Consider the following 55,791-nt stretch of genomic DNA (forward strand, 5'->3'; position numbering starts at 1 on the left):
CACTCAGCGGCCTTGAAGCCGAGACCGAAGTGGTTTGGGTCAAGGCTCAGGAAGGTGACAGCCAAAAGCTTGGCCTGAGCATCCTGAAGATGAAATAAGCGCTCACAAAAAAGGCGACCCGAGGGTCGCCTTCTTTTTTTCACCAGTCGAAATCAAAAATCGTCTTCAACCTCGCCATCCTTCACCTTGAACTCGCGATTCTGCAAGTAGGCGTTGCGGATGAAGGTGTACTTGTCGCCGCTGATCAGCTTCTCGCTGGACAGCAGGCTGGCGCGGGTGTCGACGATGTTCAGGCCGAATATCGAGTTACGCACGGGCACATCGTTGATGTAGCGGTACATGCCGGTGAAGCCGTCGACATACTTGGACGGTGCGTCACGCAGGGTGCTCGGGCCCATCAGCGGCAGCATCACGTACGGGCCGCTGCCCACGCCCCAGTAACCGAGGGTCTGACCGAAATCTTCGTCGCTGCGGGTCAGGCCCATTTGGGTGCCGACGTCGAAGAAGCCGAGCAGGCCGAATGTGGTGTTGAAGATCAGGCGCGCTGTGTCGACGCCAGCCGCGGCAGGTTTGGCCTGCAGAATGTTGTTCGCCAGGTTGGTGACGTCACCGACGTTGCGGAACATGTTGTGGATGCCGTCTTCGACAAATTGCGGCGTCACGAACTCATAGCCCTGCGCCAAAGGCTTCAGTGCATAGGTGTCGACGAAGTCGTTGAACTGGAAGATCGGACGGTTGACGCTTTCCCAAGGGTCTTCTTCCGTTGCCGCTTGAGTGGCGAACGGCGCCAGCACCAGGCCGGCATATACACAAAGCTGAGCGAGCGAAGGGCTCCAGCGCATAGAAAAACTCCTTGGATTGGTACTGGCACAGGCATCTCGACCTGAGCGGTAAGGCGGCTAGTATAAGCGCAAAAGTCCTTTTGAGCAGTCCGGGAATGAAGCGACTTGTAGGAGTTTTCCGAGCCCTCGATTCACACCGCTGTCATCCAACTGTCATCGGCAAGTTTTAGCCTGACGGGTATTTCAGGGACGTAGCCATGTCACACGCCGAAACCTTGCCCTTCGCCCCGCCCGGCCTGAACGCCATACTGTTCGGACTCAGTGGTTGCCTGGTGGATTTCGGTGCCCGCGCCCGACAACAGAGCACCGCCCTGCCCGAACATGCCGCGACCACACCGGGCGCGCTCGAAAGTCTGCAAAGCTTGCAGCGTCAGCAAATTCCTTGCGCGTGGCTCGATGACCTGCCCCCTGCCCTTGCGCAACCGCTATCGACGGCCTTACCGGCGTGGATCAAACCTGCGCAACATTCGGCAACAATCAATCCATGGCCCGCCCCCAATGCCTGCTGGCAGGCGCTAATGGACTTGAACGTTGGCAGCCTGGACGGTTGCGTACTGGTCAGCGGCGAGCCGCGATTGCTGCAATCTGGCCTCAATGCCGGGTTATGGACAATCGGCCTGGCATCCTGCGGTTCGCTGTGCGGTCTGGCGCCGGGCGAGTGGCAAGCCTTGAGCCAGAACGAACGCGAACAGTTGCGCGGCAAAGCGACGATGCAGCTGTTCGGCCTCGGCGTGCACTCGGTGATCGATCATCTGGGCGAGCTGGAAACCTGCCTTGCGGACATCAGCCTGCGCCGCCTCAAAGGCGAAAAGCCCTGATCGGGATCATGCAGGGTGATCGAGAGTGGATTAATCTAAAGGTCAGCCATAGACCTTTGGCGCGTGGCTGCGGTCAATGCCAGTGCCTCTCGATAAAAAGGAAACCACCATGCCCGCTCAAGAACTTCAAAAACAGCTCGATACCCTGCGCGAGCAGCTGGATCAGAATCCGCCGCTGTCGGAAGCCGAACGGGAAGATCTGCGTGCTCTGATGGTGCAGGTTGAATCTCAAATCCAGCTGGAGGCTGCAACCCAGGATGCCAGCATCGTCGATGGGGTGAATCTGGCAGTCGAGCGTTTCGAAGTCGATCACCCGACCATCGCCGGCACCCTGCGCAACATCGTCAATACGTTGGGCAGCATGGGGATCTGATTCCCCGACGGACAAAAAAGCCCTGCCAGCGATGGCAGGGCTTTTTCATTTTTACAATCCAAAGATCGCAGCCTTCGGCAGCTCCTACAGGTGATCCCATGCAGGAGCTGCCGAAGGCTGCGATCTTTTGATCTTTATTGACGAACCAGACGATGGTTCGGCAACTGCACGCTCTCGGTGCTGCGATACGGGTTGATATCCAGCCCACCACGACGCACATACCGCGCAAACACCGTCAACTTCGCAGGTTTCAGCAACCGTTGCAGGTCGAGGAAAATCCGCTCGACGCACTGCTCATGAAAGTCCGAGTGCTGGCGGAAGCTGACGATGTATTCCAGCAGACTGGCGTGATCAAGCGCCGCGCCGCGATACTCCACCACCACACTGCCCCAGTCCGGCTGACTGGTCACCGGGCAATTGGACTTGAGCAGGTGGCTGTGCACGCTCTCCTCGACGACGCGCGAATCATCGCAACGCAGCAGTTCCGGACGCGGATGCTCATAGTTGCTGACGCTGATCTCCAGGTCATCAATGCACACACCCGGCAACGCCACCACACCTTCGGCTTCGACCTCTTTGAGGCTGCGAACCCGCACGCCGACCGGTTTGCCGGCCGCGGCCGACAGATCCTTGACCAACGTCGCTTCCAGCGTGGCGCTATCGGCGAACGGCGTCTGGTTCAGCGAGTTCAGATACAGCTTGAACGACTTGGATTCGATGATATTCGGCGAGTCCGCCGGAATGCTGAATTCGCCGATGGCCACCACCGGTTTGCCCGACGGCAACAGCCACGACAGCTCGAAGCAGTTCCAGAAATCCACGCCTTTATACGGCAGGGTTTCGGCGGTCAGGCCCAGCTCCGCCCATTTCGCGGTGCGCGGAATCGAGAACAGCAAGGACGGCGTGTAGGTGGCGATGTATTCGCTGGATTTGCCCAGCGGCGAGTGTTCGGCTGCGGGATGCATGGCGGAAACCTGACTGAAGAATCAGCGGATTCTACCAGTCTTTGCGCCCGCCTTTGAGTGCTTACTGACTGACAGTCAGTTTGCCGACCATACCGGCCTGATAATGGCCAGGGATGTTGCAGGCAAACTCAAGCCCCGTAGCCTTGCTGAAGGTCCAGGTCAACTCAGCGGTTTTACCCGGTTCGACCAGCACACTGTTCGGGTCGTCATGCTTCATGCCATGGCCCATCGCCGCGTGATCCATACCCGCCATGTCGTGGGACATTTCCTTGATGGCGGTAGGCGTGAGCATCCCGCTCTGCTGCATCTGCAACATTTCCTTCTGGTGACTGGCATGCATCGCCGCGTCACCGAGGTTGAATTCGTGCAGTAACTGGCCTTTATTCACCAGCACAAAGCGAACGGTCTCACCGGCCTCGACCTTGATAGCCTTCGGTTCGAACGACATATCGCCCATCACCACTTCAATACTGCGGGTGGCTTTGCTTGCCGCGGCCGGTTGACCGAAATCGTAGGTGTGCCCTGGCGCGGCCGACACTGGCGCGCTCAATGCCAATAAACAGGCGGTCAACACCAGGGATTTACGCAAAAACATGGTCGTACTCCAACAAGATAAGGTTCAGCTTGTGGGAAACTCTAACCGGCCTGCGCTGGCATCTACCTGACAGGCAGATTACAACTTTGTCAGGTTGGCGGATGCCGCCTGCTGTCACGGTATAAAGCTTTCGTTGCTACACACCGAATCACATTGAATCAGCCCGAGTCGCCCATGAAACTGTTGATCGTCGAAGACCAAGCGAAAACCGGCCAATACCTGCGTCAGGGCCTGACCGAGGCCGGCTTCAACACCGAACTGGTGGCCGACGGCGACAGCGGTCAGCAACTGGCCTTGAGCGGTGATTACGCATTGCTGATCCTCGACGTGATGCTGCCCGGGCGCAATGGCTGGCAGATCCTGCAAGCAGTGCGCAGTGCTGGCCTGGATACGCCGGTACTTTTTCTGACGGCCAAAGATGCGGTGGAGGACAGAGTCCACGGCCTCGAACTTGGCGCCGACGACTACCTGGTCAAACCGTTCGCCTTCTCCGAACTTCTGGCCCGGGTGCGTAGCCTGTTGCGTCGGGGCAGTGCCACACCGCAGGAAACCAGCCTGCAATTGGCCGATCTGCGCCTGGACCTGATCCGCCGCCGAGTCGAACGCCAAGGCCAGCGCATCGACCTGACCGCCAAGGAATTCGCCCTGCTGGAAATGCTTCTGCGCCGCCAGGGGGAAGTGCTGCCCAAATCGCTGATCGCCTCGCAGGTCTGGGACATGAATTTCGACAGCGACACCAACGTCATCGAAGTGGCGATCCGGCGCCTGCGCCTTAAGGTCGACGACGAATTCCCCAACAAACTGATCCACACCGTGCGCGGCATGGGTTATGTGCTTGAAGAGCGCCCAGCCTGATGCGCCGGTTGTCGTTGAGTTCACGCCTGGCATTGTTGTTTGCTGCCTGCACCGCTGTGGTCTCACTGTTTGCCGGGGTGCTGTTCAACCGCGCCAGTGAGGCGCATTTCATTGAGCTCGACCAGCAATTGCTCGACGGCAAACTGATCGGTCTGCGCCGCGCCTTGCAGGATGTTCAGGCCGGTGAAAGTGAGGCGCGACTCGCGGATGAACTCAGCCGTCAGGCCGATCTGTCGTTGCGCATCACCGGCGGTGACGGAAAACGCTGGTACGACAGCTCGATCAAGGTGCCAGATGTCTTGCCGCAACAATCCGGCCTGTCGACCGTGAGCAATAACGACACCGAGTACCGAGTGCTCAATGCCCCGCTCTACCCGGATAAACCCGATTCGCCACAATTGACGCTGTTGTTGGACATCACCCATCACCAGCACTTTCTGCAACGCATGCAACATCTGATCTGGCTGACCGTCGGGCTTTCGGCGCTGGCTACTGCGTTACTCGGTGCCTGGGCAGCGCGCAGCGGCTTGCGTCCATTGCGGCGCATGAGTGCGGTGGCGCGTGGGATTTCGGCGCAATCGCTGAATGCCCGACTGTCGGAAGCGCAAATGCCTCCAGAGCTCGCGGAAATGGCCCACAGCTTCAACGCCATGCTCGCACGCCTCGACGACTCGTTTCAGCGGCTCTCGGCGTTTTCGGCCGACATCGCCCATGAACTGCGCACGCCACTGTCGAACCTGCTGACCCACACCCAGGTCACCCTCACCCGCCCGCGACCGATCGAGGATTACCGCGAAGCGCTGCACAGCAACCTCGAAGAACTGCAATGGATGGCGCAACTGGTCAATGACATGTTGTATCTGGCCAAGGCTGATCACGGTTTGCTGATACCCAAGCGTGAACCACTGGCGTTGGCGGATGAGGCGGATGCGCTGCTGGAGTTTTTTGCGCCACTGGCCGAGGACTGCGCAGTGACGCTGAGCCGTGAAGGCACTGCGCAAATCGAAGGTGACCGCAGTATGTTGCGCCGAGCGCTGTCGAATCTGCTGGATAACGCGCTGCGATTTACACCCGCCTCGGGGGAGGTTCGCTTGGTGATCCAGGACCTGCCGAATGCTGTGCGTGTATCGGTCGAGAACACCGGCGAAGGGATTTCAGCGGAACTGTTGCCGCGATTGTTTGATCGTTTCTATCGGGCCGATCCGGCGCGGCAGGAAGGTAGCAGCGAACATGCGGGCTTGGGATTGGCGATTACTCAATCGATCGTTCGGGCCCATGGTGGGACGATTCATTGCGAATCGGATCGGGGTTGGACGCGGTTTGTGATTGAGTTGCGTAAAGAAGATTGAAACTGTAGGAGCTGCGGCACGCTGCGATCTTTTGATCCTAAAGATCAAGATCAAAAGATCGCAGCGTGCCGCAGCTCCTACAGTATTTCGCGTCAGTGCTTACGAATATCTAAGCGCATGCGCCGGCTCGATCTTCGCCGCCCGCCACGCCGGATACAGCGTCGCCAAAAAGCTCAAGACAAACCCGGCGGAGCAGATCAGCAGCACGTCACCACCCTGCAATTCAGACGGCAGATTGCTGACGAAATACACATCGGAGCTGAAGATGTGCTGCCCGCTCACTCGCTCGAACCAGCCGACCAGCTCACTGACATTCAGCGCCGCGATCACGCCCAGCACACCACCAATCAGCGTGCCGACAATGCCGATCACCGTGCCCTGCACCATGAAGATCGCCATGATCTGCCGGGGCGTGGCGCCGATGGTGCGCAGGATTGCAATGTCCGCGCCCTTGTCGTTCACCACCATGATCAATGTGGCGATGATGTTGAACGCCGCCACCGCGACGATCATCAGCAGCAACAGGCCGATCATGGTTTTTTCCATTTTCATGGCGCTGAACAGACTGCCCTGAGTGTGGGTCCAGTCGTCCGCCTTGAACTCGGCGCCAAGACTGGCGGCGATGTCGGAAGACACTTTCGGCGCGGCGTACAAGTCTTTGACTGCCAGACGCACGCTCTGCACCTGATTCGGCTCCCAGTGCTGCATGGTCGCGGCATCGGCGACGTGGATCAGGCCCATCGAGCCGTCCAGCTCGGCACCTACCTTGAACACGCCGACCACGTTGAGTCGCTGCATGCGCGGGGTAATGCCGCCCGGCGCGGTGCTGACTTCCGGCACGATCAGGGTGATTTTGTCGCCGACATTCAGGCGGAAACGGCGAGCGGTGATTTCACCGATGACCACGCCGAACTCGCCAGGTTTGAGTGCGTCAAGTCGGCCCTGCACGATGTGCTGGGCGACGATCGACACTTTGCCTTCCTGGGCCGGATCGACGCCGCTGATCTGGATAGGCTGCATCAAACCCTTGTAGGAGAGCATGCCTTCCATTTCGGTGAACGGTACGGCGGCGGTCACTTCGGGATTTTTCATGGCCGCGGCGGCTACCGGCTGCCAGTCGTCAATCGGCTTCACGCCTACGATGGTCGCGTGCGGCACCATGCCGAGGATGCGCGAGCTCATCTCACGCTGGAAGCCGTTCATCACCGACAACACCACGATCATCGCCAGCACGCCAAGGGCGAGGCCGATCATCGAGGTCATCGAAATGAACGAAACGAAGCGATTGCGGCGCTTGGCGCGGGTATAGCGCGTGCCGATAAAGATCGATAACGGTCTGAACATTCGCTGGGGCACCGTATAAAAATAAAAGACCCGACGCCTTTTCAGACGTCGGGTTTCAGCCAATCAGATGGGCGTCAGGCAGCCATTTTGCAAATGCAGAACGCGATCCATCTGGCGAGCCAGGTTCATGTCGTGAGTCACCACCAGGAACGCCGTGCGCATCGAGGTGCTGAGTTCCAGCATCAAATCCTGAATGCCCTGGGCGGTGTGGGAGTCGAGGTTGCCGGTCGGCTCATCGAGCATTACCAGCCCCGGCTTGTTCACCAGTGCCCGGGCAATTGCCACACGCTGGCGTTCACCGCCGGACAGCTCGGAAGGTTTGTGTTCCAGGCGATGGCCCAGCCCCACTCGCTCCAGCAACGCAGTGGCACGTTGACGCGCTTCCGGGATCGACGTCTTGCCGATCAGCAGCGGCATGCAGACGTTTTCCAGTGCGGTGAATTCCGGCAGCAAGTGGTGGAACTGGTAGACGAAGCCCAGCGAACGGTTACGCAGCAGACCGCGTTTCTTCTCGCTGAGCGCCGACAATTCTTCGCCATCGAGCCAGACACTGCCCTTTGTTGGCGTGTCGAGGCCGCCGAGCAGGTTGAGCAAGGTACTTTTGCCCGAGCCCGAGGTGCCGACAATCGCCACACGCTCGCCCGGGTTCAACTCCAGTTGCAGACCGGCCAGCACTTCTACCGATTCCGGGCCTTCCTCGTAGGATTTGCCCAGGTTGCGGCAGCTCAAGATTGCTTTTTCACTCATGCCCGACTCACTCATAACGTAGCGCCTCCGCCGGCTGGGTGCGCGCGGCACGCCAGGCGGGATACAGGGTGGCGAGGAAACTCAAAACCAATGCAGCGGCGCAGACCATGACCACATCCTGGCTCTGCACCTGCGACGGAAGATAATCAATGAAATACACGTCAGCATTAAGGAACTTGTGCCCGAGCAGCCCTTCGAGGGCCGAGATCGCAGCGCTGACGTTGAGCGCGGCGAGAATCCCGAGCACCGCGCCGATCGCTGTGCCGACCACGCCAATGACCGTGCCTTGCACCATGAATGTGCGCATGATCGTCCCCGGCGTGGCGCCGAGGGTGCGCAGAATGGCAATGTCGCCCTTCTTGTCGTTCACCACCATCACCAGCGTGGAAATAATGTTGAACGCCGCCACCGCAACGATCAGCAGCAACAGCAGACCGATCATGGCTTTTTCCATGCGGATCGCCTGATACAGATTGCCGTGTGTGCGGGTCCAGTCACGGGCGTAGAAACGGTCTTCGCCAAGTTGCTGGGCGATGTTCCATGCCTCACGCGGTGCCTGAAACAAGTCGTCGAACTTCAGACGCAGGCCCTGCACCTGATCAGGCTTCCAGCGATGCATTTTCGCCAGATCCTGCAGATTGGTGACGCCCAGATAACCGTCGAGCTCGCCGGCGCCGACATGGAAAATGCCGACCACGGTGAAGCGCTTCATGCGCGGGAACATCCCGGCCGGGGTCACGCTGACCTCCGGGGCGACGAAGGTGACCTTGTCACCCAGACCCACGCCGAGCTTGGTCGCGGCCTTGTCGCCGATGACGATGCCGAAGCTGCCCGGCGTCAGGTCGTCGAGTTTGCCCTGCTTCATGAAGTTGTCGATGATCGAGACATTGCGTTCAAGCGCAGGGTCAATGGCGTTGAGCAACACCTTGGAGACCTGACCGTTATTGGTCAGCAGGCCCTGCATCTGGGTGAACGGCGCGACGGCCGCCACCTGCGGGTTCTGCTTGACCTTGGTGGCCAGGCTTTGCCAATCGTTGATCGGATCAGTGGATTCAATGGTCGCGTGGGGCACCATGCCCAGCACGCGGGTGCGCATCTCATGATCGAAGCCATTCATCACCGAGAGCACCACGATCATCACGACTACGCCAAGGGCGAGCCCGATCATCGAAGTCAGGGAAATGAATGACACAAAATGATTGCGACGCTTTGCACGGGTATAACGCGTGCCGATAAATACGAAGAGAGGTCTGAACATGTCGGGGCTTGTTCGGAGGGAAAAGGAACGTCCTTGTGGCGGGGGTCGATAACCAGCTTTACACTCAGACCACCGCCGCTACCATGGGTTCGCCATGTCGACATTAGATGAAGAAGATCGCCGCGAATACTACCGTATCGAGGACACGATCGCACTGGAAATTCGGCCCCTGTCCGCTCCCGAAGCCGCAGGCCAGGAAGTGTTGCAGGATGCTTCCCCTCTATTCAACCTGCTCAGCGAACTGCACCTGAGCGAATTCGAGTCGCAGCACCTGTTGCGCCAGATCAGCGAACGCGATCGGGCCATCGCCGCGTTCCTGAAATCCCAGAACAAGCGCATCGACTTGCTCAGCCAGGTGGTCGCCCTCACCGTGCTCGGCCAGATCGGCGATCCGCAACCGGTGATTATTTCCGAGGGCGGCATCGACTTCCAGCACCCGACGCCCATCGCCACGGGGGCACACCTGTCGATCAAGCTGGTGCTGATGCCCCAGGCGCTCGGCCTGTTGCTGCGTGCCCGCGTCACCCATTGCGACCGCAAGGGTGAGGGTTATGACGTCGGCACCGAGTTCGAACACTTGACCGATGCCCAGCGCCAGTTGCTTGCCCGCTACATATTGCAGAAGCAGGCCCAGGAACGTCGTCTGGCCCGCGAACAAAACGAATCAGGCATTTAAATTAAGGAAGAACCGTGACCCTCATCTACGGCCACCGCGGCGCCAAGGGCGAAGCACCGGAAAACACCCTGACCAGTTTTCAGGAATGTCTCAAGCACGGCGTGCGCCGCTGCGAACTGGATCTGCACCTGTCAAAGGACGGCGAGCTGATGGTCATCCACGACCCGACCCTCAAGCGCACCACCGACCGTCGCGGCAAGGTCGTCGAGCAGACTGCCGCCGATCTGGTGACGTTTGACGCGCGCAAGGGTGGCCCGGGCTGGATCAAGCCGTGCCCGATTCCGACGCTGGAAGAGTTGTTCGAGAAGTGTGATTTCGAGCATTGGCAGCTTGAAGTCAAAAGTGCATCGCGCACCCGCGCTGCCACCACCGTGTTGGCAATTCGGGAAATGGCGCAACGCCACGGCTTGCTCGACAAGGTGACCATCACCTCGAGCTCGCGGGAAGTGTTGAAGGCGGCGCTGGATCTGGTGCCGGATGTGTCGCGCGGTCTGGTCGCCGAGTATGCCTGGCTCGACCCGTTGAAGGTCGCGCAAAGCTACGGCTGCGAGATTCTGGCGTTGAACTGGACGCTGTGTACGCCTGAGCGCCTGCAAAAAGCGCAGCGTCAGGGCCTGCATGTGTCGGTGTGGACCGTCAACGAGCCTGCGCTGATGCGCAGACTCGCCGACTTCGGCGTTGACAGCCTGATTACAGACTTTCCCGGTTTGGCCACTGCCACCCTCGAGAATTGCTGAAATCGGTCTCCCCGGCCGGCTCAGGCCACCGGCCGGAGCCCGTCAAAAAAGCCGGTTGAGGCCGTCGTACGCCGCTACCCGATAGGCTTCAGCCATGGTCGGGTAGTTGAACGTAGTGTTGACGAAGTACTTCAGTGTGTTCAGCTCGCCCGGCTGGCTCATGATCGCCTGACCGATGTGAACGATCTCCGACGCCTGATAACCGAAGCAGTGAACGCCCAGCACTTCCAGGGTTTCACGGTGGAACAGGATCTTCAGCATGCCTTGCGGTTCGCCGGCAATCTGCGCTCGCGCCATGCTCTTGAAGAATGCCTTGCCGACTTCGTATGGCACTTTGGCCTGAGTCAGCTCCTGCTCGTTCTTGCCGATCGAGCTGATCTCCGGAATGGTGTAGATGCCGGTCGGCACGTCGTTGACGAAGCGCCAGCTATTGTTATCAACAATGCTGCCAGCGGCCGAACGGCCCTGGTCGTGAGCAGCACTGGCCAGGCTCGGCCAGCCGATCACGTCGCCCGCGCCGTAGATGTTCGGCACGCAGGTGCGGTAAGCCTCATCGACTTCGATCTGGCCACGGCTGTTGACCTTGACGCCGATGTTTTCCAGACCCAACTGATCGGTGTTGCCGGTACGACCATTGCACCAGAGCAAGGCGTCGGCCTTGATCTTCTTGCCGGACTTCAGATGCAGGATCACGCCGTTGTCGACGCCTTCAACGCGATCGTAATCTTCGTTGTGGCGCACGGTGATGTTGTTGTTGCTGAAGTGGTAGCTCAACGCCTGGGAGATTTCCGAGTCGAGGAAGCTCAGCAACTGACCGCGGTTATCCACCAGTTCAACCAGCACGCCCAGACCACTGAAGATCGAAGCATATTCGCAACCGATCACGCCGGCGCCGTAAACGATCAGTTTGCGCGGGGTGTGGCCGAGGCTGAGGATGGTGTCGCTATCGTAGATACGCGGGTGGTGGAAATCGATGTCCGCCGGGCGATACGGGCGCGAACCGGTAGCGATGATGATGTGCTTGGCCACCAGTTTCTCGACCACGCCATTGGCGCAGACCACTTCGATGGTTTGCTCGTCGGCGAAGCTGCCGGTGCCGAAGAACACGTCGACACGATTACGGGCGTAGTAGCCAGTACGCGAGGCGACTTGTTTGGAAATGACTTTCTCGGCGCTTTTCAACACGTCCGGGAAGGAGAACCAGCGCGGCTCGCCGATGGCCCGGAACATAGGGTTGGTGTTGAACTGCATGATCTGCCGCACCGAGTGACGCAGTGCCTTGGACGGGATGGTGCCGAGGTGGGTGCAGTTGCCGCCGACCTGGCGACGGCTGTCGACCATCGCGACCTTGCGCCCTGCTTTGGCGGCGTTCATTGCCGCGCCTTCTCCTGCCGGGCCGGAACCCAGCACCACCACGTCGTAGTTGTAGACAGCCATGCGTACTCCTCAGAACAGGCCGCGGTGCCAGCAGCACCGGCGGCTAAATCACGCCGAACGGCGGCGTGAAGGAACAATTGGGGGTCAGTAAAGAACCCGGACACAGTCTATAGAAGCGTCAACGCCGCGCACATTAACCCTTGGTCGCGTCGTAGGCTACTTTTGCCTGCACTACAACGCCAGCTTTCGTATTGTTCTCAGTCAATTTTTTGCGCCAGCGAGTCGATCGAAAGCCTTGCTGGTGCGGATGACAAAACCTGTATCGGCACGAATGACAAAGAATGCACCAATGTCATGTTTTTCGACATAGGCCCACGCCCTTTCAGGCCCGAGAATCAGCAACAGCGTCGATAGTCCATCGGCCATCAACGCTGAAGGATGAATGACCGTGACCGACGCCAGGTCGTGTAGGACGGGCGCGCCACTGCGTGCATCGAAGGTGTGGGAATAACGCCGACCGTCCTGCAGGAAATAGTTGCGGTAGTCACCCGAAGTGGAAACGCCGTAGCCGTCGACATTAATGATGCGCTCGGCGACCTGCTGATCATCGCGAGGCGCTTCCAACGCGATGCGCCATGGCGAACCGTCGAGTTTTTTGCCCTTGGCCTTCAGTTCGCCTGTGGCTTCAACGAGGTAATCGTCGATACCCATGGCCTCGAGCCGGGTGGCAATCGTGTCGGCGGCATAACCGGCGGCGATGCTGTTGAAGTCGACTTCGACGGCGGCGTCCTTGCACAACTGCTCGCCATCGATGCGCAGATGCTGGTGACCGACCCTGCGCAACACTTCAGCCAACGCAGCGGCGCCCGGGACCTTTTCTTCGCGACCTTGCGGGCCGAAACCCCAAAGATTCAGCAGCGGCTCCACGGTCAGGTCGTAGGAACCTTCGCTTTGCTCTGACAGCTGTTCGCCCACGCGGACCAATTCGAGGATAGGCGCGGGCATTCTCTGACACGTATTGGCGGGCAATGCGTTGAAGCGCTCGATGTCCGAGTCACTGCGATACGTGGACATTTGCCGCTCGATTTCACCGAGGATGCCCTCCACTTCGCTGCGCAATCGCGTGGCATCCGCCTGACCTGCATGGCGCACGTACTTGATCGAATACGTGCTGCCCATGGTCGCGCCGCCAAAGTTTTCAAGGCTGTCGCCGTTGCCGCAGCCGGACAAAACAGCGACCAGCACCACAAGCCCTCTGCACCGTCCAGTTAACAAATCTTCATCTCCCTGCAAAACCGCGGCGGCCATTATGGACTACAGAGCGCGCTCGCTCCGAAACGGATGCAACGCCTTCATACAAATTCAATAGTGAGTATCTGCAAATGTCCTCGACCACGGGCAACGGCAAAGCGATTTTTCGCGTTGTCAGCGGCAATTTCCTCGAAATGTTCGACTTCATGGTCTACGGCTTCTACGCCACGGCCATCGCCAAAACCTTCTTCCCGGCCGACAGCGCTTTTGCATCCCTGATGCTGTCGCTGGCCACGTTCGGCGCCGGCTTCCTGATGCGTCCATTGGGGGCGATTTTCCTCGGCGCTTACATCGACCGTCATGGCCGGCGCAAAGGCCTGATCATTACCTTGGCAATGATGGCCGCCGGCACCGTGCTGATCGCCTGCGTCCCCGGCTATGCAACGCTTGGCGTGGCAGCACCGTTGCTGGTGCTGTTCGGACGCCTGCTGCAAGGCTTCTCGGCCGGCGTGGAACTGGGCGGCGTGTCGGTGTATCTGGCGGAAATCTCCACACCCGGCCGCAAGGGCTTCTTCGTCAGTTGGCAGTCCGCCAGCCAACAGGCGGCCGTGGTATTCGCCGGCCTGCTCGGTGTCGGTCTCAATCACTGGCTAAGCCCGGAGGAGATGGGCGAATGGGGCTGGCGCGTGCCGTTTCTGATCGGCTGCATGATCGTACCGGTGATCTTCGTCATCCGTCGTTCGCTGGAGGAAACCCCGGAATTCCAGGCGCGCAAACATCGCCCTACCCTGCGCGAAATCGTCCGTTCAATCGGTCAGAACTTTGGCATTGTCATCGCCGGCATGGCGCTGGTGGTGATGACCACCGTGTCGTTCTACCTGATCACCGCCTACACCCCGACGTTCGGCAAATCCGAACTGCATCTGTCGGATCTGGACGCCTTGCTGGTGACGGTCTGTATCGGCCTGTCGAACTTCTTCTGGTTGCCGGTGATGGGTGCGGTGTCCGACAAGATCGGACGTAAACCCCTACTGCTGGCGGCGACAATTCTGGCGATTCTGACGGCTTATCCGGCGCTGTCGTGGCTGGTGGCCAATCCGAGTTTCAGCCATCTGCTCATCGTCGAACTGTGGTTGTCGTTCCTGTATGGCTCTTATAACGGTGCGATGGTGGTGGCGCTCACGGAGATCATGCCGGTGGAAGTGCGTACGACAGGATTCTCGCTGGCCTACAGCCTGGCGACGGCAACGTTCGGTGGTTTTACGCCAGCAGCGTGCACTTATCTCATTCATGTGCTGGGTAACAAAGCTGCGCCGGGGCTCTGGCTCACGGGTGCGGCTGTACTGGGGTTGATTGCGACGCTGGTGCTGTTTCGTGGCAACAGGCATGAGCTGCGTACTGCGCAAGCGGCTGTGGTCGGCGGCGCCTGACAGGACGCCATCGCTGGCAAGCCAGCGATGAGGGCATAAAGCAAAGATCGCAGCCTGCGGCAGCTCCTACAGAAATCAAATGCGATCTCCTGTAGGAGCTGCCGCAGGCTGCGATCTTTTGATCTTCCCCAAACAAAAACGCCCCGACACAAGTCGGGGCGTTTTCATGTGCAGCTAAGGCTTAGCGCGGGAACGCTGGCGGGTTTACACCGGCCATGTCTTCCATCACGCGAACCACCTGGCAGCTATAACCGAACTCGTTGTCGTACCAGACGTACAGAACAACGCGGTTGTCCTGAACGATGGTCGCTTCAGCGTCGACCACACCGGCGTGGCGCGAGCCAACGAAGTCGGTCGAAACCACTTCCTGCGAATTGACGAAGTCGATTTGCTTATGCAGATCGGAGTGCAGCGCCATGTAGCGCAGGTACTCGTTCATCTCTTCACGGGTGGCGGCTTTCTCAAGGTTGAGGTTGAGAATGGCCATCGACACGTTCGGCGTTGGCACACGGATCGCGTTACCGGTCAGCTTGCCGGCCAGTTCAGGCAGGGCCTTGGCAGCAGCGGTGGCAGCACCGGTCTCGGTGATAACCATGTTCAGCGCGGCGCTACGGCCACGGCGATCGCCCTTGTGGAAGTTGTCGATCAGGTTCTGGTCGTTGGTGTACGAGTGAACGGTTTCGACGTGACCATTGATGATGCCGAACTTGTCATTCACAGCTTTCAGCACCGGCACGATGGCGTTGGTGGTGCAGGAAGCGGCGGACACGATCTTGTCTTCAGCGGTGATTTCACCGTGGTTGATGCCGTGAACGATGTTCTTCAGCTTGCCTTTGCCAGGCGCGGTCAGAACAACGCGGTCGATACCCGGGCATGCCAGGTGTTGACCCAGGCCATCAGCGTCACGCCATACACCGGTGTTGTCCACCAGCAGCGCGTCTTTGATGCCGTACTGGGTGTAATCCACCTCAGTCGGATTCTTCGCGTAGATCACCTGGATCAGGTTACCGTTGGCGGTGATGGTGTTGTTTTCTTCGTCAATGGTGATGGTGCCGTTGAACGAACCATGGACCGAATCGCGACGCAGCAGGCTGGCGCGTTTGGTCAGGTCGTTGTCGGCGCCTTTACGCACGACGATGGCACGCAGACGCAGACCGTCACCACCACCGGTTTTTTCGATCAGGATGCGCGCCAGCAGACGGCCGATACGACCGAAGCCGTACAGCACAACGTCAGTGCCTTTGCGGGCCGAGGCGTTTTGCTGGCCAACCACGTCAGCCATTTCTTCACGAACGAACTGCTCGGCGCTGCGGCCATTGCCTTCGTTGCGGAATTTGAACGCCAACTTGCCCAGGTCTACCGAAGCCGCGCCGAGCTTGAGCTCGCTCATGGCTTTGAGCAGGGGGAATGTTTCGTGGACGGAGAGTTCGCTGTCGTCGGAAGAACGGTGGCGCGCAAAGCGGTGAGCTTTGAGAATCGCGATGACAGACTGGTTGATCAGGCTGCGGCCATAGATCGAGCTCACCACGTTGTTATTGCGGTAGAGCTGACCGATAAGCGGGATCATCGCTTCTGCGAGTGCTTCACGGTCGATCCATTCACCAAGACACTGGTCGGGCTTCTGAGTCACGGTAACCTTCCACATGTAGGGGCAGAAAAAAGGGGCTACATTATGCCGCTCAGAACCTCTTGTAGCAATGCGCGCTTGTCGCGCAAACGCTAACAAATTTCCGTTCAAAAAAATTACGCCCTTCTCCAGCCCAGTAAATACGCGGCCTCCAGCACAGTCAATTTTTCGACGACTGTTAGACGATGTCTGTAACCCTCCGAAACACCACGCGGTTTCGGCACTACATAACCGCTAAAAAAGTGCTGGTTTTTATGGTTACCACTACATTTCACCCAAACATCGAAGATAGACACAGTCTGCAACTGACAGGCAGCATCGGACGCCGCTACAATTACCGACTTTGTCGCAACGCCTGGAGCTCAACCTTCCGTGCCTGTTCTGCGTCTACCGCAACTCCCTGCCGAGGCAGGTAAACAGCATTGGGGCAATTTGCCCGGTGCCGCCCTGAGCCTGGCGATTGCCGAGGCTGCCAGCGCTGCCAAGCGCTTCACCCTGCTCCTGACCGCCGACAGCCAAAGTGCCGAACGGCTGGAACAGGAGCTGAGTTTCTTCGCCCCGGATTTGCCCGTCCTGCATTTCCCCGACTGGGAAACCCTGCCCTACGATCTGTTCTCGCCGCACCAAGACATCATTTCCCAGCGCATTGCCGCCTTATACAGGTTGCCGGAGCTGGCGCATGGCGTGTTGGTGGTGCCGATCACCACGGCTCTGCATCGTCTGGCGCCGACCAAGTTCCTGCTCGGCAGCAGCCTGGTGCTGGATGTCGGCCAGAAGCTCGACGTCGAGCAAATGCGCTCGCGGCTCGAAGCCAGCGGCTATCGCTATGTAGACACCGTCTACGAGCACGGCGAGTTCACCGTGCGCGGCGCGTTGATCGATTTGTTCCCGATGGGCAGCAAACTGCCCTATCGCATCGACCTGTTCGACGACGAAATCGAAACCCTGCGCACCTTCGATCCGGAAAACCAGCGTTCCATCGACAAGGTCGATTCGGTCAAGCTGCTGCCGGCCCGTGAGTTCCCACTGCAGAAAGACGCGGTCACCCGCTTCAAGGCGCGCTTCCGCGAGCGCTTTGACGTTGATTTCCGTCGCTGCCCGATCTTTCAGGATTTGAGCAGCGGCATCACACCGGCCGGTATCGAGTACTACTTGCCACTGTTCTTTGACGAAACCTCGACCCTGTTCGATTACCTGCCCCAGGACACCCAAGTGTTCTCGCTGCCGGGCATCGAGCAAGCGGCGGAGAATTTCTGGAACGACGTACGCAATCGTTATGAAGAGCGCCGCGTCGATCCTGCTCGTCCTTTATTGCCACCTGCCGAATTGTTCCTGCCGGTGGAAGATTGCTTTGCCAGGCTGAAGAGCTGGCCGCGCGTAGTTGCCAGTCAACAGGACGTGGAAGTCGGTGCCGGTCGCGAGCGCTTCCCGTCACAAGCGCTGCCGAATCTGGCGATCGAAGCCAAGGCCACGCAACCGCTGGCAGCGCTGGCAGGTTTCCTCGATGAATTCCCCGGACGCGTGCTGTTCACGGCAGAATCGGCGGGCCGTCGCGAAGTCCTGCTGGAGTTGCTCGAACGCCTGAAGCTGCGACCGAAAACCGTCGACAGCTGGCCGGATTTCGTCGCAAGCAAGGATCGCCTGGCGATCACCATTGCGCCGCTCGACGAAGGCCTGATGCTCGACGACCCGGCGCTGGCATTGGTCGCCGAAAGTCCGCTGTTCGGTCAGCGAGTCATGCAGCGTCGCCGTCGCGAGAAGCGCGCCGACGGCAACCACGACGCGGTGATCAAGAACCTCACCGAGCTGCGCGAAGGCGCGCCGGTGGTGCACATCGATCACGGTGTCGGCCGCTATCTGGGCCTGACGATTCTGGAAATTGACGATCAGGCTGCCGAATTCCTCACCCTCGAATACGCCGAGAACGCCAAGCTCTACGTGCCGGTGGCCAACCTGCACTTGATCGCCCGCTACACCGGCAGCGACGATGCACTGGCCCCGCTGCATCGCCTCGGCTCGGAAACCTGGCAGAAAGCCAAACGCAAAGCGGCAGAGCAGGTGCGCGACGTTGCCGCCGAATTGCTCGACATCTATGCCCGTCGCGCCGCTCGCGAAGGTTATGCATTCGCCGATCCGAAAGCCGATTACGCGACCTTCAGCGCCGGCTTCCCGTTCGAAGAAACGCCCGACCAGCAAACCACCATCGAAGCAGTGCGCGCCGACATGCTCGCGCCGAAACCGATGGATCGCCTGGTCTGCGGCGACGTGGGTTTCGGCAAGACCGAAGTGGCCATGCGCGCGGCGTTCATCGCCGTGCACGGCGGCCGCCAGGTTGCGATCCTGGTACCGACCACCCTGCTCGCCCAGCAGCATTACAACAGCTTCCGCGACCGCTTCGCCGACTGGCCAGTAAGCGTGGAAGTGATGAGCCGTTTCAAGTCCGCCAAGGAAGTGAACGCGGCGATTGCCGATCTGGCGGAAGGCAAGATCGACATCGTCATCGGCACGCACAAATTGCTGTCCGACGACGTGAAAATCAAAAACCTCGGGCTGGTAATCATCGACGAAGAGCACCGTTTTGGTGTGCGTCAGAAAGAACAGCTCAAGGCCTTGCGCAGCGAAGTCGACATTCTGACCCTGACGGCCACGCCGATTCCGCGCACGCTGAACATGGCGGTGTCGGGCATGCGCGACCTGTCGATCATTGCCACGCCGCCGGCGCGACGCCTGTCGGTGCGCACCTTCGTCATGGAGCAGAACAAGAGCACGGTCAAAGAGGCCCTGCTCCGCGAACTGCTGCGTGGCGGACAGGTTTATTACCTGCACAACGATGTGAAGACCATCGAGAAGTGCGCCGCCGATCTGGCCGAACTGGTGCCGGAAGCACGAATCGCCATCGGCCACGGGCAGATGCGCGAGCGCGAACTCGAACAAGTGATGAGCGACTTCTATCACAAGCGTTTCAACGTGCTGATCGCCTCGACCATCATCGAGACCGGCATCGACGTCCCGAGCGCCAACACCATCATCATCGAGCGCGCCGACAAGTTCGGTCTAGCGCAACTGCATCAGTTGCGCGGACGTGTCGGTCGCAGTCACCACCAGGCTTACGCCTACCTGCTGACGCCGCCGCGCCAGCAAATCACCTCAGACGCAGAAAAGCGTCTGGAGGCGATCGCCAATACTCAGGATCTCGGCGCCGGTTTCGTACTGGCCACCAACGACCTGGAAATCCGCGGCGCCGGCGAACTGCTCGGCGATGGCCAGAGTGGCCAGATTCAAGCCGTGGGCTTCACGCTGTACATGGAAATGCTTGAGCGCGCGGTTAAATCGATCCGCAAGGGCGAGCAACCGAATCTCGATCAACCGCTTGGCGGTGGCCCGGAAGTCAATCTGCGGGTACCGGCGCTGATTCCGGAAGACTATCTGCCGGACGTCCACGCCCGCCTGATCCTGTACAAGCGCATCGCGTCGGCCACCGACGAGGAAGGTTTGAAGGATCTGCAAGTCGAGATGATCGATCGTTTCGGCCTGCTGCCGGAGCCGACCAAGAATCTGGTGCGCATCACAGCCCTGAAGTTGCAGGCCGAAAAGCTGGGCATCAAGAAGGTCGACGGTGGCCCGCAGGGTGGACGCATTGAGTTTGAAGCGCAGACCCCGGTCGACCCGATGACCCTGATCAAACTGATTCAGAGCCAGCCAAAACGCTACAAATTCGAAGGCGCCACGATGTTCAAGTTCCAGGTGCCGATGGAGCGCCCGGAAGAGCGCTTTAATACTGTAGAGGCGCTGTTTGAGCGCCTCATCCCGAAAACTGCTTGAAGGACGCCGCATGCGCCTGTTTCGTTCACTGACCTTGCTACTCACCTTGGTAGCACCTTCGGCGTTTGCCGATGACCTGTATCAGGTCGAAATGATTCTGGTGCGCCAGAACGCTGTGCCGGCGATTGTCAGCCGCGCCGCGCCGGAAGACTGGGCCGCGGGCGCCCAGCGTTTGGGCGACGACAGCAAACGTACGCCGGCGCTGAATGACGTCGTCACCAAACTCACTGCCAGCGGCGAGTACAGCGTATTGATGCACAAGGCCTGGCAGCAAACCCTTGGCGAATCGCCGGTAAAAGTCGCGGTCAGCGAAGGCAACGAGCAATTCGGTCAGTTCCCGATCGAGGGTACGCTTGAGATGAAACTCGGGCGTTTCACCGACGTGGCTGCGGATTTTTGGGTCAATCAGATCGACGCCAACGGCCTGGTCACCGCCAGTGAGCGCCTGAAACAGGACAGCCACACCAAAAACGGCCAGCTCAATTATCTCGACAACGGCCATCTGGCCCTACTGATCAAGATCACTTCCCTGACCGCGCCTGCGCCACGGGAAGCGCCTGAAGTCGTACCGGACTGATCGAAGTCCTTATGTCCCCGCCCCTGAGTAAACCGTTGGCACCCTCCTGGGTCAGCCGATTCAAGGAACAGAGCCTGGAGCGTGGTCGCCGCTACGCCCTGGAAAACCGGGTACGCATCGCCCAGGTCGGCGATGCGACCATTACCGCCAGTTGCGAAGGCTCTGGCGGTAACGTCTACCGTCAGACCATTCACCTGCGCGAGTCAGCTAAAGGCACTTTGCTGTTGGTCGACGCCGCGTGCACCTGCCCGGTTCGCAGCAACTGCAAGCATTGCGCAGCGGTGCTGCTGAAAATCCAGGAAACCCTCGAGTACCCCGCCGCCGCAAAAGACGCCGAGCTGCTGGAAAAACTCCAGGCAGTGCTGGAAAACCGTGGCCCGAAGGCGCCACCGCAAGTGCTGGTCGACAACGTGCAACCAATGCCTCGCCTATGGCTGGCCAGCGTCGAGTTCAGCGCATTTGAACCGCGCAACGGCAAGATGCAGCGCTACATTCAGCATCGCGCGGCGTTGTCGTTCAGCTATCTGGACGAATACGTCAGCGGGCAGAAAAACAGCGACATCCTGATCCGCCAGGAAACCCAGACGCTGCGGATAAAACGCCACCCGGAAGTCGAACAGTCCTACCGCGAACAGTTAAGAATCCTCGGCTTTCGTATCGCCACCCGGCAGAGCAAAGCCCTGCCGGAAAGCGCTGGCGAGCTGTATGAAATGGTCAATGACAGCGCCTGGCTGACCTTTACCCTCAACGAACTGCCAAAGCTGCGTACCCAAGGCTGGGAATTGCAGATCGACGAAGAGTTCGGCTTCGACCTGACCGCCGTGGATGACTGGTACGCCACAGTTGAACAGGCGCCAGAGCGCGACTGGTTTGATCTGGAACTGGGGATCATCGTCAACGGTGAGCGCCTGAGCTTACTGCCAATCCTGCTCAACCTGATGCGCTCGCACGCGGAAATCCTCAATCCGGAGCGCCTCGCGCGGCGCCGTGACGACGAGCTGATTCTGGTCAACATTCCACAGCGCAACCTCGAGCACGGACCGTTGCAGGTGGCGCTGCCGCTGGGCCGGCTGAAACCGGTGCTGGCCACGCTCGGCGAGTTTTACTTGCAGGAACCTGGCGAAACCACCCTGCGCCTGAGCAAGGCTGACGCCACGCGTCTTAATTCGCTGGAGGGCCTGCCGCTGCTGTGGGAGGGCGGCGAGCAGATCCGCACGTTTGCCCAGCGCCTGCGCGATATCCGTGATTTCAGCATCGAGACCCCCGAAGGCCTGAACGCAACATTGCGTCCGTACCAACTCGAAGGCTTGAGCTGGATGCAGTCGCTGCGGCAACTGGAAGTGGGCGGGATACTCGCGGATGACATGGGTTTGGGCAAAACCCTACAGACGCTGGCGCATATTCTCAGCGAGAAAATCGCCGGGCGCCTGGATCGTCCGTGCATGGTGGTGATGCCTACCAGCCTGATCCCGAACTGGCTCGATGAGGCGGCGCATTTCACGCCGCAACTGAAAGTGCTCGCGCTTTATGGCGCCAGTCGCAAAAAGCACTTCGACAATCTGGCTGACTTCGACCTGATCCTCACTACCTACGCGCTGCTGCCCAAGGACATTGAACGTCTGGTGCAACAGCCTTTGCATGTCTTGGTGCTGGACGAGGCACAGTACATCAAGAACCCCAACAGCAAAGCGGCGCAGGCGGCGCGCGAGTTGAATGCGCGTCAGCGTCTGTGCCTGAGCGGTACACCGCTGGAAAATCACTTGGGCGAGCTGTGGTCGCTGTTCCATTTCCTGCTGCCGGGCTGGCTAGGCGACGTTAAAAGCTTCAACGCCGACTACCGCGTGCCGATCGAAAAACGTGGCAGCGAGGTCAGACTTCAGCACCTTAATGGTCGGATAAAACCGTTTCTGCTGCGTCGCACCAAAGAACAAGTCGCAACCGAGTTGCCGCCCAAAACTGAAATCATTCACTGGGTCGATCTCAACGAAGCGCAGCGCGACGTGTACGAAACCATGCGCCTGGCCATGGATAAAAAAGTCCGCGACGAGATCACCCGCAAAGGCGTGGCGCGCAGCCAGATCATCATTCTTGAAGCATTGCTCAAGCTGCGTCAGGTTTGCTGTGATTTGCGCCTGGTCAACGGCGCCACCCTGCCCGCCCGCGGCAGCACTTCCGGCAAGCTCGACAGCCTGATGGAAATGCTCGAAGAGCTATTCGAAGAAGGTCGGCGGATTCTGCTGTTCTCGCAGTTCACTTCGATGCTGTCACTGATCGAGGATGAACTGAAGAAACGTAAAATCTCCTACGCCCTGCTGACCGGCCAGACCCGTGATCGGCGTACACCAGTGAAGGAATTCCAGAGCGGCAATCGTCAGATCTTTCTGATCAGCCTGAAGGCCGGTGGTGTTGGCTTGAACCTGACCGAAGCGGATACGGTGATTCACTACGACCCGTGGTGGAACCCCGCGACCGAAAATCAGGCGACCGATCGCGCGTACCGCATCGGTCAGGAGAAACCGGTGTTCGTTTACAAGATGATTGCCCGAGGCACGGTGGAAGAGAAGATTCAGCACTTGCAGAAAGAGAAGTCTGATCTGGCAGCGGGTGTGCTGGATGGGCGCAAGGCTGGAGACTGGAAGCTGCAGAATGACGATATTGAAGCGTTGTTTGCGCCGTTGCCGGATAAGCTCGACAAGCGTTGAGATCTTCAGCGCCAGTTAGATCGTCATCGCTGGCAAGCCAGCTCCCACAGTGATTTGGGATTGAACACTATTTTGTGAACAATACAAAAACCTGTGGGAGCTGGCTTGCCAGCGATGGAGTCAACTCGCAGGCCTGATCAGCCTTTGAGCACCCGCGCCAACGTCGATTTCACCTTGCCCATGCCGTCATGCAACGCCTGCTCAATCTCGGCCATGGTGATCACTTGCGTGGTCTTGCCCGCCGCCGGGTTCACCACCAGCGCCAGACACGCGTAATCAAGATCCAGCTCGCGAGCCAGCGCTGCTTCCGGCATGCCAGTCATGCCAACAATGTCGCAACCATCTCGCTCCAGACGTACGATCTCGGCGACCGTTTCCAAACGCGGGCCTTGGGTGCAGGCATAAACACCCTGATCGCTGTACTCGCAACCTTCGGCAGCCACTGCCGCAATCAATTGCTGACGCAGCGGCTCGCTGTAGGGAAAGCTGAAATCGATGTGAGTGACCTGTTCCAGGTCATCGGCGAAAAAGGTGTGCTCACGACCGCTGGTGTAGTCGACGATTTGATGTGGTACGCAGAAATGCCCGGTGCCCATCGCCGGATGAATCCCGCCCACGGCGTTGACTGCGATGATCGCTTCGGCGCCGGCCTGCTTCAACGCCCACAGGTTGGCGCGGTAGTTGACCTTGTGCGGTGGAAAGCGATGCGGGTGCCCGTGACGCGCGAGGAACAGCACTTCCTTACCGGCGTATTCGCCAATCTGCACGTCGGCCGAAGGCGCACCATATGGCGTGTCCACTGCCAGCGACTGGCGAATGCTCAAGCCCTCGAGCTGGGTCAGGCCCGTGCCACCGATGATTGCGTAAACCGTCATAACGAAAAATCCTTAGTCGATCAGCTGGGCATCTTTGAGCGCGCCGATAGCGGTGAGCCAGCGCGGATTCTGGCGATAATCGGTACTGGCAAATGCCTGACCGCGCATACGGGCGATCCGGGCGGACGGTTTGACCTTCAGGCGTTGCGCGGCGCTCAAAGCGAGTTCGGCAGCGGCGCGGTCGTTGCACACCAGGCCCATGTCGCAACCGGCAGTCAGCGCAGCTTCGATGCGGCTGGCGGCGTCGCCGACCACGTGAGCGCCGGCCATCGACAGGTCGTCGCTGAAGATCACGCCGTCGAACTGCAACTCGCCGCGCAGGATGTCCTGCAACCAGCGTCGCGAGAATCCTGCGGGCTGCGAATCCACCTGCGGATAGATAACGTGCGCCGGCATGATCGCGGCCAGTTGTTTGCTGAGTTTGGCGAACGGCACGAGATCGTTGGCGCGGATCTCGTCAAGGCTGCGCTCGTCGTTGGGGATCGCAACGTGGGAGTCGGCTTCGGCCCAACCGTGACCGGGGAAATGCTTGCCAGTGGCGGCCATACCGGCACTGTTCATGCCGCGAATAAAGGCGCCAGCGAGCAACGCGGCACGCTGCGGATCACCTTCAAACGAACGAGTGCCGACCACGGCGCTGCGCTGATAATCCAGATCAAGCACCGGCGCGAAGCTCAGGTCGAGGCCCACGGCCAGCACTTCGGTGGCCATGATCCAGCCACATTGCTCAGCCAGGTATTCGGCATTCGGGTTGTCAGCGATGGCGCGCATGGCCGGCAGGCGTACGAAGCCCTGACGCAGACGCTGCACGCGACCGCCCTCTTGATCCACCGCCAGCAGCAAATCCGGGCGAATCGCACGGATCGCCGCGCTGAGCTCACGCACTTGGCGCGGATGCTCGATATTGCGCGCGAAAATGATCAGGCCGCCCACTTCGGGCTGACGCAACAATTGGCGATCTTCGGCCGTCAGCCAGGTACCGGCGACGTCCACCATCAACGAGCCTTGCAGGCCAGCAGTCATAGAGATTCCTTGAAAACGAAAAACCCGATCCGCAACAAATCGCTACCGTGAGCAATGCTCGGCAGGTCAGCAATTTCTTTTAGGATCGGGTTCAGAACGAGAGTCGGCATGGGCGGCTAGCTTAGCGGATACAAGCTGCCGCGCCCACCCGTGCGCGGTTAAACCTTGGCGGCGACCGGCGTTGATTTGCTGCGCGGGCGCAATTGCGCAGTGGCCATGGCAGCGTCGGTGACACCGGAATCGGCGCGCATGCCCGCCGCGAGGAACGGCACCATCAGGCGCATGACCTGCTCGATGGAGGTATTGACGCCGAAATCTGTCTCGGCAATCGCGCGCAACGCCTTGATGCCGGACATGCTGAACGCGGCGGCGCCGAGCATGAAGTGCACGCGCCAGAACAATTCAATCGGGGGAATGTTAGGTGCTGCTTCGTTGACCAGCAGCATGTAGCGACGAAACACCTTGCCGTACATGTCTTCCAGGTAACGGCGCAGGTGACCCTGGCTTTGACTGAACGCGAGACCGAGCAGGCGCATGAAGATCGACAGGTCGTTACCGCTGCGAGGCTGAACCACGAGGGCTTGTTCGACGAGGATTTCCAACAACTCTTCGAGGGTCGGCTTGTTTTCAGGTTTGGCCTGACGGCGTTCCAGCTCTTTATCGAGACTGGCGCAGAAAGGCCCGAGGAAGCGCGAGAACACCGCCTGAATCAGCGCTTTCTTGGAGCCGAAATGATAGTTGACCGCAGCCAGGTTGACGCAAGCCTTGCTGGTGATCAAACGCAATGAGGTTTCAGCGAAACCTTTTTCCGCGAACAACTGCTCGGCAGCATCAAGAATGCGTTCAACGGTTTCCGACTGGGCCATGGCTACTCCGCCTGACAAACACTTGTTTGAAACATACGTTTCAGCCTGTGTCTTGTCAAGCCTGTCGGTTCTTTTTGGGAATGGTCAGTCATCTATTTAACCACACAAGGGCGACGCATTAATAAGCACGTCCGCTGACCGTCTGGCGGCAGGTAAAAAAACGGGCATTGCCAAGACCGATTCACTGTATATAATCCCAGTCACTGTATAAAAAGACAGAGCGATCATTATGCTAAAGCTGACGCCACGCCAAGCCGAGATTCTGGCCTTTATCAAACGTTGCCTCGAAGACAACGGTTATCCGCCAACACGTGCGGAGATCGCTCAGGAACTGGGCTTCAAGTCGCCCAACGCGGCAGAAGAACACCTCAAAGCGCTGGCCCGCAAAGGCGCCATCGAGATGACTCCGGGTGCCTCACGCGGTATTCGCATCCCTGGCTTCGAAGCCAAGGCGGATGACTCTACCCTGCCGATCATCGGCCGTGTCGCTGCCGGCGCGCCGATCCTCGCCCAGCAGCACATCGAAGAATCCTGCAACATCAATCCGACCTTCTTCCATCCACGCGCCGATTATTTGCTGCGTGTACACGGCATGAGCATGAAGGACATCGGCATTTTCGACGGTGACCTCCTCGCAGTCCACACCACCCGTGAAGCGCGTAACGGCCAGGTCGTTGTCGCCCGTATCGGCGATGAAGTGACGGTCAAACGCTTCAAGCGCGAAGGCAGCAAGGTCTGGCTGATTGCCGAAAACCCCGAGTTCGCCCCTATCGAAGTCGACCTGAAAGATCAGGAACTGGTGATCGAAGGCTTGAGTGTCGGCGTAATCCGCCGCTAAAGGAGGCTCTATGCAGTTCCCACACACACCTCAGCAAACACAACTGCCTTTATTCGAAGCGTTTCTGGCGCAACCGATGGCGCCGATCCTCAAAGAAGTGGTCGAGCGCGAATGGAATGCCGAACCTGAAGTATTCAGTGAGCTGTCTCTGCGCGGTGCGGCCGGGAACTGCCTGAATCTGCTGGCTCCGATCCTTCGCGAATTGAGCGAGGATCAGGACGCTCGCTGGCTGACGTTGATCGCACCGCCCGCAAGCCTCACGCAGACTTGGCTGCGCGATGCCGGCCTGAACCGCGAACGCATTCTCCTGCTGCAACCGCGCGGCACTCAAAGCGCTCAGCAATTGGCGTGCGAGGCATTACGTCTGGGCCGCAGCCACACAGTCGTTACCTGGCTCAACCCGTTGAACACAAGTTCACGGCAGCAGTTGGTCAGCGCTGCGCGCACGGGCGACGCTCAGAGCCTGAACATTCGATTGGGTTGATTTGCAAGTTACACGCGCTGTGTGAAGCGCAGGGCTTCTCCAAGGATAGAGAAGCCGATCTGAAGCGGTAGTGACAAAAACCAAAAGCCGTCGGGAATCAATGAAGAACCCGCGACCCTTCATCTTTATCAAACTCACCTTCGATCATTCGGCCTGCCATCTGCACGCCAACGCTCAACATCGCTTTTGCGATTTCCACGTGCTGGCCCTGCAGGAATGTCTTGGCGTCCTCGGAGAAATCCAGAGTCACCAGAGAACCCTCGTCCTCAGCCCTGCGCAGTTCGATTCGGCCGTCGGGTAACTCGACAATTTCTAGAAAGGACGTTGGCATATAGGTCTGTTCTCCACGAAAGGCAGGCATTATATAGACATCATTCAGGCTTCGCTCATGATCTTGACCAGCAGCATGTTTCAGATTGCCACCGTGTCAATCATCGTCAGCACTCGTTCAAACCTTCGCGAAAACGAATAGCCAGGCTTTTGAGGTTCTGCCGCCAATCCTCAAGCTCCTCTCGGCTCAACTCTTGCGGCGCCTCTTCTTCATCCAGATTAACGGCCTGAATCAACGGCTGTGTCACATCGCCCTTGGGCTTATGTGGCACGCGAGGCGGTTGGAACAATGCCGAATGCGCTGCCAGCAGTTTTGCCAACCAGGTTTGCGGATTGCCTGCCAGCTCAACCATTTCCGCCAGCTCGGGAATCGCGATCGACTCGAGCACTTCACGCGTCAACAGCATCTCGGCCCGTGGTGCGCTAGCCTGAGGCAGGCGATAGAACCCGGCAATTTCATGGCACAGCCCCAATAGCGCGCCATAGAGGTGGAACAACGCCGACTCACGTCCAGCCTGAATCAGCGCCAGAGAGTTCATCGCCCGCCCTTCTTCAGCTCGAGCCAGAGCTTCCAGCGACAGGCCGGCGAAATAGATTTTCTGATTGGTGCGGGTATAGAGCTCGTGGGCCATGACGGCAGCCTCCACAACGAAATAATTGCTTCACACAGACCGGACAGTGTCGTGGATCAACTGATCACACCGCAAGCACAAAACAAAAAGGCCGCATGAAAACCCGAGGGTTCTCATGCGGCCTTTCAGTATCAGACTAACGCTTACTCTGCCTTGGCCTTCGTAGAGCGCTTGTCTTCAACAGTCCACTTGCCGCCGTCGTAGTAAGCCTTCCAACCGGTAGGCTTGCCATCGACTTCGGTCTGCACGTACTGCTCCTTGGTCTTGCGGCTGTAGCGGATAACCGCTGGCAGACCATCAGGATCCTTCTTCGGCGCTTCGCAGAGGAAGTGGTACTTCGGATCGATCTCATCCTTGTGCGGCACAATCTCGATCACCAGCGGAGCGCGAGTCTCGCGGTTTTTCGGGAACTGACTGGCCGCCAGGAACAGACCGGACGCACCGTCGCGCAGGATGTAGGTGTCGTTGACCTTTTCGCATTTCAGCTCAGGCATCTTCACCGGATCCATCTTAGGCGGCGCCGCGTCACCGCTCTTCAGCAGTTTGCGGGTGTTCTTGCACTCAGGGTTGGTACACCCGAAGAACTTGCCGAAACGGCCGGTCTTGAGCTGCATCTCGCTGCCGCACTTGTCGCATTCCAGGCTCGGACCTTCGTAGCCCTTGATGCGATAACTGCCCTCTTCGATTTCGTAGCCGGCGCAATCCGGGTTGTTACCGCAGATGTGCAGCTTGCGCTTCTCGTCGAGCAGGTAAGCGTCCATCGCCGTGCTGCAGATCGGGCAGCGATGCTTGCCACGCAACACCAGCGACTCCGACTCACCTTCGTCGTCCGCAGCGATTTCGTCGCCCGGCACGAGGTTGACGGTGGCCTTGCAGCGCTCTTTCGGCGGCAGGCTGTAGCCCGAGCAACCGAGGAACACGCCGGTCGATGCTGTACGGATCTGCATCGGACGGCCGCAAGTGGTGCACGGAATGTCGGTCATGACCGGCTGGTTGGCACGCATGCCGCTTTCAGGATTCTCGGCTACTTCGAGTTTCTTTTTGAAGTCGCCGTAGAACTCGTCCAGCACGTTCTTCCAGTCGCGCTCGCCTTGGGCCACGTCATCGAGGTTCTCTTCCATGCCGGCTGTGAAGCCGTAGTCCATGAGGTTCGAGAAGCTCTCCGAGAGACGCTCGGTAACGATATCGCCCATCTTTTCCGAATAGAAACGACGGTTGTGCAGGGTCACGTAACCGCGATCCTGAATGGTCGAAATGATCGCGGCGTAAGTCGAAGGACGACCAATGCCGCGTTTTTCCATTTCTTTAACCAGGCTGGCTTCCGAATAACGCGCCGGCGGCTTGGTGAAGTGCTGGGTCGGATCAAGCTTGATCAGCTTCATGACGTCGCCCTGCGCCATATCGGGCAGAACATCGTCATCGCCAGGTTTGGCAATCTGCGGCATTACGCGGGTGTAACCGTCAAACTTCAGGATACGACCCTTGGCGCGCAGCTCGAAATCACCAGCGCCGACACTGACAGTCGTCGACAGGTATTGCGCCGGCAGCATCTGGCAAGCCAGGAACTGACGCCAGATCAGCTCATAGAGACGCTCGGCATCACGCTCCATGCCCGCCAGCTTGCTCGGAATGGTGTTGGCATCGGAGGGACGAATGGCTTCGTGAGCCTCTTGTGCGCCTTCCTTGCTGCTGTAGACGTTCGGCGTTTCCGGCAGGTACTTCTTGCCGAATTCGTCTTCGATGTAAGCACGCGCCATCGTCACGGCGTCTGCCGAGAGGTTGGTCGAGTCGGTACGCATATAAGTGATGTAGCCGGCTTCATACAGACGCTGGGCCATCATCATGGTTTTTTTCACGCCGAAGCCCAGGCGGTTGCTCGCGGCCTGCTGCAGGGTGGACGTGATGAACGGCGCCGACGGCTTGCTGCTGGTCGGTTTGTCTTCGCGCTTGACGATGCTGTAGCTGGAGGACTTGAGTTTCTCCAGTGCAGCCATGGCCTGAGCTTCGTTGAGCGGTTTGAAGGCTTCGCCCTTTTCACGCGCTACTTCGAAACGTACGGTCGAGCCTTTGGCGCTGCCGAGATCGGCATGCACTTCCCAGTACTCTTCCGGGTTGAACGCGCGAATTTCACGCTCACGCTCAACCACCAGTTTCACGGCGACCGATTGCACACGACCGGCGGACAGGCCACGGGCGATCTTGGCCCACAGCAGCGGCGAGACCATGTAGCCCACAACGCGGTCGAGGAAGCGGCGCGCCTGCTGAGCGTTGACGCGATCGATGTCCAGCTCACCCGGCTTGGAGAAGGCTTCCTGAATCGCCTTCTTGGTGATTTCGTTGAACACCACGCGCTTGTAGCGGCTGTCGTCACCACCGATGGCTTCGCGCAGGTGCCATGCAATGGCTTCCCCCTCGCGATCCAAGTCGGTTGCGAGATAGATGGTGTCAGCATCCTTGGCGAGCCGGCGCAGCTCTTCGATGACCTTTTCCTTGCCCGGGAGGATCTCGTACTTGGCTTTCCAGCCATGATCGGGATCGACACCCATACGCGAGACCAGCTGCTTGCGCGCTTTCTCTTTCGGCGTGAGCACCGGACCTTCGCCTGCGGCAGCCTTGCCGCGCTTGGCGGCTGGCTCTTTGCTGGCGCTAGCCGAACCGCTGGTGGGCAGGTCTCGGATATGGCCGATACTCGACTTCACCACGTATTGGTTGCCCAGATACTTGTTGATGGTCTTGGCCTTAGCCGGGGATTCCACAATGACCAGCGATTTGCCCATGGATCAGAAAATTCCTGAATTCTAGAAGTGAAAGGCGGTTGGCGCCTGACGCGGCACCGCTATATATAGTTGATACAAGGTGAGGTCAAGCGCAGGGTATTGCGCGCACTCCCCTTATGCCTTGGAAAACAGGCTCGGTTCGGCTTGCACCAAAGCAAAGCGTGGGACCTGCTCGCCGTCAACCTCGACGGACTCCAGAAACATGCTCAAGGGACGCACCCAAAAGCCGTAATCGCCATACAGGGCTTGGTAAAACACCACTTCTTCTTCCGTCTCGGAATGCCGCGCGACATTGAAAACGCGGTACTGCGGACCTTTGTAATGCTGGTAGAGCCCAGGTTGTATCGGCATGGTTTGGCCCTCCCTCAATTTTTTTCAAAATAAAAACAAAATAAATCCGCAAAAACAAAAACCGGGGCACTTGGCCCCGGCTTCCATCGACGAGACGCTTAGACGCGTTCGAAGACGGTGGAGATGCCTTGGCCGAGACCAATGCACATAGTGGCCACCCCGAAGGTGCCGCTATTCTGCTTCATCACGTTCAGCAAAGTGCCGGAAATCCGAGCACCGGAGCAACCGAACGGGTGACCCAAGGCGATCGCGCCGCCGTGCAGGTTAACCTTCTCGTTCATCTTGTCGAGCACTTTCAGATCTTTCAGCACTGGCAGAGCCTGTGCGGCGAAAGCTTCGTTGAGCTCGAAGAAGTCGATATCGTTGATGCCAAGGCCCGCACGCTTCAGGGCTTTTTGTGTTGCCGGAACTGGACCATAGCCCATGATTGCCGGATCCACACCCGCCACTGCCATCGAACGGATCACTGCCATAGGCTGAATACCCAGGTCCTGAGCACGCTGCGCCGACATCACGATCATGCACGAGGCACCATCGGTGATCTGCGACGAAGTACCGGCAGTCACGGTGCCGCCCTTTGGATTGAAGGCCGGCTTGAGGGCCGCCAGACTTTCCAGGGTGGTTTCCGGACGAATGGTTTCGTCGTAGTCGAACAGTTTCAGGAAACCGTTCTCGTCATAACCCTGCATCGGGATGATTTCGTCTTTGAACTTGCCTTCCAGAGTCGCCTTGTGGGCGAGCTGGTGGGAGCGCACGCCAAAAGCGTCCTGCTGTTCGCGAGTGATGCCGTGCATCTTGCCAAGCATTTCAGCGGTCAGGCCCATCATGCCCGAGGCTTTCGCCGCGTACAGCGACATGTGCGGGTTCGGATCGACACCGTGCATCATGCTCACGTGGCCCATATGCTCGACGCCACCGACGACGAACACGTCACCGTTACCGGTCATGATCGCTTGCGCAGCAGTGTGCAGCGCGCTCATCGACGAGCCACACAGGCGGCTGACAGTCTGACCGGCAGCCGTGTGCGGGATCTGGGTCATCAGCGACGCCATGCGCGCGATGTTCCAGCCCTGCTCCAGGGTCTGGTTGACGCAGCCCCAGATCACGTCTTCGACTTCGTTCGGATCAACCTTGACGTTGCGTTCCAGCAATTTGCTGATCAGGTGCGCCGACATGTCTTCGGCGCGGGTGTTGCGGTGCATGCCGCCCTTGGAGCGGCCCATCGGAGTACGACCGAAGTCGACAATCACGACGTCTCTTGGATTCAAGCTCATAAAATTTCACTCTCGCTCAAAAGTTGGGACGCTTAACCGAAGAACCGTTGGCCGGTTTTGGCCATTTCACGCAGTTTCGCGGTCGGGTGGTACAGCGCGCCCAAATCAGCGTACTGGTCAGCCAGGGCAACGAACTCGGCAACACCGATCGAATCGATGTAGCGCAGCGCACCGCCACGGAATGGAGGGAAACCGATACCGTAGACCAGACCCATGTCGGCTTCGGCGGCGGTTTCAACAATGCCGTCTTCCAGGCAACGCACGGTTTCCAGGCAGAGCGGGATCATCATCCAGTTGATGATGTCTTCGTCAGTGACTTCGCGCTGCTCGTAAACGATCGGCTTGAGCACTTCCAGTACCGACGGGTCGGCAACTTTCTTCTGCTTGCCCTTCTTGTCGGTCTCGTAGGCGTAGAAACCCTTGCCGTTCTTCTGGCCCAGACGCTTGGCTTCGTAAAGCACGTCAATGGCCGAGCGGCGGTCATCTTTCATGCGGTCCGGGAAGCCTTCAGCCATGACGTCACGACCGTGGTGACCGGTGTCGATGCCGACCACGTCCATCAGGTATGCCGGGCCCATCGGCCAGCCGAATTTTTCCATGACCTTGTCGATACGGACGAAGTCCACACCGGCGCTGACCAGTTTGGCGAAACCACCGAAGTACGGGAACAGTACGCGGTTGACCAGGAAGCCCGGGCAGTCGTTGACGACGATCGGGTTCTTGCCCATTTTCTTGGCGTAGGCAACGGTGGTGGCAACAGCCAGCTCGCTGGACTTCTCGCCACGGATCACTTCCACCAGCGGCATCATGTGCACCGGGTTGAAGAAGTGCATGCCGACGAAGTTTTCCGGACGCTTGAGGGCCTTGGCCAACAGGCTGATGGAAATGGTCGAAGTGTTGGACGCGAGGATGGTGTCCTCTTTGACCTTGTCTTCAACTTCAGCCAGCACGGCTTGCTTGACCTTCGGGTTCTCGACCACGGCTTCAACGACCAGATCGACGTGACCGAAATCACCGTAGGACAGGGTCGGACGAATGCCGTTGAGCACTTCAGCCATTTTCGCAGGGGTCATGCGACCTTTATCAACGCGGCCAACCAGCAGTTTGGCGGCTTCGGCCAGACCCTGCTCGATACCGTGCTCGTTGATGTCCTTCATCAGGATCGGCGTGCCTTTGGAGGCCGACTGATAAGCGATACCGCCACCCATGATGCCGGCGCCCAGTACAGCGGCCTGCTTCACGTCTTTGGCGATTTCGTCGTAGGCCTTGGCCTTTTTCTTCAGTTCCTGATCGTTCAGGAACAAACCGATCAAGCTCTGCGCGGCAGAGGTCTTGGCCAGTTTGACGAAACCGGCGGCTTCAACTTCCAGCGCCTTGTCGCGACCGAAGTTCGCAGCTTTCTGGATAGTCTTGATGGCTTCAACCGGCGCCGGATAGTTCGGGCCAGCCTGACCTGCCACGAAACCTTTGGCGGTTTCGAAAGCCATCATTTGTTCGATAGCGTTCAGCTTGAGCTTTTCCAGCTTCGGCTGGCGCTTGGCCTTGTAGTCGAACTCGCCGGAAATGGCGCGTTTGATCAGCTCAAGGGCAGCTTCCTGCAGCTTCTCTGGAGCAACCACGGCATCGACGGCGCTGACTTTCAGCGCGTCTTCCGGGCGGTTTTCCTTGCCGGAGGCAATCCACTCGATGGCGTTGTCGGCACCGATCAGGCGCGGCAGACGTACGGTGCCGCCGAAGCCTGGGTAGATGCCCAGTTTGACTTCCGGCAAACCGATCTTGGCCTTGGTGGACATGACGCGATAGTCAGCCGCCAGACACATTTCCAGACCGCCACCCAGGGCGATGCCATTGATCGCGGCGACAGTCGGAACGTTGAGGTCTTCGAAATCGCTGAAGATCTTGTTGGCTTCGAGATTGCCAGCAACCAGCTCCGCATCCGGCAGCTTGAAGTTCTCGACAAATTCGGTGATGTCGGCGCCGACGATGAACACGTCCTTGCCACTGCTGACGATCACGCCTTTGATCGAAGCATCTGCCTTGATGGTGTCTACGGCCTGACGCAGTTCGTTCAGGGTTAGACGGTTGAACTTGTTGACGGACTCACCCTTGAGGTCGAATTTCAATTCGACGATGCCACTTTCAAGAGCTTTAACCGTGATGGCTTTACCTTCGTAAATCATCAACTGATCTCCACGATATGGAAGCTGAACAGTACACGTCGGACGCAGGCGAATGGCTAGGCAGGACGCTTTTTCGTCGATGCTGACACCAATTCACCCGGCACACCCGCCAACGCGATAGTCGGGATTCTGTAGGAGCAGTCTGTAAGACAAACGCTCAATTCATACGCCCGTTTGATTTGGGTATGTCACCTTCACGGAATTTCCAACAATTGTCAATCGCCCAAAATGCGGGTTGAAATGCGACTTTGCGGTCATTTCCGTACCACACAGATCCACAACACGCGCCTGCATGTGGAGCCATTCATAGAATCAATAGTTAGAAAAGTCGCCCTAATTCGCAGCGAGCCCTGTTTAAAAGTCTACGCTCACGGGACGATAGATAAATGCGCTGCCCGTTTGAAGCCGGGGTCAGTGGTAAAAAAGTTTCCGGCCTGCCTGGCCAACCCCGCCCGATGAATCATGTCGGGCTTTTTATTGCTCGTCTGCCGGACGTTTCGCACCGTTGCAGTGCGAAAAATCCGAGAGCTACGCCAGCGCTTTCAGAGTGGCGTCAATATCCAGCAAAACCGTGGCTTCGCCCTTCTCGCCCCAGTACAAGGCGATCATCTGCTTATCCGCCTCGATCTTGTAGACGTTGCCTGGCAACTTTTCGAAATGATTGAGCAGCGCCCGATCCTCGCAGACTTCCTGCCACTGATTGACCCACACGCCTGGCGATTTTTGCCAGTACGCCCAGCATGCCGGCTGACTACCGCGACGCGGCCGATGGTACTGCGCACACGGATTCGGCGGCTCTTGAGACAGCCAGTGCGGCCACTCCTGAGGCGCCAGCTGCATGGCCAGGCCAATACGACGCGCCTCCATACGCAGAGCGATTCGACCGCTCTGCGCGCGCGATGGGCGCAACCATGCCAGTGGGCTCAATACCACCAACAGGATTGACACCACTATCCAGACCGTCATATCTGTACTCCCGTTTTCTGATGAGCCCATTGCGTCACTTTGGAACCAATGCGCTTGAAACCAGCCATACTTACCAATATTGAAACCTTACGAGGAGCGCCTCATGCCCTACCACCACATCCTGGTCGCCGTAGATCTGACTGAAGAGTGCGACCCCGTCATCCACCGCGCCCGCGAGCTGTCGGTGAGCAACGGCGCTAAGCTGTCGCTGGTGCATATTGTCGAACCGATGGCTATGGCTTTTGGCGGCGACGTGCCGATGGACCTGTCACAACTGCAACAGCAGCAGTTCGATCAGGCCAAGGAACGCCTTGAGCGCCTGAAGCTCAAGTACACCGAACTTGAAGGCGCCAACTGCCACTTGACCTACGGCCAGCCGCGTCAGGAAATCCATCACTTCGCCAAGGAACAGCAATGCGATCTGATCGTGGTCGGCAGCCATGGCCGTCATGGTCTGGCGCTGTTACTGGGCTCGACAGCCAATGATGTGCTGCACGGCGCGCCTTGCGATGTGCTGGCGGTGCATCTGGTCAAACGCTGATAACACCGACCCATGTAGGAGTGAGCCTGCTACACATGAAAAGCCCGGCGCTCATCACTGAGCGCCGGGCTTTTTAATGGCTCAAGCAATCAGGCATCCAGCTCGGCCCAACGCTCCACCAACGCTTCCAGTTCCGCCTGCAATTGCTCGAGCGAGGCGATGACCTTGGCAGTCTCTGCCGCAGGACGCTGATAGAAACCGCTGTCGGCCATTTCAGCCTCAACGGCAGCGATCTGCTGTTCCTTGGCATCGATATCGCCCGGCAACGCTTCCAGCTCGCGCTGCAGCTTGTAGCTCAGCTTCTTCTTGGCAGCTGGAGCAGCAACTGGCGCAGCAGCGGCCGGCGCAGCCGTAACCACGGCCGAGTTCAGGTCAGCCTTGCCCGACTTGCTCTCGGTCACGCCCAACAGACGCGGCGAGCCGCCCTGACGGATCCAGTCCTGATAACCGCCGACGTATTCACGCACCTTGCCTTCACCTTCGAAGACCAGGGTGCTGGTGACCACGTTGTCGAGGAATGCCCGGTCGTGGCTGACCATCAGCACAGTGCCGTTGAATGTCAGCAGCACTTCTTCGAGCAGCTCGAGGGTTTCCACGTCGAGGTCATTGGTCGGTTCGTCGAGTACCAGCAGGTTCGCCGGCTTGCTGAACAGTTTGGCCAGCAACAGACGCGCACGCTCACCACCCGACAGCGCCTTGACCGGCGTGCGAGCACGCTGCGGGCTGAACAGGAAGTCACCGAGGTAGCTCAGCACGTGGCGGCTCTGACCGTCGATGTCGATAAAGTCGCGACCTTCGGCGACGTTGTCGATCACGGTTTTTTCCAGATCCAGCTGATGGCGCAACTGGTCGAAGTACGCCACGTCGATCCGCGTGCCCTCTTCCACTTTGCCGCTGGTTGGCTGCAAGCCGTTGAGCATCAGCTTCAACAGGGTGGTCTTGCCGGTACCGTTGGCGCCAAGCAGACCGATACGGTCGCCGCGCTGCAGAACCATCGAGAAATCCTTGATCAGGAACGGGCCGCCCGGATGAGCAAAGCTCACGTTCTCGAGCACCATCACCTGCTTGCCGGACTTGTCGGCGGTGTCCAGCTGAATATTGGCCTTGCCGGTACGTTCACGACGCTCGCTGCGCTCAACGCGCAAAGCTTTCAAGGCGCGCACGCGGCCTTCGTTACGGGTACGACGGGCCTTGATGCCCTGACGGATCCACACTTCTTCCTGGGCCAGACGCTTGTCGAACAGCGCGTTGGCAGTGGCTTCGGCAGCGAGCTCGGCTTCTTTGTGCACGAGGAAGCTGGCGTAGTCGCCGTTCCAGTCGATCAGGCCGCCGCGATCCAGTTCCAGGATGCGCGTGGCGAGGTTTTGCAGGAAGGAACGGTCGTGCGTGATGAACAGCACGGCGCCCTGGAAATCTTTCAGCGCTTCTTCAAGCCAGGCAATCGCACCGATGTCCAGGTGGTTGGTTGGCTCGTCGAGCAGCAGCAGATCTGGCTCGGACACCAGCGCCTGCGCCAGCAGCACGCGACGACGCCAGCCGCCGGACAACTCGGCGAGGGTCTTGTCGGCCGGCAGTTGCAGGCGGCTGAGGGTGCTGTCGACCAGCGTCTGCAAGCGCCAGCCATCACGGGCTTCGAGGTCGTGCTGAACGTGCATGAGCTTGTCCAGATCGGCATCGGTGACGATGTTCTGGCTCAGGTGATGGTATTCGGCGAGCAACGCGCCAACGCCGTCGAGGCCTTCAGCCACGACGTCGAAGACTGTCCGCTCGTCGGCCACGGGCAATTCTTGCGGCAATTCGCCGATTTTCAGACCGGGGGCACGCCACACCGAGCCGTCATCAGGCTTCTGGTCGCCCTTGACCAGTTTCATCATGCTGGATTTGCCAGTGCCGTTGCGGCCGATGATGCACACCCGCTCACCACGGGCGATCTGCCAGGACACCTTGTCCAACAACGGCATAGCGCCGAACGCAAGGGACACATCGCTGAATTTGAGCAGGGTCATGAGCTTCTCCAAAAACCGGGGGCGCATTCTACCTGACTTGAGGCTTCAGCAGGCCGGCAATTTGTCTGTCGAAGCACTCTGCACAACATTTGTTGCGAACTTGTGCCACACGGCTTGCAAAGCTTTCGCCGCTTGCTGGCAAAAGGCTAAGCTACAGACAATTCAGTGCTGATCGATGTCGGCACTTGTCATGATTTCTCTGCCCGGATGTCTCATGCGCAGTCGCCTCTTCAGTGTTTTGTCCTGTTTGCTACTCTCCGCCGCTGCCGTTCAATCCGCCCAAGCGGTGGACCTGTCCACCCAGCGTCAGTATTACGATGAAGCCAAACGCGCGTTGGCCAAGGGCGATACCGGCCCCTATATGCGCTACAGCCAGGCGCTGGCCGATTACCCGCTGGAACCGTATCTGGCTTACGACGAGCTGACCGCACGCCTGAAAAGTGCGAGTAATGCGGAAATAGAGAAATTCCTCGCCGAGCACGGTGACCTGCCCCAGGCCAACTGGATGAAGCTGCGCTGGTTGCGCTGGCTGGCCGATCGCGGCGACTGGGCGACCTTCGTCAAGTATTACGATCCCAAGCTCAATTTCACCGAACTGGACTGCCTCAACGCGCAGTATCAGATCAGCCACAACAAAAAGACCGAAGGTTACGCCGCCACCGAAAAGCTCTGGCTGACCGGCAAGTCGCAGCCCGCCGCGTGCGATGCGCTCTTCGGCATGTGGGCCGCCGAGGGTCAGCTGACAGAACAGAAACGCTGGGAGCGCACCAAGCTCGCCGCCCAGGCGCGCAACTATCCGCTGGCCAACAGCCTGATCAATGGCCTGACTACCCTCGCCCCCCGTGGTCGCCTGTTGGTGGATGTGGCGCAGAAACCAGAACTGCTCAACCAGCCGTCGCGTTTTACGCCGGCCGATGAGCCGATGTCCGATGTGGTCAGCCTCGGCCTGCGCCGCCTCGCCCGCCAGGATCCGGACAAAGCCATGGCGTTGCTCGACGGTTACGCCAGCAGTATGCATTTCTCCCGTGATGAGAAAGTCGCGATTGCCCGGGAAATCGGCCTGACGCTGGCCCGCCGCTTCGACAGCCGCGCACTGGACGTGATGACCAAATACGACCCGGAACTGCGTGACAACACTGTTTCCGAATGGCGTCTGCGTCTGCTACTGCGCCTGGCGCGCTGGGACGATGCTTATCAACTGACCCGCCGTCTGCCGCAGGATCTGGCCACCACCAACCGCTGGCGCTACTGGCAGGCACGCAGTCTCGAGCTGGCGCAACCGCAGAACCCGGAAGCGCAGGCCCTGTACAAAAATCTGTCCCGCGAGCGTGACTTCTACGGCTTCCTCGCCGCTGACCGTTCGCAATCTCCGTACTCGTTGAACAACAAACCGCTGGTGCTTAGCCAAGCGCTGATCAACAAGGTACGCAACACACCCGGCGTGCGCCGCGCACTTGAGTTCCATGCACGCGGGCAAATCGTCGACGGACGCCGCGAGTGGTACCACGTCAGCCGTCACTTCAACCGCGACGAAATGGTTGCCCAGGCCAAACTCGCCTACGACCTGAAGTGGTATTTCCCGGCGATCCGCACCATCAGTCAGGCGCAATACTGGGACGATCTGGACATCCGCTTCCCGATGGCCCACCGCGATACCCTTGTGCGTGAAGCCAAGGTTCGCGGTCTGCATTCGAGCTGGGTGTTCGCCATCACCCGTCAGGAAAGCGCGTTCATGGACGACGCCCGCTCCGGCGTTGGCGCCAGCGGCCTGATGCAACTGATGCCCGGCACCGCCAAGGAAACTTCGCGCAAGTTCAACATCCCCCTGGCCTCGCCGCAGCAAGTGCTGAACCCGGACAAGAACATCCAGCTCGGCGCCGCGTACCTGAGCCAGGTGCACAGTCAGTTCAATGGCAACCGTGTCCTCGCCTCCGCCGCCTACAACGCCGGCCCCGGACGCGTGCGTCAATGGCTGCGCGGCGCCGATCACCTGAGCTTCGACGTGTGGGTGGAAAGCATCCCGTTCGACGAAACCCGCCAGTACGTGCAAAACGTGCTGTCCTATTCGGTGATCTACGGCCAGAAACTCAACTCACCGCAGCCGCTGGTGGATTGGCATGAACGTTACTTCGATGATCAGTGATCAGCAGGACTAACGCCGAGTAATAAAAAAATGCCCGTATCGCGAGATACGGGCATTTTTTTGAACGGGCCGATCAGTGTTTTCGTTTTGCCAGTAGCCTCGCTAGTAGGTCGGTTACTAGGTCGGTCACCTGTAGGAGCTGCCGCAGGCCGCGATCTTTTGACCTTGATCCTCGACAATAAAAAATGCGCGCATCCAGGAATACGGGCATTTTTTGTAACGTGCAAAGATCAACAGATCGCAGCCTGCGGCAGCTCCTACACAACGACCGCGTGTCCATCACTGAACTGCAACGCCGCCAGCCGCGCGTACAACGGATTGCTCGCAATCAATTCCTGATGTGTACCCACCGCGACCAATTTGCCCTGATCCATCACCGCAATCCGGTCGGCGTTTTTCACTGTGGCCAGGCGATGGGCGATCACCAGTGTGGTGCGGTTTTGCATCAGGTTCGGCAAGGCTTGCTGGATCAGATGTTCGCTTTGCGCATCGAGGGCGCTGGTGGCTTCGTCCAGCAACAGGATCGGCGCGTCGACCAGCAACGCCCGAGCGATGGCCAGACGCTGGCGCTGGCCGCCGGAGAGTCCAAGCCCGCCGTCACCCAAATGTGTCTGGTAGCCGTCAGGCATTTGCTCAATGAAGTCGTGGGCGTGGGCGATTCTCGCCGCCTCCTTGACCTGCTCAAGCGTGGCCGTTGGGCAGCCATAGCGAATGTTCTCCTCCACGCTGCCGAAAAACAGTGCTGGCGTTTGTGAAACCAGGGCAAAACAACGGCGCAGATCCAGCGGGTCGAGGCTGGTCAGTGGCACGCCATCCAGCAGAATCCGGCCCTCGCGAGGATCGTAAAAGCGCAGCAGCAAGTCATACACCGTGGATTTACCAGCGCCGGACGGTCCTACCAGCGCCAGGGTTTCGCCGGCCCTGACCGTGAGATTCAAGCCATCAACGGCGAAGCTTTCTGGACGCGAGGGGTAGGAAAAGCGCACATCCTGCAACTCCAGCTCACCGCGCACGCGCGCAGGCAATGTCACTAATCCAGTCGTAGGTGGCTGGATGATGTTTTCCGAACGCAGCAATTCAGCAATACGCTCGGCGGCACCCGCAGCGCGCTGAAGCTCGCCGATCACCTCACTCAGCGTGCCAAACGCGCTGCCGACGATCAGGCTGTAGAACACGAATGCCGCCAGCTCACCGGCAGAAATCCGCCCGGCGATCACGTCCATACCACCGACCCACAACATCACCGCGACGGCGCCAAGCACCAGCACGATCACCAATGTAATCAGCCACGCACGCTGGAAGATCCGTTTGCGTGCGGTCTCGAAAGCCTGCTCGACCGTTGAGGCAAAACGTTGCTCGTCCTGTATTTGATGGTTGTACGCCTGCACGGTTTTGATCTGGCCGAGGGTTTCGGACACATAGCTGCCAATGTCGGCGATCCGGTCCTGGCTCTGTCGCGACAGATTGCGTACGCGTCGACCGAAAATCAGGATCGGCGCAATCACCAGCGGTAGCGCGATCACCACGATGCTGGTGAGTTTGGGATTGGTGATGAACAGCAGAACGATGCCGCCGATCACCATCAACAGATTGCGTAGAAACAGCGAAAGCGACGAGCCGATCACCGATTGCAGCAATGTCGTATCCGCTGTCAGGCGCGACTGGATTTCCGAGCTGCGGTTGTCTTCGTAAAACCCGGGATGCAGGTACACCAGGTGGTTGAACACCTGTCGGCGGATGTCGGCGACGACACGTTCGCCGATCCAGGAGACCAGGTAAAACCGGGCGAAGGTGCCGACCGCGAGGCCCAGGACCAAGAACATGAACAGCCCGATGGATTGGTTGAGCAAGTCCGCCGACTGGGTCATGAAGCCCTGATCAACCAACAACTTGATGCCCTGCCCCATCGATAAGGTGATGCCGGCAGTGACAATCAATGCGAGCAACGCACCGAAGGCCTGCCAGCGATAAGGCACGAGGAAATGACTGGTCAGGCGCAAGGCGCGTCGGTGTCGCGAGGAAAGCATCGAGATCATTCGGATTCACATTTGCGCTGATGGATAGGGCCAGCCTACACACTCAAATGGGGGGGAACTCTGTAAATCACAATGAGTCAGGTTAAATATGCCCGTGACGACTAGACCCTAGAGGCTATTGGTCTAAAGTCCCGGTTGAGACGAGCGGTCATTTCTGTTTGAGTAGAGATGCTGCCGCCGACAGACCGCAGGGAGTTGTCATAGCCCGGTCACGTGGCGGTTTTAACCTAGGCGTACAACCTGATGAGGAGACAGGCCATGTCCTTGCAACACAGCAGCGAAGACAAGATTGAAGTGATCCGCACCAAGCCCGGCCAGACTCTGGGTTGCTCGATTATTGATGCACAAGGGCGTGAAGTACCGATCACTGAAGACATGATCCAGGACGCTTGCCGCGAACTGGAGAAGCGATTGGTCAAGCCTGCCGAACAAGAGTGATATAGCCACCGTCTTCCTGACCCGGCCCATTGGCCGGGTTTTTTCTGCCTGCTTCCCCACTGTAGGAGCTGCCGCAGGCTGCGATCTTTTGATCTTGATCTGCTTAAAAGCCAGATCAAAAGATCGCAGCCTGCGGCAGCTCCTACAGGAGGGAATGGATTAGATAGCTACTGCTCCGAGCGCTGTCACGATCTGGCGCAACTTTGGCGAATGCCCTTCGATCCGTACTTTCAACCCTTCGATCTCGCGCCGAACAGGATACTGCTTGCGCAACACATCGAACGCCGCACGCTGCTCGCCGACATTACCTACAAGGCTGCGGCGGAAATCCGCGTCATCCCGGCGTGGGTCGTACACCCCACGGCACATCATCGCGAAAGCCCAGGCCGGATCACTGTCGGCATGCAAGGTTATTTCCGACAACCACGGCGCCGGCAGCAGATCACTGAGCTGGATGTTCGCAGGCTGATCGATGAACTCGCAGTACGCCTGATAAATCTGCGCCGTGCCGCGCTGTTTGCCATCAAGGCTGTAACCGGCAATGTGCGGCGTGGCCAGCACGCAGAGTTCGGCCAGGGCTACATCGACCTCGGGTTCGGCCTCCCAGACGTCGAGTACCGCTTGCAGGTCTTCGCGCTCCAGAAGCACTTCGCGCAGCGCGGCGTTATCCACCACCGGCCCCCGCGCTGCGTTGATCAGCCAGGCGCCGGGTTTGAGTTGCTGCAAACGTTGTTGATCGAACAGATGCCAGGTCGCACCGTCACCGCTGCGGGTCAACGGTGTGTGCAGGCTGATCACGTCGCACTGTTCGATGATTTGCTCAAGGCTGAGGTAATCACCGCCCTCTGCACTTTGGCGTGGCGGATCGCAGACTTTCACGTTCCAGCCCAAGCCCTTCAGAACAGTGATCAGGCGTCCACCGACCTCTCCGGCGCCGACGACACCATAAGTACGCTGAGTCAGATCAACACCCTCGATCTCGGCGAGGGTCATCAGGCTGGCGAGCACATAGTCGACCACACCACGGGCATTGCAGCCGGGCGCGCTCGACCAGGTGATGCCCGCCTCGTTGAAATACTCGAGATCCAGATGGTCAGTACCGATAGTGCAGGTGCCGACGAAGCGAACCTTGCTGCCCTCGAGCAGCGCGCGGTTGACGTTGGTGACCGAACGCACCAGTAACACGTCGGCCTGCTCGACCGTCGCGCGGTCGATGGAACGGCCAGGCACTCGGCGGATCTCGCCAAAACCGGCAAAAAAGGCATCGAGCAGCGGGATATTTTCGTCAGCAACAATCAGCATGGCGGGCTCCTTGGGCGGATCGGCAGTTTAACTGTAGGAGCTGCCGCAGGCTGCGATCTTTTGATTTGGATCTTGATAAAGCCGGATCAAGAGATCGCAACCTGCGCCAGCTCCTGCAAATTACAAATCCGCAACACAGGATTTTTCCTGACCAACACGTCAGCGGCGTAGAATGCGCCGCCTTGCGCATCAACATCTGTGGACGCTTTGCCTGTGAATCCTGTAACTGACCAACCTGTCGCCGTCTCCCTCACCCGCCCCGCGCGGATTCGCCTGGAGTTCAAGACTCTGCTCGCCCTGGCGGTGCCGATCATCATCGCGCAACTGGCAACCACGGCCATGGGCTTTGTCGATGCGGTGATGGCCGGGCGCGTCGGCCCCAATGATCTGGCGGCGGTAGCGTTGGGCAACTCGATCTGGGTGCCGGTTTTTCTGTTGATGACCGGTACTCTGCTGGCCACCACACCTAAAGTTGCCCAGCGCTACGGCGCCGGCACCCACAGCGAAATCGGTCCGATCGTGCGCCAGGCGTTGTGGCTGGCACTCGTAGTGGGTTTGATCGCTACCGCGATGCTGGTTGCCGCCGAGCCGATTCTGCACCTGATGAAAGTCGACCCCGAACTGATTGGCCCGTGCATGCAGTACTTGCATGGCATCGCCAGCGGTTTGCCGGCGGTGGCGTTCTATCATGTGCTGCGTTGTTTCAGTGACGGCCTCGGCCGTACCCGACCGGCGATGGTGCTGGGCCTGTGCGGGCTGGCGCTTAATATCCCGCTGAACTACATCTTCATCTATGGCCACTTTGGCGTGCCGGCCATGGGCGGCGTCGGTTGCGGCTGGGCCACGGCGATTGTGATGTGGGTAATGGCGCTGGGTCTGGCCGGCTATGAGCGCTGGGCTCCGGCGTATCGTTCGAGCGAGTTGTTCAGCCGTTTCGATTGGCCGCAGTGGGCGGTGATCAAGCGTCTGCTGGCCATCGGTTTGCCGATCGGCATTGCGGTGTTTGCCGAGTCGAGCATCTTCGCAGTGATCGCGCTGTTGATCGGCAGCCTTGGCGCGACCGTGGTCGCCGGGCACCAGATTGCGCTGAACGTCAGCTCACTGGTGTTCATGATTCCTTATTCGCTGGGCATGGCCGTGACCGTGCGCGTCGGTCAAGCACTAGGCCGTGAGGAACCACGCGAGGCGCGTTTTGCCGCTGGCGTCGGCATGGGCACTGCACTGGCCTACGCGTGCCTGTCGGCGAGCATGATGTTGCTGCTGCGTGAGCCGATTGCGGCGATTTACACGGCTGATCCGACGGTGATTCATATCGCGGCGATGCTGATTGTGTACTCGGCGCTGTTCCAGTTCTCCGACGCGATCCAGGTGACCGCTGCCGGTGCGTTGCGCGGTTATCAGGACACGCGAGTGACGATGATCCTGACACTGTTCGCCTATTGGGGCATCGGCCTGCCAGTGGGTTACGCGCTCGGCCTGACCGACTGGCTCTGCGAGCCGCGTGGCCCGAGCGGGTTGTGGCAGGGTCTGATCGTCGGCCTGAGTTGCGCCGCGCTGATGCTGTCTATCCGCCTGACTCGCAGCGCGCGCAAGCGCATTCGGATCAGCCGTTCGCTGGGCTGAAACCCTTTACGCAAAACAAAAAAATGTGGGAGCCAGCCTGCTGGCGATTACGGTGAGTCAGTCATGATTCATCGTTATCGCCAGCAGGCTGGCTCCCACAGTTGTTTTTGCGCTTGCCTGAGGCTCAGGCCTGTTTCTTGCGAATCCAGTACAGGTAAGTACCGGCCTCTTCGTGCTGGCCGACCAGTTCGTGGTCGAGAAACACGCAGAACTTGGGAATGTCGCGGCGGGTCGAGGGATCCGTGGCGATCACCTTGAGCAGGCCACCGGGCACCAGATCACGGATGTGCTGGTGCAACATCATCACCGGCTCCGGGCAATTGAGGCCGGTAGCGTCGAGGGTGCCGTCGACCGGGGTATCGATCATTTCACTCATGATTAACTCCTGAAACTGGCCGGCATTGTCGCGCATTGCCGGGTGCTCGGTCATCTGTGGCTTTATACCAATCCCATGTAGGAGCTGCCGAAGGCTGCGATCTTTGCTTTTTGAAAGATCAAAAAATTGCAGCCTGCGGCAGCTAGCACAGGGAGGACGTGTGCATTTAGCGGGATCTGGGTTTCTTCACGTCGTGCCGGCGCAGATGGCAGGTCACTTCCTCGCGGTCGTGATACAGCTGCTTGCAGCCGATATCGACCTTGATGCCGCGGGCCTTGAACCCATCGGCAATGCGCTCAAGCAAACGCTTCACTTCGGCATAACGCTGCTTCATCGGCAGTTTCAGGTTGACCACCGCCTCGCGGCAATGCCCTTCGCCGATCCACTCTTCGAGCATTGCCGCGTTACGCGCCGGTTTCTCGACGATGTCGCAGACCATCCAGTCCACCGGCTGCTTGGGCTTGAAGGTAAAACCGTCCGCCATCAAGTGCTGCACCAGGCCGGTGTCCATCAGACTTTCGGCCATCGGGCCGTTGTCGATAGCGGTCACGAGCATGCCGCGGTTGACCAGTTGCCAGGTCCAGCCACCCGGCGCTGCGCCAAGGTCAACGCCGGTCATGTCGCTGTGCAAACGATCTTCCCACTGATCCCGCGGGATGAAGTGGTGCCAGGCCTCTTCCAGCTTCAACGTCGACCGGCTCGGGGCCTCACGCGGAAACTTCAGGCGCGGAATGCCCATCGGCCACATCGCCGAGTTACCGGCATCAGCCATACCCAGAAATACTTCGCGGCCGCTTTTGAACGTCAGCAACAGACGCGGTTTGCTCGCGTCTTCCACCAGTTTGCCGGCGCCCGTCAGCGCCTTGCGCAGCGGGCCTTCGAATTTTTTGCAAAAGTTCGACAGCTCTTTGCCGTCGTTGGTGTCGACGACTTCCAGCCACAGACTGCCGCACACCGGGAATTCGGCCATGTGCGCGAGGATCACGCTGATGCGGTCGGTTTCCGGCAGATCAATGAAAACACCGCGCGCCCATTGGCGCGGGAAGATCAGCTCGGCGAAACGCTGACCGCGCATCAGGCGCTCGGCGCCGTCTTCTTCGGTGCAGACAAACTCGGCGCACGCAGTGGCGGTTTTCGCCTTGGCGTAACCGGACACGTTCAACTGGGCAGCGAGGTCGGAAATCTCCGAGCAGACTTCGCCTTCGAAGCCTGGCCGACAATGCATGAATAGGGTGTTCATTCTTACTCCTGAGCAGCGGGCGATCATTCGGCCCCTGCGCGATGCTCAGGCCTTGCTTTGAAGCAAAGCCTGTCACGAAAACCGGCGCATGATAGCCGATGTCGGAACCTTGGTTCTCTCCATAGAGTCCAGTTATTAGCCAGCTAATGAAAACAGGGCTACGTTGATAGCTCTGCCCGTCCCCTCAATCCGTAGCAGTGCGGATTCAAAGGAGTGATTGCAATGCCGTCCCTAGATAGCCTGAAGACCCTTAAAACACTAAAAATCGACGACAAAACCTACCACTATTTCAGTTTGCCGGATGCTGCCAAAAGCCTGGGTAATATCGACAAACTGCCAATGTCGCTGAAAGTCCTGCTGGAAAACCTGCTGCGCTGGGAAGATGAAAAAACTGTCACCGGCGCCGACCTCAAGGCAATTGCTGCGTGGCTCAAGGAGCGTCGCTCCGACCGGGAAATCCAGTACCGCCCTGCCCGCGTATTGATGCAGGATTTTACCGGCGTCCCCGCCGTGGTCGACCTCGCGGCGATGCGCGCCGCCATGGCCAAGGCCGGCGGCGATCCACAGCGAATCAATCCGCTATCCCCGGTCGATCTGGTGATCGACCACTCGGTGATGGTCGACAAGTTCGCCACGCCCAGCGCATTTGAGCAGAACGTCGACATCGAGATGCAGCGCAACGGCGAACGCTACGCCTTCCTGCGTTGGGGCCAAAGTGCCTTTGACAACTTCAGCGTAGTGCCGCCGGGCACCGGGATCTGCCACCAGGTCAACCTCGAATACCTCGGCCGCACCGTGTGGACCAAGGATGAAGACGGCCGCACCTACGCCTTTCCCGACACGCTGGTTGGCACCGACTCCCACACCACCATGATCAACGGCCTCGGCGTACTCGGCTGGGGTGTCGGCGGGATCGAGGCGGAAGCGGCGATGCTCGGGCAACCGGTGTCGATGCTGATTCCGGAAGTGATTGGCTTCAAACTCAGCGGCAAACTCAAGGAAGGCATCACCGCCACCGACCTGGTGCTGACCGTTACGCAGATGCTGCGCAAGAAAGGCGTGGTCGGCAAATTTGTCGAATTTTACGGTGATGGCCTCGCCGACCTGCCGCTGGCTGACCGCGCGACCATCGCCAACATGGCCCCGGAATACGGCGCGACGTGCGGCTTCTTCCCGGTCGATGACGTGACGCTGGAGTACCTGCGTCTGTCCGGACGGCCGACGGAAGTGGTGAAACTGGTCGAGGCGTATACCAAGGCCCAGGGGTTGTGGCGCCTGCCCGGTCAGGAACCGGTGTTCACCGACAGTCTGGCGCTGGACATGGGCAGCGTCGAGGCCAGTCTTGCCGGGCCAAAACGCCCGCAAGACCGAGTTTCGCTGCCGAATGTCGCGCAAGCCTTCAGCGACTTCCTCGACTTGCAATTCAAACCGACGAGCAAGGAAGAAGGCCGTCTGGAAAGCGAGGGCGGTGGCGGCGTCGCGGTGGGCAACGCCGATCTGGTCGGAGAAACGGAATATGAATACGACGGCCACACCTATCGCCTGAAAAACGGTGCGGTGGTCATCGCTGCAATTACGTCGTGTACCAACACTTCCAACCCGAGCGTGATGATGGCCGCCGGGCTCTTGGCGAAAAAAGCCGTGGAGAAAGGCCTGACGCGCAAACCGTGGGTAAAGAGTTCGTTGGCGCCGGGTTCGAAAGTAGTCACCGATTACTACAAGGCGGCGGGGCTGACGCAATACCTCGACCAGCTCGGTTTTTCGCTGGTCGGCTATGGCTGCACGACCTGCATCGGCAACTCCGGGCCATTGCCGGAACCGATCGAAAAAGCCATCCAGAAAGCTGACCTCGCCGTCGCCTCGGTGCTGTCCGGCAACCGCAACTTTGAAGGTCGCGTGCACCCACTGGTGAAAACCAACTGGCTGGCCTCGCCACCACTGGTGGTGGCTTATGCCTTGGCTGGCACGGTTCGTACCGACATTAGCAGCGAACCGCTGGGCAATGACCAACAGGGCAATCCGGTTTACCTGCGTGACATCTGGCCAAGCAGCCAGGAAATCGCCGACGCGGTGAGTCAGGTCAGCACTGCCATGTTCCACAAGGAATACGCCGAAGTGTTCGCCGGTGACGAACAGTGGCAAGCCATCGAGGTGCCACAAGCCGCCACCTACGTGTGGCAGGACGATTCGACTTACATCCAACATCCACCGTTTTTCGACGACATTTCCGGCCCGTTGCCAGAGATCAAGGATGTAAAGGGCGCGCGGGTGTTGGCGCTGCTCGGCGACTCGGTGACCACTGACCATATTTCCCCTGCCGGCAACATCAAGACTGACAGTCCGGCCGGGCGTTATCTGCGCGAAAAAGGTGTCGAGCCGAGGGACTTCAACTCTTACGGTTCGCGTCGCGGCAACCACGAAGTGATGATGCGCGGCACCTTTGCCAATATTCGTATACGCAACGAGATGCTCAGCGGTGAAGAAGGTGGCAACACGATCTACATTCCGACCGGTGAGAAACTGCCGATTTACGATGCGGCCATGCGCTATCAAGCGTCCGGAACACCGCTGGTGGTGATTGCCGGCCAAGAATACGGCACCGGCTCCAGTCGCGATTGGGCGGCCAAAGGCACCAACCTGCTGGGCGTCAAAGCAGTGATCGCCGAGAGCTTCGAGCGCATTCACCGTTCCAATCTGGTGGGCATGGGCGTGTTGCCGCTGCAATTCAAACTCGATCAGAACCGCAAGAGTCTGAATCTTACCGGTAAGGAAACCTTCGAGATTCAAGGCCTGACCGGCGTATCCCTGTCACCGCGCATGAACCTGCCTCTGGTGATCACCCGTGAAGACGGGCGACAGGAGAAAATCGAAGTGCTGTGCCGGATCGACACCGTGAACGAGGTTGAGTACTTCAAGTCGGGGGGGATTCTGCATTATGTGTTGCGGCAGTTGATCGCTTCATAAACGCACAACCGTGTAGGAGCTGCCGAAGGCTGCGATCTTTTGATCTTGTTTTGTAAGATCAGGATCAAAGATCGCAACCTTCGGCAGCTCCTACAGGATTTTGTACTTTTCTCCGGGCAAAAAAAAACCCGCCGAAGCGGGTTTTTCCCAAGACCATTATCGACTCCCTGTCGGCAGCGATCCTTGCAATGGTCGATCATCCGTGATCCTGAAGTACTCCCTGTGCTTCAGTTGATGGGTGTAGATTACGTGGTGGATCCAATCGGCAATAGTCGTAAAAGCTACCATCGCGTGTAAGACATTCGCCATAGAGGCACTTCCGAAAACCCTTAGAAGGGTCAGGCGTTGAGCATGCCAGCCGCGATTTGCGCGACTTTCAACTGCCCTGAGTCCTGCGTCTGCGGGTCAACCTGCAGAGCCTATCAGCCCCGATCAAGCTCACGCGCCCTGGCGCTTTCCGCGAGAAACTGCTCAAGCCTGCTCAACTGTTCTTCCCAGCCACGACTGTCCATGTAATAGGCCTCTTTCTGGCGGATGTCGGGAATGTGCGCGAAACCGGACTCAGACACCTTGAGCAACGTCCCACCCTCGAAATCTTCCAGCTCGAACCTGACCAGCGTTGTCGGCTCCTGGGAATAGTCGATCTTCGGATTGACCGCATACGGATGCCAACGGAACGAGAACAATTGCTGCGGCTCGACCCGCTCGATCAGCACGTTCCACAACACATGTTCATAACCCGGATACGTGACCTGCCCTTGCGTCCATTCTCCGGCAATAAAACGCCTTCCCTCCAGCGCCACGCCAAACCACTGGCCAAACGCCTCGGCATCGACCAATGCACGCCAGACATGTGAACGCGACGCCTTGAGCGTGATTTTTCGTTCGAAACTATTGGGTACTGGTTTCATACGTCACCTCCTGTTCTGAACAGTAGGCTTGTATGACCACATGTCCAAGGTGAAGTTGTATCAAAGCGGTTCCTCTGTGCAAAAGGCAGGAAACATCCGGCTGCATTTTCCGTTGATGATTCGAGCTATTTACAGCACAACCCAGCGAATGAACCTGCTACCTTTTCCATCGATGCTGAACCGGACAAGGACGAATCATGCAGCCATCCCTCCCCGAACGTTATCGCGGCGCCCTGCTAGGTCTGGCTTGCGGCGACGCGGTCGGCACCACGGTAGAGTTCAAGCCACGCAACTCATTCCAACCATTGACTGACATGGTCGGCGGCGGCCCTTTCCACCTCAAGCCTGGACAGTGGACGGATGACACCTCAATGGCCCTGTGCCTGGCGGAAAGCCTGCTGATCAAGAACGGCTTCGACGCCACAGACCAAATGGGGCGCTACCTCAACTGGTGGAAATGGGGTTACCTGAGTGCGACCGGCGAATGCTTCGATATCGGCATGACCGTCAGTCAGGCGCTGTCGCAATACCAGCAAACAGGTGAGCCCTTTGCGGGGTCGACCGAGCCGGATACCGCTGGCAACGGTTCTCTGATGCGACTGGCACCGGTGGTGCTGTTTTACTTTCCAGACGCCCGGAAAGTCAGACATTTCTCCAGCGAAAGCTCGCGAACTACCCACGCAGCACCCGAGGCAATCGAATGCTGCCAACTGTTGGCTGAGCTGATCAACAAAGCTCTGCTTGGAGCGTCCAAAACAGAACTGCGCTTTTTGCCAGCCTCAACCTTCAGCCAACCGAAAGTCGCGGAGATAGCTCGATGTGACTATTTCACGAAATCAATAGATGAAATCCGTGGTAGCGGCTACTGCGTCCAATCGCTGGAAGCAGCGCTTTGGTGTTTTCAGCACACCGACAGTTTTGCAGCGGCAATCCTGCAAGCCGCCAATCTGGGTGATGACGCCGATACCACGGCAGCGATTGTCGGCCAGCTGGCCGGCGCCCACTATGGCGTGCGAGCCATTCCCGCCAACTGGCTGGACCTGCTGCATGATGGTGAAGAGATTGCGGCTACAGCGGATCGCTTGCTGGAAGCCTCAAGACAACAAGTACCTGAATAGAATCTGTGCAATCACTACACTGCCTGCACTTTCATTCGACACAGCGAGTATCTCCATGTCCCCACGTCTGCTCCTGGCCCTGACGCCTTTGCTATTCACCACCCTCAGCCACGCCGCCGTTGACTGCGCCAACGCCAGCGATCAGGCGACGATGAATCAGTGTGCCGGGCAGGATTACAAAGCTGCCGACAAAGAGTTGAACGCGGTGTATCAGCAGGTCACCGGGCGTTTGAAGGGCAACCCTGATGGCAAGAAGCTGTTGGTCAGTGCGCAACGCGCATGGATCGGTTTTCGTGATGCCGAGTGCAAGTTTTCGTCTTCGGGCGTGACGGGCGGGAGTGTGTATCCGCTGATCTATAGCAACTGCATGACCGCTGTGACCAAGGTGCGGGTTGAAACGCTGAAGCAGTACTTGAAGTGTGAAGAAGGTGACATGAGTTGCCCGGTGCCGGGGGCCTGATTGCTCAAGGCCATATCGCTGGCAAGCCAGCGCTCACAGGTATTTCATTGCGATCACTTCAGGTGTGAACACTCAATAACCTTGTGAGAGCTGGCTTGCCAGCAATGGCGGCAGTGCGGTTGCTGCATGAAACTGTGACGTTCAACAACTTCAGGCACGCTCAGCCCCACGTAAGACCGTGCTGTGAAGCTGTTATCGGTTACACGTGCGGATCACCCGGCGCTTTCGACGGCGCCGCATACTGCGGCTTGAGATGGCCGTCCTGATCGAGTAGCCAGGCGTCCATAATCTGCCGCACCACCGGCCCGGCGACACGACCACCGGCCTCACCGTTTTCTATCATCACCGAAATCGCAATTTTCGGGTGCTCAGCCGGAGCGAAGCCGACGAACAAGGCGTTATCACGGTGGCGCTCAAGCGTCTTCGCGCGGTTGTAGCGTTCACCCTGCTTGATCGCCACCACTTGCGCCGTACCACTTTTACCAGCGATACGGTATTGCGCCCCCGCCGCTGCCGCACGGGCAATGCCGCGGGCATCGTGCATAACCATCTGCATGCCATGGTTGACCTGCTCCCAATCGCGCGGATCCTTAAGCAGGATGTTCGGCATCGGATGCTCGTCGACCGGCGCCATGCCATCAACAGTCTTGGCCAGGTGTGGGCGGTTCCACACTCCTTTGTTGGCGATCAGTGCGGTGGCCTGAGCCAGTTGCAGCGGCGTTACCTGCATGTAGCCCTGACCAATACCGAGAATCACCGTTTCCCCCGGGAACCACGCTTGTCGACGTGTGGTGCGTTTCCAGGCTTGAGATGGCATCAGGCCGGGAGACTCTTCAAACATGTCCAGCGAGACTTTTTCGCCGAGACCGAACATGGCCATGTAGTCGTGCAGGCGATCAATGCCAAGCTTGTGCGCCAGGTCATAGAAGTAGGTGTCATTGGAACGCATGATCGCAGCGTCCATATCCACCCAGCCGTCGCCGCTGTGGTTCCAGTTACGGTACTTGTGATCGAAGTCCGGGAGTTGGTAGTAACCCGGATCGAAGACTCGGGTCTGCGGTGTGACAACGCCTGCGTCGAGGCCCGCAATCGCCACCTCTGGCTTGATGGTCGAGCCCGGTGCGTACAAGCCGCGCAGTACGCGGTTGAACAGTGGCCGGTCGATAGAATCACGCAGCGCCGAATACTCTTTGGAGCTGATACCAGTAACGAACAGATTGGGATCGAAACTCGGGTTGCTGACCATCGCCAGCACTTCCCCAGTGGACGGATCCAGCGCCACGACCGAACCACGACGACCACCCAAGGCAGCTTCGGCGGCCTCTTGCAGTTTCACGTCGAGGCTCAGAACGATGTTTTTGCCGGGTACAGGGTCAGTGTGCTTCAGCACACGCAGTACTCTGCCCTGGGCATTGGTTTCAACCTCCTCGTAACCGACATGGCCGTGCAACTGCGCTTCGTAGAAGCGTTCGATGCCAGTCTTGCCGACGGACTGAGTGCCGCGGTACTCCACCGAGTCGAGGGTTTTGGATTCTTTTTCGTTGATCCGACCGACATAGCCGATCGAGTGAGCGAAGTGCATGCCAAGCGGATAATGTCGAACGAACTGTGGCTCGACATCCAGCCCAGGCAAACGGAACTCGTTGACCGCCAAGACCGCAATCTGCTCTTCGGTCAATTCATAAAACAGCGTTACCGGCGTGAATGGATGACGGGACTGTTTCATGGCTTTGTCGAACACTGTTCGGTCTTCGACGGGGAGGTGCAGGAGATCTATGACCTCGTCCAGTTCCTGATTGACATCGGTGGCGCGCTCGCGGGTGATGGTCAGGTTGTAGCTGGGACGATTATCTGCCAGCAGCACACCGTTGCGGTCGTAGATCAGTCCGCGTGTTGGCGGGATCGGCAGGACATGGACACGGTTGTTTTCGGAAATGGTCGAGTGGTAGTCGAACTCCACCACTTGCAGAATGTAAAGACGTGCTACCAGGGCGCAGCTCACTGCGAAGACGAACAAAGCGCAGGCGATCAACCGCTTGTTGACCAGACGCGTCTCTTTCTCGTGATCCTTGATAGGGATAGGTTCAGGCATTTCTGCAGCAACTCTTTGGCATAAGTGAGCGCCTATCCTTTGGCGTGACATCAGTCCATGAAAAAACGAGCTGCACCATACCAAAAACTACGCGGTCACTTAAGAAGGTTTTTACCCATTGGCGATTCTTGCGAAAGTTGGGGTTCGATTCGCCTGAAAACTTTTTCGCGGGCAAAACAAAACCCCAACTGCTTTCGCAATTGGGGTTTCGGAATTTAATCTTGACGATGACCTACTCTCACATGGGGAAACCCCACACTACCATCGGCGATGCATCGTTTCACTGCTGAGTTCGGGATGGGATCAGGTGGTTCCAACGCTCTATGGTCGTCAAGAAATTCGGGTACTGAGTCGTGACCAGTCGGCCTCGCTTCAGCAAATTGGGTATGTGATAGCTTTGGGTGTTTTGTGAACATCGAACTTTCGGTTCGTTTCGTCTTCACACACCGCAATCTGATGCTCTTTCGAGTAGTCAAATTGCTTGGGTGTTATATGGTCAAGCCTCACGGGCAATTAGTATTGGTTAGCTCAACGCCTCACAGCGCTTACACACCCAACCTATCAACGTCGTAGTCTTCGACGGCCCTTCAGGGAACTCAA

At 58.8% G+C, this 55,791-nt stretch carries 46 protein-coding genes and 2 rRNA genes (1 of these 48 running past the window's edge); 20 read left to right on the top strand and 28 right to left on the bottom strand.

Annotated features, from left to right (window positions below; all coding sequences use genetic code 11):
• Window positions 1-98: the end of a PilZ domain-containing protein gene (locus tag ICA15_RS10195; protein ID WP_042560142.1), read on the top strand. It extends 202 nt beyond the left edge of the window; 98 of the gene's 300 nt are visible here — the last part of the coding sequence; the start codon falls outside the window, past its left edge; it ends in the stop codon at window positions 96-98.
• A 54-nt stretch (window positions 99-152) separates the two neighbouring features.
• Here ICA15_RS10195 and ICA15_RS10200 read toward each other — a convergent pair whose 3' ends face one another.
• Window positions 153-842: a VacJ family lipoprotein gene (locus ICA15_RS10200; RefSeq protein ID WP_150604489.1), complete on the bottom strand. Its 690-nt coding sequence runs from the start codon at window positions 840-842 to the stop codon at window positions 153-155.
• Window positions 843-1,039: 197 nt separating this feature from the next.
• Between ICA15_RS10200 and ICA15_RS10205 the strand changes: the two genes are divergently transcribed.
• On the top strand, window positions 1,040-1,660 hold the full coding sequence (locus ICA15_RS10205; RefSeq protein ID WP_210553167.1) for an HAD family phosphatase: 621 nt from the start codon (window positions 1,040-1,042) through the stop codon (window positions 1,658-1,660).
• Window positions 1,661-1,769: 109 nt separating this feature from the next.
• The gene (locus ICA15_RS10210; RefSeq protein WP_150592516.1) at window positions 1,770-2,033 is read left to right on the top strand and encodes a DUF4404 family protein; all 264 of its coding nucleotides are present in this window, start codon (window positions 1,770-1,772) and stop codon (window positions 2,031-2,033) included.
• A 134-nt stretch (window positions 2,034-2,167) separates the two neighbouring features.
• On the opposite strand, the gene queF is transcribed toward ICA15_RS10210, so the two are convergent.
• Window positions 2,168-2,998, bottom strand: coding sequence for an NADPH-dependent 7-cyano-7-deazaguanine reductase QueF (queF, locus tag ICA15_RS10215; protein ID WP_210553168.1), 831 nt, complete (start codon window positions 2,996-2,998; stop codon window positions 2,168-2,170).
• A gap of 61 nt (window positions 2,999-3,059) precedes the next feature.
• On the bottom strand, window positions 3,060-3,593 hold the full coding sequence (locus tag ICA15_RS10220; protein WP_150604492.1) for a plastocyanin/azurin family copper-binding protein: 534 nt from the start codon (window positions 3,591-3,593) through the stop codon (window positions 3,060-3,062).
• A gap of 174 nt (window positions 3,594-3,767) precedes the next feature.
• On the opposite strand from ICA15_RS10220, the gene ICA15_RS10225 reads away from it, so the two are divergent.
• Window positions 3,768-4,448 (top strand): heavy metal response regulator transcription factor, encoded by a 681-nt coding sequence (locus tag ICA15_RS10225; protein ID WP_150598069.1) that lies wholly within the window; start codon window positions 3,768-3,770, stop codon window positions 4,446-4,448.
• Entirely contained in the window at window positions 4,448-5,797 is a 1,350-nt protein-coding gene (locus ICA15_RS10230; protein WP_210553169.1) for a heavy metal sensor histidine kinase, read from the top strand. Before ICA15_RS10225 ends, ICA15_RS10230 begins: the two co-directional genes overlap by 1 nt.
• 99 nt (window positions 5,798-5,896) lie before the next feature.
• Here ICA15_RS10230 and ICA15_RS10235 read toward each other — a convergent pair whose 3' ends face one another.
• The 3 genes from ICA15_RS10235 to ICA15_RS10245 all read right to left on the bottom strand — a co-directional run bounded on the left by ICA15_RS10235 (window position 5,897) and on the right by ICA15_RS10245 (window position 9,146).
• Entirely contained in the window at window positions 5,897-7,141 is a 1,245-nt protein-coding gene (locus tag ICA15_RS10235; protein ID WP_210553170.1) for a lipoprotein-releasing ABC transporter permease subunit, read from the bottom strand.
• A gap of 63 nt (window positions 7,142-7,204) precedes the next feature.
• Window positions 7,205-7,888, bottom strand: coding sequence for a lipoprotein-releasing ABC transporter ATP-binding protein LolD (lolD, locus tag ICA15_RS10240; RefSeq protein ID WP_191626485.1), 684 nt, complete (start codon window positions 7,886-7,888; stop codon window positions 7,205-7,207).
• Window positions 7,889-7,895: 7 nt separating this feature from the next.
• The gene (locus tag ICA15_RS10245) at window positions 7,896-9,146 is read right to left on the bottom strand and encodes a lipoprotein-releasing ABC transporter permease subunit (protein ID WP_150604496.1); all 1,251 of its coding nucleotides are present in this window, start codon (window positions 9,144-9,146) and stop codon (window positions 7,896-7,898) included.
• A gap of 94 nt (window positions 9,147-9,240) precedes the next feature.
• On the opposite strand from ICA15_RS10245, the gene ICA15_RS10250 reads away from it, so the two are divergent.
• Both ICA15_RS10250 and ICA15_RS10255 read left to right on the top strand, forming a co-directional pair.
• Window positions 9,241-9,822, top strand: coding sequence for a PilZ domain-containing protein (locus ICA15_RS10250; protein ID WP_210553171.1), 582 nt, complete (start codon window positions 9,241-9,243; stop codon window positions 9,820-9,822).
• A 14-nt stretch (window positions 9,823-9,836) separates the two neighbouring features.
• Entirely contained in the window at window positions 9,837-10,559 is a 723-nt protein-coding gene (locus tag ICA15_RS10255) for a glycerophosphodiester phosphodiesterase (protein WP_042560155.1), read from the top strand.
• 42 nt (window positions 10,560-10,601) lie between these two features.
• Here ICA15_RS10255 and sthA read toward each other — a convergent pair whose 3' ends face one another.
• Both sthA and ICA15_RS10265 read right to left on the bottom strand, forming a co-directional pair.
• On the bottom strand, window positions 10,602-11,996 hold the full coding sequence (sthA, locus tag ICA15_RS10260; RefSeq protein WP_007907752.1) for a Si-specific NAD(P)(+) transhydrogenase: 1,395 nt from the start codon (window positions 11,994-11,996) through the stop codon (window positions 10,602-10,604).
• Window positions 11,997-12,197: 201 nt separating this feature from the next.
• Window positions 12,198-13,244: an FAD:protein FMN transferase gene (locus ICA15_RS10265; protein ID WP_210553172.1), complete on the bottom strand. Its 1,047-nt coding sequence runs from the start codon at window positions 13,242-13,244 to the stop codon at window positions 12,198-12,200.
• 74 nt (window positions 13,245-13,318) lie between these two features.
• Between ICA15_RS10265 and ICA15_RS10270 the strand changes: the two genes are divergently transcribed.
• Entirely contained in the window at window positions 13,319-14,617 is a 1,299-nt protein-coding gene (locus ICA15_RS10270) for an MFS transporter (RefSeq protein WP_210553173.1), read from the top strand.
• Between the two features lie 181 nt (window positions 14,618-14,798).
• On the opposite strand, the gene ICA15_RS10275 is transcribed toward ICA15_RS10270, so the two are convergent.
• Window positions 14,799-16,262 (bottom strand): glyceraldehyde-3-phosphate dehydrogenase, encoded by a 1,464-nt coding sequence (locus tag ICA15_RS10275; protein ID WP_150604500.1) that lies wholly within the window; start codon window positions 16,260-16,262, stop codon window positions 14,799-14,801.
• Between the two features lie 354 nt (window positions 16,263-16,616).
• On the opposite strand from ICA15_RS10275, the gene mfd reads away from it, so the two are divergent.
• The 3 genes from mfd to ICA15_RS10290 are packed head-to-tail and all read left to right on the top strand — an operon-like array spanning window position 16,617 to window position 23,345.
• The gene (gene mfd / locus ICA15_RS10280) at window positions 16,617-20,066 is read left to right on the top strand and encodes a transcription-repair coupling factor (RefSeq protein ID WP_210553174.1); all 3,450 of its coding nucleotides are present in this window, start codon (window positions 16,617-16,619) and stop codon (window positions 20,064-20,066) included.
• Window positions 20,067-20,076: 10 nt separating this feature from the next.
• A complete protein-coding gene (locus tag ICA15_RS10285) occupies window positions 20,077-20,643 on the top strand; it encodes a CsiV family protein (protein ID WP_210553175.1) in 567 nt (188 codons plus the stop codon).
• Window positions 20,644-20,654: 11 nt separating this feature from the next.
• Window positions 20,655-23,345, top strand: a complete 2,691-nt coding sequence (locus tag ICA15_RS10290; RefSeq protein WP_210553176.1) for a DEAD/DEAH box helicase — start codon at window positions 20,655-20,657, stop codon at window positions 23,343-23,345.
• A 137-nt stretch (window positions 23,346-23,482) separates the two neighbouring features.
• Here ICA15_RS10290 and ICA15_RS10295 read toward each other — a convergent pair whose 3' ends face one another.
• The 3 genes from ICA15_RS10295 to ICA15_RS10305 all read right to left on the bottom strand — a co-directional run bounded on the left by ICA15_RS10295 (window position 23,483) and on the right by ICA15_RS10305 (window position 26,109).
• Window positions 23,483-24,220, bottom strand: a complete 738-nt coding sequence (locus ICA15_RS10295) for an S-methyl-5'-thioinosine phosphorylase (protein ID WP_210553177.1) — start codon at window positions 24,218-24,220, stop codon at window positions 23,483-23,485.
• Window positions 24,221-24,232: 12 nt separating this feature from the next.
• Window positions 24,233-25,243 carry a beta-N-acetylhexosaminidase gene (nagZ, locus tag ICA15_RS10300; RefSeq protein WP_150604505.1) on the bottom strand — a complete coding sequence of 337 codons (1,011 nt, stop codon included), beginning with the start codon at window positions 25,241-25,243 and terminating at the stop codon, window positions 24,233-24,235.
• Window positions 25,244-25,401: 158 nt separating this feature from the next.
• Window positions 25,402-26,109 (bottom strand): TetR/AcrR family transcriptional regulator, encoded by a 708-nt coding sequence (locus ICA15_RS10305; RefSeq protein ID WP_150604506.1) that lies wholly within the window; start codon window positions 26,107-26,109, stop codon window positions 25,402-25,404.
• Window positions 26,110-26,338: 229 nt separating this feature from the next.
• Here ICA15_RS10305 and lexA point away from each other — a divergent pair, with 229 nt between their 5' ends.
• Together lexA and sulA are read left to right on the top strand one after the other, a co-directional pair.
• Window positions 26,339-26,947 (top strand): transcriptional repressor LexA, encoded by a 609-nt coding sequence (gene lexA, locus ICA15_RS10310; RefSeq protein ID WP_016775490.1) that lies wholly within the window; start codon window positions 26,339-26,341, stop codon window positions 26,945-26,947.
• Window positions 26,948-26,957: 10 nt separating this feature from the next.
• The gene (sulA, locus tag ICA15_RS10315; RefSeq protein WP_150604507.1) at window positions 26,958-27,431 is read left to right on the top strand and encodes an SOS-induced cell division inhibitor SulA; all 474 of its coding nucleotides are present in this window, start codon (window positions 26,958-26,960) and stop codon (window positions 27,429-27,431) included.
• A gap of 97 nt (window positions 27,432-27,528) precedes the next feature.
• Here the strand turns inward: sulA and ICA15_RS10320 are convergent, their stop codons facing one another.
• The 7 genes from ICA15_RS10320 to ICA15_RS10350 form a co-directional block, all read right to left on the bottom strand.
• On the bottom strand, window positions 27,529-27,762 hold the full coding sequence (locus ICA15_RS10320) for a hypothetical protein (protein WP_150592597.1): 234 nt from the start codon (window positions 27,760-27,762) through the stop codon (window positions 27,529-27,531).
• Window positions 27,763-27,868: 106 nt separating this feature from the next.
• A complete protein-coding gene (locus ICA15_RS10325; protein WP_210553178.1) occupies window positions 27,869-28,393 on the bottom strand; it encodes a DUF6586 family protein in 525 nt (174 codons plus the stop codon).
• Window positions 28,394-28,536: 143 nt separating this feature from the next.
• On the bottom strand, window positions 28,537-31,170 hold the full coding sequence (topA, locus tag ICA15_RS10330; protein WP_150617570.1) for a type I DNA topoisomerase: 2,634 nt from the start codon (window positions 31,168-31,170) through the stop codon (window positions 28,537-28,539).
• 114 nt (window positions 31,171-31,284) lie between these two features.
• A complete protein-coding gene (locus ICA15_RS10335) occupies window positions 31,285-31,521 on the bottom strand; it encodes a DUF1653 domain-containing protein (protein WP_042560169.1) in 237 nt (78 codons plus the stop codon).
• Between the two features lie 98 nt (window positions 31,522-31,619).
• Window positions 31,620-32,795: an acetyl-CoA C-acyltransferase FadA gene (gene fadA, locus ICA15_RS10340; RefSeq protein ID WP_042560170.1), complete on the bottom strand. Its 1,176-nt coding sequence runs from the start codon at window positions 32,793-32,795 to the stop codon at window positions 31,620-31,622.
• A 32-nt stretch (window positions 32,796-32,827) separates the two neighbouring features.
• Window positions 32,828-34,975, bottom strand: coding sequence for a fatty acid oxidation complex subunit alpha FadB (fadB, locus tag ICA15_RS10345; protein WP_150598230.1), 2,148 nt, complete (start codon window positions 34,973-34,975; stop codon window positions 32,828-32,830).
• A gap of 528 nt (window positions 34,976-35,503) precedes the next feature.
• Window positions 35,504-35,941, bottom strand: a complete 438-nt coding sequence (locus ICA15_RS10350; RefSeq protein ID WP_210553179.1) for a hypothetical protein — start codon at window positions 35,939-35,941, stop codon at window positions 35,504-35,506.
• A 103-nt stretch (window positions 35,942-36,044) separates the two neighbouring features.
• Between ICA15_RS10350 and ICA15_RS10355 the strand changes: the two genes are divergently transcribed.
• Window positions 36,045-36,482, top strand: a complete 438-nt coding sequence (locus ICA15_RS10355) for a universal stress protein (RefSeq protein ID WP_042560173.1) — start codon at window positions 36,045-36,047, stop codon at window positions 36,480-36,482.
• 89 nt (window positions 36,483-36,571) lie between these two features.
• On the opposite strand, the gene ICA15_RS10360 is transcribed toward ICA15_RS10355, so the two are convergent.
• On the bottom strand, window positions 36,572-38,488 hold the full coding sequence (locus ICA15_RS10360) for an ATP-binding cassette domain-containing protein (protein ID WP_150617568.1): 1,917 nt from the start codon (window positions 38,486-38,488) through the stop codon (window positions 36,572-36,574).
• Between the two features lie 214 nt (window positions 38,489-38,702).
• On the opposite strand from ICA15_RS10360, the gene ICA15_RS10365 reads away from it, so the two are divergent.
• Window positions 38,703-40,631 (top strand): transglycosylase SLT domain-containing protein, encoded by a 1,929-nt coding sequence (locus ICA15_RS10365; protein WP_150617567.1) that lies wholly within the window; start codon window positions 38,703-38,705, stop codon window positions 40,629-40,631.
• Window positions 40,632-40,888: 257 nt separating this feature from the next.
• On the opposite strand, the gene ICA15_RS10370 is transcribed toward ICA15_RS10365, so the two are convergent.
• On the bottom strand, window positions 40,889-42,667 hold the full coding sequence (locus tag ICA15_RS10370; RefSeq protein WP_210553180.1) for an ABC transporter transmembrane domain-containing protein: 1,779 nt from the start codon (window positions 42,665-42,667) through the stop codon (window positions 40,889-40,891).
• A gap of 258 nt (window positions 42,668-42,925) precedes the next feature.
• Between ICA15_RS10370 and ICA15_RS10375 the strand changes: the two genes are divergently transcribed.
• Window positions 42,926-43,105: a PA1571 family protein gene (locus ICA15_RS10375; protein WP_150604513.1), complete on the top strand. Its 180-nt coding sequence runs from the start codon at window positions 42,926-42,928 to the stop codon at window positions 43,103-43,105.
• 159 nt (window positions 43,106-43,264) lie between these two features.
• On the opposite strand, the gene pdxB is transcribed toward ICA15_RS10375, so the two are convergent.
• Entirely contained in the window at window positions 43,265-44,407 is a 1,143-nt protein-coding gene (pdxB, locus tag ICA15_RS10380; protein ID WP_210553181.1) for a 4-phosphoerythronate dehydrogenase PdxB, read from the bottom strand.
• Window positions 44,408-44,620: 213 nt separating this feature from the next.
• Between pdxB and ICA15_RS10385 the strand changes: the two genes are divergently transcribed.
• Window positions 44,621-46,030, top strand: coding sequence for an MATE family efflux transporter (locus tag ICA15_RS10385; RefSeq protein WP_210553182.1), 1,410 nt, complete (start codon window positions 44,621-44,623; stop codon window positions 46,028-46,030).
• A gap of 124 nt (window positions 46,031-46,154) precedes the next feature.
• On the opposite strand, the gene tusA is transcribed toward ICA15_RS10385, so the two are convergent.
• Window positions 46,155-46,406: a sulfurtransferase TusA gene (tusA, locus tag ICA15_RS10390; protein WP_003226616.1), complete on the bottom strand. Its 252-nt coding sequence runs from the start codon at window positions 46,404-46,406 to the stop codon at window positions 46,155-46,157.
• Window positions 46,407-46,572: 166 nt separating this feature from the next.
• The gene (rlmM, locus tag ICA15_RS10395; RefSeq protein WP_150617565.1) at window positions 46,573-47,646 is read right to left on the bottom strand and encodes a 23S rRNA (cytidine(2498)-2'-O)-methyltransferase RlmM; all 1,074 of its coding nucleotides are present in this window, start codon (window positions 47,644-47,646) and stop codon (window positions 46,573-46,575) included.
• 222 nt (window positions 47,647-47,868) lie between these two features.
• On the opposite strand from rlmM, the gene acnA reads away from it, so the two are divergent.
• Entirely contained in the window at window positions 47,869-50,610 is a 2,742-nt protein-coding gene (gene acnA / locus ICA15_RS10400; protein ID WP_210553183.1) for an aconitate hydratase AcnA, read from the top strand.
• Window positions 50,611-51,032: 422 nt separating this feature from the next.
• Here acnA and ICA15_RS10405 read toward each other — a convergent pair whose 3' ends face one another.
• Window positions 51,033-51,521, bottom strand: coding sequence for an SRPBCC family protein (locus ICA15_RS10405; RefSeq protein WP_150592545.1), 489 nt, complete (start codon window positions 51,519-51,521; stop codon window positions 51,033-51,035).
• A gap of 197 nt (window positions 51,522-51,718) precedes the next feature.
• On the opposite strand from ICA15_RS10405, the gene ICA15_RS10410 reads away from it, so the two are divergent.
• The gene (locus tag ICA15_RS10410; RefSeq protein ID WP_210553184.1) at window positions 51,719-52,639 is read left to right on the top strand and encodes an ADP-ribosylglycohydrolase family protein; all 921 of its coding nucleotides are present in this window, start codon (window positions 51,719-51,721) and stop codon (window positions 52,637-52,639) included.
• Window positions 52,640-52,694: 55 nt separating this feature from the next.
• A complete protein-coding gene (locus ICA15_RS10415) occupies window positions 52,695-53,099 on the top strand; it encodes a lysozyme inhibitor LprI family protein (RefSeq protein ID WP_150604519.1) in 405 nt (134 codons plus the stop codon).
• Between the two features lie 199 nt (window positions 53,100-53,298).
• Here ICA15_RS10415 and mrdA read toward each other — a convergent pair whose 3' ends face one another.
• The 3 genes from mrdA to ICA15_RS10430 all read right to left on the bottom strand — a co-directional run.
• Complete coding sequence (gene mrdA / locus ICA15_RS10420; protein ID WP_150617562.1) at window positions 53,299-55,191, bottom strand: penicillin-binding protein 2; 1,893 nt, start codon at window positions 55,189-55,191, stop codon at window positions 53,299-53,301.
• A gap of 219 nt (window positions 55,192-55,410) precedes the next feature.
• Window positions 55,411-55,526, bottom strand: a 5S ribosomal RNA gene (rrf, locus tag ICA15_RS10425).
• A 157-nt stretch (window positions 55,527-55,683) separates the two neighbouring features.
• A 23S ribosomal RNA gene (locus ICA15_RS10430) occupies window positions 55,684-55,791 on the bottom strand; the annotation flags it as partial.

This window comes from Pseudomonas sp. P116 (assembly GCF_020149425.1).
Classification (GTDB): Bacteria; Pseudomonadota; Gammaproteobacteria; order Pseudomonadales; family Pseudomonadaceae; genus Aquipseudomonas; species Aquipseudomonas anatoliensis.

What these genes read in the sequence shown, in the direction of transcription:
- sthA (WP_007907752.1), bottom strand. Translation starts at nt 11,996, where the DNA reads ATGGCTGTCTACAACTACGACGTGGTGGTGCTGGGTTCCGGCCCGGCA.
- mrdA (WP_150617562.1), bottom strand. Translation starts at nt 55,191, where the DNA reads ATGCCTGAACCTATCCCTATCAAGGATCACGAGAAAGAGACGCGTCTG.
- lolD (WP_191626485.1), bottom strand. Translation starts at nt 7,888, where the DNA reads ATGAGTGAAAAAGCAATCTTGAGCTGCCGCAACCTGGGCAAATCCTAC.
- ICA15_RS10275 (WP_150604500.1), bottom strand. Translation starts at nt 16,262, where the DNA reads ATGTGGAAGGTTACCGTGACTCAGAAGCCCGACCAGTGTCTTGGTGAA.
- ICA15_RS10325 (WP_210553178.1), bottom strand. Translation starts at nt 28,393, where the DNA reads ATGGCCCACGAGCTCTATACCCGCACCAATCAGAAAATCTATTTCGCC.
- ICA15_RS10270 (WP_210553173.1), top strand. Translation starts at nt 13,319, where the DNA reads ATGTCCTCGACCACGGGCAACGGCAAAGCGATTTTTCGCGTTGTCAGC.
- fadA (WP_042560170.1), bottom strand. Translation starts at nt 32,795, where the DNA reads ATGAGCTTGAATCCAAGAGACGTCGTGATTGTCGACTTCGGTCGTACT.
- ICA15_RS10235 (WP_210553170.1), bottom strand. Translation starts at nt 7,141, where the DNA reads ATGTTCAGACCGTTATCGATCTTTATCGGCACGCGCTATACCCGCGCC.
- ICA15_RS10415 (WP_150604519.1), top strand. Translation starts at nt 52,695, where the DNA reads ATGTCCCCACGTCTGCTCCTGGCCCTGACGCCTTTGCTATTCACCACC.
- ICA15_RS10290 (WP_210553176.1), top strand. Translation starts at nt 20,655, where the DNA reads ATGTCCCCGCCCCTGAGTAAACCGTTGGCACCCTCCTGGGTCAGCCGA.
- ICA15_RS10245 (WP_150604496.1), bottom strand. Translation starts at nt 9,146, where the DNA reads ATGTTCAGACCTCTCTTCGTATTTATCGGCACGCGTTATACCCGTGCA.
- ICA15_RS10320 (WP_150592597.1), bottom strand. Translation starts at nt 27,762, where the DNA reads ATGCCAACGTCCTTTCTAGAAATTGTCGAGTTACCCGACGGCCGAATC.
- ICA15_RS10285 (WP_210553175.1), top strand. Translation starts at nt 20,077, where the DNA reads ATGCGCCTGTTTCGTTCACTGACCTTGCTACTCACCTTGGTAGCACCT.
- ICA15_RS10295 (WP_210553177.1), bottom strand. Translation starts at nt 24,220, where the DNA reads ATGACGGTTTACGCAATCATCGGTGGCACGGGCCTGACCCAGCTCGAG.
- rlmM (WP_150617565.1), bottom strand. Translation starts at nt 47,646, where the DNA reads ATGAACACCCTATTCATGCATTGTCGGCCAGGCTTCGAAGGCGAAGTC.
- ICA15_RS10335 (WP_042560169.1), bottom strand. Translation starts at nt 31,521, where the DNA reads ATGCCGATACAACCTGGGCTCTACCAGCATTACAAAGGTCCGCAGTAC.
- ICA15_RS10405 (WP_150592545.1), bottom strand. Translation starts at nt 51,521, where the DNA reads ATGAAACCAGTACCCAATAGTTTCGAACGAAAAATCACGCTCAAGGCG.
- ICA15_RS10305 (WP_150604506.1), bottom strand. Translation starts at nt 26,109, where the DNA reads ATGGCCCAGTCGGAAACCGTTGAACGCATTCTTGATGCTGCCGAGCAG.
- lexA (WP_016775490.1), top strand. Translation starts at nt 26,339, where the DNA reads ATGCTAAAGCTGACGCCACGCCAAGCCGAGATTCTGGCCTTTATCAAA.
- ICA15_RS10225 (WP_150598069.1), top strand. Translation starts at nt 3,768, where the DNA reads ATGAAACTGTTGATCGTCGAAGACCAAGCGAAAACCGGCCAATACCTG.
- nagZ (WP_150604505.1), bottom strand. Translation starts at nt 25,243, where the DNA reads ATGACTGCTGGCCTGCAAGGCTCGTTGATGGTGGACGTCGCCGGTACC.
- ICA15_RS10365 (WP_150617567.1), top strand. Translation starts at nt 38,703, where the DNA reads ATGCGCAGTCGCCTCTTCAGTGTTTTGTCCTGTTTGCTACTCTCCGCC.
- topA (WP_150617570.1), bottom strand. Translation starts at nt 31,170, where the DNA reads ATGGGCAAATCGCTGGTCATTGTGGAATCCCCGGCTAAGGCCAAGACC.
- fadB (WP_150598230.1), bottom strand. Translation starts at nt 34,975, where the DNA reads ATGATTTACGAAGGTAAAGCCATCACGGTTAAAGCTCTTGAAAGTGGC.
- ICA15_RS10350 (WP_210553179.1), bottom strand. Translation starts at nt 35,941, where the DNA reads ATGACGGTCTGGATAGTGGTGTCAATCCTGTTGGTGGTATTGAGCCCA.
- acnA (WP_210553183.1), top strand. Translation starts at nt 47,869, where the DNA reads ATGCCGTCCCTAGATAGCCTGAAGACCCTTAAAACACTAAAAATCGAC.
- ICA15_RS10375 (WP_150604513.1), top strand. Translation starts at nt 42,926, where the DNA reads ATGTCCTTGCAACACAGCAGCGAAGACAAGATTGAAGTGATCCGCACC.
- ICA15_RS10410 (WP_210553184.1), top strand. Translation starts at nt 51,719, where the DNA reads ATGCAGCCATCCCTCCCCGAACGTTATCGCGGCGCCCTGCTAGGTCTG.
- ICA15_RS10355 (WP_042560173.1), top strand. Translation starts at nt 36,045, where the DNA reads ATGCCCTACCACCACATCCTGGTCGCCGTAGATCTGACTGAAGAGTGC.
- sulA (WP_150604507.1), top strand. Translation starts at nt 26,958, where the DNA reads ATGCAGTTCCCACACACACCTCAGCAAACACAACTGCCTTTATTCGAA.
- ICA15_RS10210 (WP_150592516.1), top strand. Translation starts at nt 1,770, where the DNA reads ATGCCCGCTCAAGAACTTCAAAAACAGCTCGATACCCTGCGCGAGCAG.
- ICA15_RS10220 (WP_150604492.1), bottom strand. Translation starts at nt 3,593, where the DNA reads ATGTTTTTGCGTAAATCCCTGGTGTTGACCGCCTGTTTATTGGCATTG.
- ICA15_RS10205 (WP_210553167.1), top strand. Translation starts at nt 1,040, where the DNA reads ATGTCACACGCCGAAACCTTGCCCTTCGCCCCGCCCGGCCTGAACGCC.
- ICA15_RS10360 (WP_150617568.1), bottom strand. Translation starts at nt 38,488, where the DNA reads ATGACCCTGCTCAAATTCAGCGATGTGTCCCTTGCGTTCGGCGCTATG.
- ICA15_RS10265 (WP_210553172.1), bottom strand. Translation starts at nt 13,244, where the DNA reads ATGGCCGCCGCGGTTTTGCAGGGAGATGAAGATTTGTTAACTGGACGG.
- ICA15_RS10230 (WP_210553169.1), top strand. Translation starts at nt 4,448, where the DNA reads ATGCGCCGGTTGTCGTTGAGTTCACGCCTGGCATTGTTGTTTGCTGCC.
- queF (WP_210553168.1), bottom strand. Translation starts at nt 2,998, where the DNA reads ATGCATCCCGCAGCCGAACACTCGCCGCTGGGCAAATCCAGCGAATAC.
- ICA15_RS10370 (WP_210553180.1), bottom strand. Translation starts at nt 42,667, where the DNA reads ATGATCTCGATGCTTTCCTCGCGACACCGACGCGCCTTGCGCCTGACC.
- tusA (WP_003226616.1), bottom strand. Translation starts at nt 46,406, where the DNA reads ATGAGTGAAATGATCGATACCCCGGTCGACGGCACCCTCGACGCTACC.
- pdxB (WP_210553181.1), bottom strand. Translation starts at nt 44,407, where the DNA reads ATGCTGATTGTTGCTGACGAAAATATCCCGCTGCTCGATGCCTTTTTT.
- ICA15_RS10200 (WP_150604489.1), bottom strand. Translation starts at nt 842, where the DNA reads ATGCGCTGGAGCCCTTCGCTCGCTCAGCTTTGTGTATATGCCGGCCTG.
- ICA15_RS10250 (WP_210553171.1), top strand. Translation starts at nt 9,241, where the DNA reads ATGTCGACATTAGATGAAGAAGATCGCCGCGAATACTACCGTATCGAG.